At 35.4% G+C, this 57671-nt stretch carries 56 protein-coding genes, 1 pseudogene, 1 riboswitch and 2 other annotated features (1 of these 60 running past the window's edge); of the genes and pseudogenes, 25 read left to right on the top strand and 32 right to left on the bottom strand.

The features are described from left to right. The 4 genes from DM800_RS18845 to DM800_RS18830 all read left to right on the top strand — a co-directional run. On the top strand, positions 1-227 hold the end of the coding sequence (locus DM800_RS18845) for a L,D-transpeptidase (RefSeq protein WP_000735054.1). 235 nt of this gene lie to the left of the window's left edge; 227 of the gene's 462 nt are visible here — the last part of the coding sequence; its start codon lies beyond the left edge, outside the window; the stop codon is at positions 225-227. A 364-nt stretch (positions 228-591) separates the two neighbouring features. After that, positions 592-1257: a response regulator transcription factor gene (locus tag DM800_RS18840; protein WP_000148835.1), complete on the top strand. Its 666-nt coding sequence runs from the start codon at positions 592-594 to the stop codon at positions 1255-1257. Beyond that, entirely contained in the window at positions 1235-2677 is a 1443-nt protein-coding gene (locus DM800_RS18835) for a sensor histidine kinase (protein WP_147787341.1), read from the top strand. The genes DM800_RS18840 and DM800_RS18835 overlap by 23 nt, the downstream gene beginning before the upstream one ends. 140 nt (positions 2678-2817) lie before the next feature. Beyond that, entirely contained in the window at positions 2818-3720 is a 903-nt protein-coding gene (locus DM800_RS18830) for an EamA family transporter (protein ID WP_098857433.1), read from the top strand. Positions 3721-3761: 41 nt separating this feature from the next. Here the strand turns inward: DM800_RS18830 and metG are convergent, their stop codons facing one another. Continuing rightward, positions 3762-5396, bottom strand: coding sequence for a methionine--tRNA ligase (metG, locus tag DM800_RS18825; protein ID WP_147787340.1), 1635 nt, complete (start codon positions 5394-5396; stop codon positions 3762-3764). A gap of 50 nt (positions 5397-5446) precedes the next feature. Then, positions 5447-5717, bottom strand: a binding site (T-box leader). Between the two features lie 114 nt (positions 5718-5831). Between metG and DM800_RS18820 the strand changes: the two genes are divergently transcribed. The 4 genes from DM800_RS18820 to DM800_RS18805 all read left to right on the top strand — a co-directional run bounded on the left by DM800_RS18820 (position 5832) and on the right by DM800_RS18805 (position 11109). Beyond that, on the top strand, positions 5832-6650 hold the full coding sequence (locus DM800_RS18820; RefSeq protein ID WP_147787339.1) for a class I SAM-dependent methyltransferase: 819 nt from the start codon (positions 5832-5834) through the stop codon (positions 6648-6650). 411 nt (positions 6651-7061) lie between these two features. Further along, a complete protein-coding gene (locus tag DM800_RS18815; protein WP_147787338.1) occupies positions 7062-8756 on the top strand; it encodes a methyl-accepting chemotaxis protein in 1695 nt (564 codons plus the stop codon). A 226-nt stretch (positions 8757-8982) separates the two neighbouring features. Then, on the top strand, positions 8983-10674 hold the full coding sequence (locus tag DM800_RS18810) for a methyl-accepting chemotaxis protein (protein WP_147787337.1): 1692 nt from the start codon (positions 8983-8985) through the stop codon (positions 10672-10674). A 117-nt stretch (positions 10675-10791) separates the two neighbouring features. Beyond that, the gene (locus DM800_RS18805; RefSeq protein WP_000082523.1) at positions 10792-11109 is read left to right on the top strand and encodes a metal-sulfur cluster assembly factor; all 318 of its coding nucleotides are present in this window, start codon (positions 10792-10794) and stop codon (positions 11107-11109) included. A gap of 145 nt (positions 11110-11254) precedes the next feature. Here the strand turns inward: DM800_RS18805 and nprB are convergent, their stop codons facing one another. From nprB to DM800_RS18770, 7 genes are all read right to left on the bottom strand, one after another. Then, positions 11255-12904: a neutral protease NprB gene (gene nprB, locus DM800_RS18800; RefSeq protein ID WP_147787336.1), complete on the bottom strand. Its 1650-nt coding sequence runs from the start codon at positions 12902-12904 to the stop codon at positions 11255-11257. Between the two features lie 159 nt (positions 12905-13063). Beyond that, complete coding sequence (locus DM800_RS18795; RefSeq protein ID WP_147787335.1) at positions 13064-13759, bottom strand: pirin family protein; 696 nt, start codon at positions 13757-13759, stop codon at positions 13064-13066. Between the two features lie 51 nt (positions 13760-13810). Then, positions 13811-14221 (bottom strand): MarR family winged helix-turn-helix transcriptional regulator, encoded by a 411-nt coding sequence (locus DM800_RS18790; protein ID WP_000845460.1) that lies wholly within the window; start codon positions 14219-14221, stop codon positions 13811-13813. A 112-nt stretch (positions 14222-14333) separates the two neighbouring features. Further along, positions 14334-14768, bottom strand: a complete 435-nt coding sequence (locus tag DM800_RS18785) for a DUF3920 family protein (protein ID WP_147787334.1) — start codon at positions 14766-14768, stop codon at positions 14334-14336. A 136-nt stretch (positions 14769-14904) separates the two neighbouring features. Next, complete coding sequence (gene uptA / locus DM800_RS18780) at positions 14905-15498, bottom strand: undecaprenyl phosphate transporter UptA (RefSeq protein WP_141475210.1); 594 nt, start codon at positions 15496-15498, stop codon at positions 14905-14907. Positions 15499-15578: 80 nt separating this feature from the next. Then, positions 15579-16778, bottom strand: a complete 1200-nt coding sequence (locus tag DM800_RS18775; protein WP_000380224.1) for a cation:proton antiporter — start codon at positions 16776-16778, stop codon at positions 15579-15581. After that, positions 16779-17276: a cation:proton antiporter regulatory subunit gene (locus tag DM800_RS18770; RefSeq protein WP_001026071.1), complete on the bottom strand. Its 498-nt coding sequence runs from the start codon at positions 17274-17276 to the stop codon at positions 16779-16781. It abuts the gene before it with no gap. Between the two features lie 409 nt (positions 17277-17685). On the opposite strand from DM800_RS18770, the gene DM800_RS18765 reads away from it, so the two are divergent. From DM800_RS18765 to DM800_RS18755, 4 genes are all read left to right on the top strand, one after another. Next, the gene (locus DM800_RS18765; protein ID WP_147787333.1) at positions 17686-19119 is read left to right on the top strand and encodes an alanine/glycine:cation symporter family protein; all 1434 of its coding nucleotides are present in this window, start codon (positions 17686-17688) and stop codon (positions 19117-19119) included. 89 nt (positions 19120-19208) lie between these two features. Beyond that, positions 19209-19343: a hypothetical protein gene (locus tag DM800_RS29655; RefSeq protein ID WP_255447009.1), complete on the top strand. Its 135-nt coding sequence runs from the start codon at positions 19209-19211 to the stop codon at positions 19341-19343. Positions 19344-19454: 111 nt separating this feature from the next. Further along, entirely contained in the window at positions 19455-19895 is a 441-nt protein-coding gene (locus tag DM800_RS18760; protein ID WP_147787332.1) for a Dps family protein, read from the top strand. Positions 19896-20775: 880 nt separating this feature from the next. Next, positions 20776-20973 (top strand): hypothetical protein, encoded by a 198-nt coding sequence (locus tag DM800_RS18755; protein ID WP_000656314.1) that lies wholly within the window; start codon positions 20776-20778, stop codon positions 20971-20973. A 27-nt stretch (positions 20974-21000) separates the two neighbouring features. Here DM800_RS18755 and DM800_RS18750 read toward each other — a convergent pair. Further along, a pseudogene (locus DM800_RS18750) lies at positions 21001-21264 on the bottom strand (hypothetical protein); the annotation flags it as partial. A 118-nt stretch (positions 21265-21382) separates the two neighbouring features. Next, positions 21383-21961 carry an LOG family protein gene (locus tag DM800_RS18745; protein WP_147787331.1) on the bottom strand — a complete coding sequence of 193 codons (579 nt, stop codon included), beginning with the start codon at positions 21959-21961 and terminating at the stop codon, positions 21383-21385. 73 nt (positions 21962-22034) lie between these two features. Between DM800_RS18745 and DM800_RS18740 the strand changes: the two genes are divergently transcribed. Together DM800_RS18740 and DM800_RS18735 are read left to right on the top strand one after the other, a co-directional pair. Continuing rightward, entirely contained in the window at positions 22035-22358 is a 324-nt protein-coding gene (locus DM800_RS18740; protein ID WP_000355764.1) for a MazG nucleotide pyrophosphohydrolase domain-containing protein, read from the top strand. A 53-nt stretch (positions 22359-22411) separates the two neighbouring features. Beyond that, positions 22412-22918 carry a ferritin gene (locus DM800_RS18735; protein WP_046955624.1) on the top strand — a complete coding sequence of 169 codons (507 nt, stop codon included), beginning with the start codon at positions 22412-22414 and terminating at the stop codon, positions 22916-22918. Between the two features lie 25 nt (positions 22919-22943). Here DM800_RS18735 and DM800_RS18730 read toward each other — a convergent pair whose 3' ends face one another. The 5 genes from DM800_RS18730 to DM800_RS18710 all read right to left on the bottom strand — a co-directional run bounded on the left by DM800_RS18730 (position 22944) and on the right by DM800_RS18710 (position 29557). Beyond that, positions 22944-23177, bottom strand: coding sequence for a hypothetical protein (locus DM800_RS18730; RefSeq protein WP_147787330.1), 234 nt, complete (start codon positions 23175-23177; stop codon positions 22944-22946). A 93-nt stretch (positions 23178-23270) separates the two neighbouring features. Next, positions 23271-24452 (bottom strand): NupC/NupG family nucleoside CNT transporter, encoded by a 1182-nt coding sequence (locus DM800_RS18725; RefSeq protein ID WP_046960038.1) that lies wholly within the window; start codon positions 24450-24452, stop codon positions 23271-23273. Between the two features lie 352 nt (positions 24453-24804). Next, entirely contained in the window at positions 24805-25986 is a 1182-nt protein-coding gene (locus tag DM800_RS18720) for a NupC/NupG family nucleoside CNT transporter (protein ID WP_000673848.1), read from the bottom strand. A 365-nt stretch (positions 25987-26351) separates the two neighbouring features. After that, positions 26352-27794, bottom strand: coding sequence for an alanine/glycine:cation symporter family protein (locus tag DM800_RS18715; RefSeq protein WP_000346396.1), 1443 nt, complete (start codon positions 27792-27794; stop codon positions 26352-26354). A gap of 332 nt (positions 27795-28126) precedes the next feature. Next, positions 28127-29557, bottom strand: coding sequence for an alanine/glycine:cation symporter family protein (locus DM800_RS18710; protein ID WP_088064767.1), 1431 nt, complete (start codon positions 29555-29557; stop codon positions 28127-28129). 300 nt (positions 29558-29857) lie between these two features. Between DM800_RS18710 and DM800_RS18705 the strand changes: the two genes are divergently transcribed. After that, entirely contained in the window at positions 29858-30496 is a 639-nt protein-coding gene (locus tag DM800_RS18705) for an NAD(P)-dependent oxidoreductase (protein ID WP_048542416.1), read from the top strand. 43 nt (positions 30497-30539) lie between these two features. Here DM800_RS18705 and DM800_RS18700 read toward each other — a convergent pair whose 3' ends face one another. The 4 genes from DM800_RS18700 to DM800_RS18685 form a co-directional block, all read right to left on the bottom strand. After that, a complete protein-coding gene (locus DM800_RS18700) occupies positions 30540-34943 on the bottom strand; it encodes a putative mucin/carbohydrate-binding domain-containing protein (RefSeq protein WP_147787329.1) in 4404 nt (1467 codons plus the stop codon). Between the two features lie 572 nt (positions 34944-35515). Next, positions 35516-36436, bottom strand: coding sequence for a thioester domain-containing protein (locus tag DM800_RS18695; protein ID WP_147787328.1), 921 nt, complete (start codon positions 36434-36436; stop codon positions 35516-35518). A 112-nt stretch (positions 36437-36548) separates the two neighbouring features. Continuing rightward, positions 36549-37388, bottom strand: a complete 840-nt coding sequence (locus DM800_RS18690; protein WP_147787327.1) for an aldo/keto reductase — start codon at positions 37386-37388, stop codon at positions 36549-36551. Positions 37389-37403: 15 nt separating this feature from the next. Next, the gene (locus DM800_RS18685) at positions 37404-38567 is read right to left on the bottom strand and encodes an MFS transporter (RefSeq protein WP_179955689.1); all 1164 of its coding nucleotides are present in this window, start codon (positions 38565-38567) and stop codon (positions 37404-37406) included. Between the two features lie 366 nt (positions 38568-38933). Here DM800_RS18685 and DM800_RS18680 point away from each other — a divergent pair, with 366 nt between their 5' ends. The 3 genes from DM800_RS18680 (at position 38934) to DM800_RS18670 (ending at position 41376) form a co-directional block, all read left to right on the top strand. Then, positions 38934-39278, top strand: a complete 345-nt coding sequence (locus DM800_RS18680) for a winged helix-turn-helix transcriptional regulator (protein WP_000760481.1) — start codon at positions 38934-38936, stop codon at positions 39276-39278. Positions 39279-39712: 434 nt separating this feature from the next. Next, positions 39713-40153 carry a DUF1641 domain-containing protein gene (locus tag DM800_RS18675; protein WP_001115312.1) on the top strand — a complete coding sequence of 147 codons (441 nt, stop codon included), beginning with the start codon at positions 39713-39715 and terminating at the stop codon, positions 40151-40153. Between the two features lie 44 nt (positions 40154-40197). Then, the gene (locus DM800_RS18670) at positions 40198-41376 is read left to right on the top strand and encodes an NAD(P)/FAD-dependent oxidoreductase (protein ID WP_000043194.1); all 1179 of its coding nucleotides are present in this window, start codon (positions 40198-40200) and stop codon (positions 41374-41376) included. Positions 41377-41566: 190 nt separating this feature from the next. On the opposite strand, the gene tyrS is transcribed toward DM800_RS18670, so the two are convergent. From tyrS to DM800_RS18645, 5 genes are all read right to left on the bottom strand, one after another. Next, positions 41567-42829, bottom strand: a complete 1263-nt coding sequence (gene tyrS, locus DM800_RS18665) for a tyrosine--tRNA ligase (RefSeq protein WP_147787325.1) — start codon at positions 42827-42829, stop codon at positions 41567-41569. 50 nt (positions 42830-42879) lie between these two features. Beyond that, positions 42880-43095, bottom strand: a binding site (T-box leader). A 108-nt stretch (positions 43096-43203) separates the two neighbouring features. Continuing rightward, on the bottom strand, positions 43204-44118 hold the full coding sequence (murB, locus tag DM800_RS18660; RefSeq protein ID WP_048542427.1) for a UDP-N-acetylmuramate dehydrogenase: 915 nt from the start codon (positions 44116-44118) through the stop codon (positions 43204-43206). Positions 44119-44506: 388 nt separating this feature from the next. Further along, positions 44507-44902 carry an SET domain-containing protein gene (locus tag DM800_RS18655; RefSeq protein WP_000573650.1) on the bottom strand — a complete coding sequence of 132 codons (396 nt, stop codon included), beginning with the start codon at positions 44900-44902 and terminating at the stop codon, positions 44507-44509. Between the two features lie 211 nt (positions 44903-45113). Further along, positions 45114-46616 carry a DUF4077 domain-containing protein gene (locus tag DM800_RS18650; protein ID WP_098624858.1) on the bottom strand — a complete coding sequence of 501 codons (1503 nt, stop codon included), beginning with the start codon at positions 46614-46616 and terminating at the stop codon, positions 45114-45116. A gap of 34 nt (positions 46617-46650) precedes the next feature. Continuing rightward, complete coding sequence (locus tag DM800_RS18645) at positions 46651-47709, bottom strand: endonuclease/exonuclease/phosphatase family protein (protein WP_088064775.1); 1059 nt, start codon at positions 47707-47709, stop codon at positions 46651-46653. Positions 47710-47929: 220 nt separating this feature from the next. Beyond that, a riboswitch (Fluoride riboswitch) is annotated at positions 47930-47989 on the top strand. A 54-nt stretch (positions 47990-48043) separates the two neighbouring features. On the opposite strand from DM800_RS18645, the gene crcB (DM800_RS18640) reads away from it, so the two are divergent. Continuing rightward, a complete protein-coding gene (gene crcB / locus DM800_RS18640) occupies positions 48044-48448 on the top strand; it encodes a fluoride efflux transporter CrcB (RefSeq protein WP_179955688.1) in 405 nt (134 codons plus the stop codon). Then, positions 48445-48801, top strand: coding sequence for a fluoride efflux transporter CrcB (gene crcB / locus DM800_RS18635; RefSeq protein ID WP_147787323.1), 357 nt, complete (start codon positions 48445-48447; stop codon positions 48799-48801). Before crcB (DM800_RS18640) ends, crcB (DM800_RS18635) begins: the two co-directional genes overlap by 4 nt. Before the next feature lie 33 nt (positions 48802-48834). Here crcB (DM800_RS18635) and DM800_RS18630 read toward each other — a convergent pair whose 3' ends face one another. The 4 genes from DM800_RS18630 to speG all read right to left on the bottom strand — a co-directional run bounded on the left by DM800_RS18630 (position 48835) and on the right by speG (position 50328). Then, positions 48835-49074, bottom strand: a complete 240-nt coding sequence (locus DM800_RS18630; protein WP_046955610.1) for a DUF3947 family protein — start codon at positions 49072-49074, stop codon at positions 48835-48837. 63 nt (positions 49075-49137) lie between these two features. Further along, positions 49138-49350: a DUF3955 domain-containing protein gene (locus tag DM800_RS18625; protein WP_088064777.1), complete on the bottom strand. Its 213-nt coding sequence runs from the start codon at positions 49348-49350 to the stop codon at positions 49138-49140. Positions 49351-49424: 74 nt separating this feature from the next. Then, on the bottom strand, positions 49425-49631 hold the full coding sequence (locus DM800_RS18615; RefSeq protein ID WP_088092264.1) for a DUF3955 domain-containing protein: 207 nt from the start codon (positions 49629-49631) through the stop codon (positions 49425-49427). A 181-nt stretch (positions 49632-49812) separates the two neighbouring features. Next, entirely contained in the window at positions 49813-50328 is a 516-nt protein-coding gene (speG, locus tag DM800_RS18610) for a spermidine N1-acetyltransferase (protein WP_088092265.1), read from the bottom strand. Between the two features lie 461 nt (positions 50329-50789). Here speG and DM800_RS18605 point away from each other — a divergent pair, with 461 nt between their 5' ends. After that, entirely contained in the window at positions 50790-51263 is a 474-nt protein-coding gene (locus tag DM800_RS18605) for a DUF4362 domain-containing protein (protein ID WP_147787322.1), read from the top strand. Between the two features lie 50 nt (positions 51264-51313). Here DM800_RS18605 and psiE read toward each other — a convergent pair whose 3' ends face one another. Together psiE and DM800_RS18595 are read right to left on the bottom strand one after the other, a co-directional pair. Then, a complete protein-coding gene (gene psiE / locus DM800_RS18600) occupies positions 51314-51715 on the bottom strand; it encodes a phosphate-starvation-inducible protein PsiE (protein WP_000671178.1) in 402 nt (133 codons plus the stop codon). A 43-nt stretch (positions 51716-51758) separates the two neighbouring features. Then, complete coding sequence (locus DM800_RS18595; RefSeq protein ID WP_075309572.1) at positions 51759-52718, bottom strand: nuclease-related domain-containing protein; 960 nt, start codon at positions 52716-52718, stop codon at positions 51759-51761. Between the two features lie 418 nt (positions 52719-53136). On the opposite strand from DM800_RS18595, the gene DM800_RS18585 reads away from it, so the two are divergent. After that, positions 53137-54102 carry a DUF4822 domain-containing protein gene (locus tag DM800_RS18585; RefSeq protein ID WP_147787321.1) on the top strand — a complete coding sequence of 322 codons (966 nt, stop codon included), beginning with the start codon at positions 53137-53139 and terminating at the stop codon, positions 54100-54102. A gap of 193 nt (positions 54103-54295) precedes the next feature. Here DM800_RS18585 and DM800_RS18580 read toward each other — a convergent pair whose 3' ends face one another. Beyond that, positions 54296-54727: an Lrp/AsnC family transcriptional regulator gene (locus DM800_RS18580; protein ID WP_147787320.1), complete on the bottom strand. Its 432-nt coding sequence runs from the start codon at positions 54725-54727 to the stop codon at positions 54296-54298. Positions 54728-54894: 167 nt separating this feature from the next. On the opposite strand from DM800_RS18580, the gene DM800_RS18575 reads away from it, so the two are divergent. The 3 genes from DM800_RS18575 to DM800_RS18565 all read left to right on the top strand — a co-directional run bounded on the left by DM800_RS18575 (position 54895) and on the right by DM800_RS18565 (position 57386). Continuing rightward, positions 54895-55476, top strand: a complete 582-nt coding sequence (locus tag DM800_RS18575) for a beta-class carbonic anhydrase (protein WP_147787319.1) — start codon at positions 54895-54897, stop codon at positions 55474-55476. Between the two features lie 52 nt (positions 55477-55528). Next, entirely contained in the window at positions 55529-55978 is a 450-nt protein-coding gene (gene cynS, locus DM800_RS18570) for a cyanase (protein WP_147787372.1), read from the top strand. A 127-nt stretch (positions 55979-56105) separates the two neighbouring features. After that, positions 56106-57386, top strand: coding sequence for a purine/pyrimidine permease (locus DM800_RS18565; protein WP_147787318.1), 1281 nt, complete (start codon positions 56106-56108; stop codon positions 57384-57386). A gap of 51 nt (positions 57387-57437) precedes the next feature. Here the strand turns inward: DM800_RS18565 and DM800_RS18560 are convergent. Next, on the bottom strand, positions 57438-57671 hold a 234-nt coding region (locus DM800_RS18560), incomplete at its 5' end, for a thiol-activated cytolysin C-terminal domain-containing protein (protein ID WP_303740935.1).

Here is a 57671-nt window from a genome sequence, read left to right as displayed (position 1 = left end):
ACTATACAGGAAAAATTAAAGGCGGCGATCCACGTAATCCACTTGGTGACCGTTGGCTCGGATTAAACATGGCAGGAACTTACGGAACAACTTATGCGATTCATGGTACTAACAATAATCAAGCAATCGGCAAATGGACAACACTTGGTTGTATTCGTATGTATAACAATGATATACACTGGTTATTTGAGCGTATTCAGCAGCAAGCTACCGTCACTGTAAAATAACCTAAAAACAAGATTTATGTGTAGCCAAGAATTTTATATCTTGGCTTATTTTATTTATTCATTTACAGTAGCAAAACAACTGTATTTACATATATAATAAGAATAGGTTTCGTTAAGCAATATCAAAACATTGATAAACATGGATATTAAAATTATACAGTTATAATATTTTATAAATTTTACAATACATACTATAATAGAACTAATGTAATTCTGAAATATTCAGTTTCTCTAAACCATTCCCCTTGCTACTTTCATGATGACTTTATAGCGGGGGCTTATTATATGTATAAACAATTTGAGTTATCCAAAAAATGATGAATTCGAATATTGCAGTAAAAAGCGTTATTTAGGAGGTGTTACTATGACGCATATACTGGTGATTGAAGACAACCCAGATATACAAGAACTGATTCGTGAATTTCTAATGGCACAAAACTTTACTGTTGATGTCGTTGGCGCTGGAACAGAAGGTATTCTTCTTTTCCAAAAAAATTCATACGATCTTGTCCTCCTTGATGTGATGTTACCAGATATAGATGGCTATAGTATTTGTAAAATTATGCGAGGACAATCTGATGTACCGATCATTATGTTAACAGGCTTACATAATGAAGAAAGTGAAATTAAAGGATTTGAGTTAGGTATTGATGACTATATTACGAAACCGTTCCATTACACCGTATTTATTAAACGTGTAGAGGCTGTATTAAGAAGGGCAGCAACGAAGGAAGCAGAAGCTGCAACTATACTACAATTCCATGAATTGATGTTAAATTCTACAGCCTATGCCGCTTATGTTCATGGTAATCAAATTGAATTAACAACAAAAGAATTTGAAATTTTATATACTTTACTGCAAAATCGGGGAAAAGTATTATCAAGAAGTGATTTGCTGAATAAGGTATGGGGCTATGAACATTATGGTGATGTAAGAGTTATAGATACACATATTAAAAACTTAAGAAAAAAATTAGGGATTCCTTATATTAAAACGGTGAAAGGCATTGGCTACAAAATCGAATCGTAGTACAGACAACATCACCAAAAATATTTTCATCAAAACCTTATTATTTTGTATTCTTTTATCACTTTGTCTTTATCAAATTATTTATTTTCTAGCTTCGAACTACGATAAAGAACGTTTTGCAAAAGAAAATGGAGCGCTGTCTACAGAACAAGCGGATTCAGACAAACAAAACGACCAAAGTAAAACGAATCAAAGTAAGGCTGTTTCAGAGAGTATGATTTCCAATTTCCAATCTTCTACTATAGATTATAAAGCACTCTCCACAGCCATAAATCACCTTTTGCAGCCTAGCCAAACTGTAAAAGCAAAAGAACATACCCAAAATATTGCGGGGGAAAACAGCACTTCTACTCCACTTACAGAAACGGAAAAGCAAGTCGCTACTAATGATGCCTTACATAAACAAAATGCAGCAAATAACACAAATGATACACAAGATTATCCAAAATTAGCAGATGCACTGCAGCAATTAGCTCCACATATTGGTGCGACAATGCTTGCATTATCTTTACTCGGATCTTTAATTTATACGAAACTAATTGCCAAACCTTTTCAATTTATGAGTGATGCTTTAAAAGATATTATGAATCTTGATTTCTCAGATAAAAAGCTACTTAACAAAAATACAGATCAAACAGATTTTAATTTGCAAGTAGCTGCTTCACAGATCCCAAATATAGTGAAGAATTTACATGCAAGCAATCAAGATTTAAGAAATGAACTCAAAAAGGAACAACAGTTAGAACAATCTCGTAAAGAATTTATGTCTATGGTATCCCATGAATTAAAAACACCAATCGCGGCAGTTATGGGACAACTCGATGGCATGATTCACGGAATTGGAGCTTATAAAGATAGAGATAAATATTTAAAACGTTCCTATGAAATGATGCAAGACATTAACATATTAACGGAAAAAATGTCGGAATTATCCAAAATACAAAACCCTCAATTTAAACCTGATTTAAAAGTTATCTCATTAACTAATATTATTGAGGATGTTATGAAGAAAGTAGATTACTTTGTATCTGTAAAGCAATTAAATGTTCAATCTAACATTAAGCAAGATGTACAAATTCTAGCTGACCCTAAATTTATTCAAACTGCTATTTTTAACATTATTTCAAATGCAATTCATTACACAATTGACCATCAGCATGTATATATAAAGCTTTATGAAAAGCCAAACGGTTATGCATTAGAAGTATTAAATACAGGTTCACAAATTGATGAGGATAAACTCGCCCATTTATTTGAGCCATTCTATCGCGCAAACCCTGGCAAACACGGATTAGTACAAGGTAGTGGCCTTGGGCTATATATTGTAAAACAAATATTAGATAAACATCAGTTTCCTTATGGGATACAAAACACGCCTCAAGGTGTAAAATGTTCTATTGTATTCCCAAAAGCAATGTAAAAAACCTACTACAATTTCATACCCCAAATTCATACTTCGTATGAATGGCGGAATTTTGTAGAGTATCTTACTCTGTTTCGTTCGCCCGTTATCCTTATTTGGATAGCGGGCGTTTTTTATTATTTAAAAGGAGGATTTTCATGGAGAAATTTAAGTATTCATTACTTGTTTTATTCGGAGCTTGTAGCTACGGCGTACTTTCAACTATTTTCAAACTCGGATTCATTGATGGATTTTCAGCACATCAACTATTAGGGGGACAATATGTCTTCGGATGGATCGGGCTTCTTCTGCTCGTTCTTTTCGTTTCACGTCATAAAGTAACAAAAAAGCAATTCTTTTCCTTACTAACAGTTGGCACAACAATGAGTATGACTGGTATCTTCTACGCTATTTCTGTAGAAGAACTACCAGCGTCTATCGCTGTTGTCCTACTCTTCCAGTTCACATGGATTGGTGTCGTTATAGAAGCAATCGCTAATCGAACATTACCAAACCGTGAGAAAGTTATATCTATCATTATTTTATTTACTGGAACATTGTTTGCAGGCGGTGTCTTTGAAGGTCTCGGACAAAACTTTTCCACGAAAGGTATTATCTTTGGTCTATTAGCCGCTGTCTCTTTTTCATTCTATGTTTTTGCAAGTGGGCGTGTTGCTACAGAAGTTCCGCCTTATACGAAAAGCTTTCTTATGACAACAAGTGCCACTCTGATCGTATGCCTATTCTTCCCGCCAACCTTTTTAACGGATGGTACCCTGCAAGCCGGTCTTTGGAAATACGCTTTCTTCCTCGGATTGTTCGGCGTTGTCGTACCTGTCATTTGTTTTTCAATTGGTGTACCGAAAGTAGGAACAGGACTTAGTACAATACTAGGAGCAGCTGAATTACCAACGGCCATTATCGCTTCTATTACACTTGTACATGAAGTCGTAACCTTCATGCAGTGGATTGGGATACTCTTTATACTACTTGGAATTTTTACTCCTCAGCTGCTTACCTCTAGGAAAGCAAAGAAGCATAGAAGCGTGCATAGTGCGTAACAAAAGACCTTTCATGTATTTGAAAGGTCTTTTTCTCTATCTCACTTTACCGCTCCATATAGCTTTTCTATCTCATGCTCAATTTGTTTTACATCAATTCGTTCAAATAGTGGCTGCACACTATCAATTCTATTCGGCAACGTATTTTGAGGCTCCCAATTTCGGTTCACAATCGATAATGTATTTCTAACTCTTTCACTTGAGAATGGTAAAAACGGTTCAAGGAGATTTGCAAAATTAGCGATAAGATACACACAGTTATAAATCGTTTTTTCGCATGAAACTGGATCATCTTCCCTTTGTTTCCAAGGCTGCCTCTCATCAAAGTATTTATTTGCAAAACGTACTGCATCAAATATTGTTTCTAACGCCACTTTAAATTTAGTTTGCTCAATTGATTCTCCTACATTTATATATAATCCTTCTACCTTCTCTTTCAGCTCTTCATTAATCATTCCATTCGGTACAATGCCATCATAATACTTTTCAATAAACTTTAATGTCCGGTTCACAAAGTTTCCGTATGCACCTAACAATTCACTATTATGACTGTAAATGAATTCACGCCATGAAAAATCAGTATCACGATTTTCTGGTGCATTGACTGTTAAAAAGTAACGAATAGAATCTGGATTGTAGCGTTCTAATATGTCCGGCACCCATACTGCCCAGTTTTTACTTGTAGATAACTTTCTTTTTTCAACTGTCAAATATTCATTTGAAACGATATGACGAGGAATTGCTCCTTCTCCTATTCCAAGTAATACCGCTGGCCAAATGATGGAATGAAACGGAATATTATCCTTTCCGTGCACATAATATGTTTTCGCTTCTCTACCCCAAAACTCTTGATCATCTTTCCCTGTTTCTTCAGCCCAATGTTTACTCGCTGAATAATAGCCTGTCACTGCTTCAATCCATACGTAAATTTTTTTATCTTCATACCCTTCTACTGGAATTGGTACCCCAATTGGTAAATCACGTGACACAGCCCTATCTAGTAATCCTTCCTTTACATATCTCTCTGTTAGTTGAATCGCATTGTCACGCCATGTTCCTTCTTGTTTTGCAGTTTCTACAGCCCTTTTAATTTGCTGCTGAAATGTATGCAATGCAAAATAGAAATGCTCTGTTTCCTGCACGGATGGCGTACTACCACATAACTTACATTTCTTTTCTAACAAATCGAGTGGATCTAAAATAGCTGAACACGCATCGCATTGATCTCCTCTTGCTGCTTCATGGCAATGTGGACAAATGCCTTCTACATAACGATCAGGTAAAAACTGCGTACACGCTTCGCAATACGCTTGTTCCACTGTCCTTTTATAAATATAATCTTCTTCTAATAAACGTAAAAACACTTTTTGAACAGTTTCATGATGGTGCTCACTATCTGTACGTGTATAGCAATCATACGTAAAACCAAGTTTATGAAAACATCGCTGGAATTCTTCATGATACTTATCAGCAATTTCCTTCGCCGTCACCCCTTCTTGTTTTGCCCTAATTGCAATCGGTGTTCCATTACAATCACTTCCTGAAACATACAACACATTCTCACCTTTTGCCCGGTAATAACGTGCTAAAATATCTCCAGGTAACAAACTCGCAATATGTCCAAGATGTAACGAACCATTTGCATACGGCCAAGCGCCTCCAATGAAAATACTCATCTTATATTCCTCCTTTTAAATATAAAAAGCCCCGCCCTTATCTTAAAAAAGATAAGGGCGGGGCTGTATAAACAGTCGCGGTACCACCTTATTTCGCCAATTACTCACATAATTAGCCTTAACAAGTACGGAGCTATATGCTCTTATACTGTGGTTTTGATAACGAGTACCAACTCTCGTCGCCGCCTACTATTATCATTTGATAAGTTCAGAACGAAGCTCAAAGGCCATTGTTCAAATGAATATTCTTGCTTCTTCTCAGCTACCGAAGCTCTCTGGAAAGAATGTGTTCATCCTACTTTTCCTTTTCAACGCTTTTACGTATAACAAGTATTGTACGACTTAATCACAGAAAAATCAAACTTTTATCTAGAAAGAAAAGGAAATCCCATCCCCCTGCCGAATAACTATACGTTCACAAAAGGAGTGATACGATTGAATCAAAAACAACTAAGCACACGTAATGAAAAAAGCTGGAATGCAGCTGCTTATGAAGCTTGGACGAATCGCCACGGTGCACCAGCCGATTATGCAAAAAAGCTTATGGAAGATCCCGTGCGCGAGGTAGATCACTATTTACCCTACATACAATCTCCAAAAGGAAAACATATTATTAATTTACTCGGTTCAAAAGGTAATAAAGCCGTTGCTCTCGCTCTTTTAGGCGCTGACGTAACAGTTGTTGATATTTCGGCAAGTAATGCAAAATATGCAAATGAACTTGCGGAAGCAGCAGGTGTCTCTATCCAGTATGTCGTTTCTGATGTACTAAATGTACAGCTCTCCGAATCATTTGATATCGTATTACTGGAACTTGGTGTACTCCATTACTTTCTAGATTTAAAACCGCTCTTTCAAAAAATTGCTACCATGCTTAAAGGAGATGGAACACTTATCCTTCGTGACTATCATCCTGTTTACACAAAATTATTAGGAGTAGACCACCCATCATTTCGGGCCAATGGAAATTATTTCGATGAAGAATTGATTGAAGATGATGTTGCTTATAGCATCCTTCTTACAGAAGCGCAGAAAGAATCATTACCTAAAACAACCATCCGTCGCTGGACGCTAGGAGAAATTATTACAACACTTGCGGAAGAACATTTTAAAATTGAAAAACTAGTTGAAGAACACGGGTCTCATCAAAGGTGGGTCTTCCCTTCTACTGCACCGGAAGAAATTGAAGATCGTGTGCCTGGTTTATATACATTAATTGCGACAGCATGCAAAAAAGGATCCCTTCACGGATAGGATCCTTTTTGCATGCTCACGCATATAAGTTGAGGTTGGAGATTACCATAATTCTGTAGAATAGGACACAAGATATTTCAACATTTCGTCTCTGACTTACGTCGTCAAAAAGGGGTATGACCAACATAACGAAGAGTAATGTTACAGTTGATACTGATAATCGTTATCAACTAATTAGAAGTATACATGATGTTATTTCAAATTACAATAGCATTGCTCATTTTTATTTATGAACTTTTTGATATACAAATGTATACATTTTAAGAACATTTACTCATATTAATCTGCCATCTTCCATTATCTGCTATAATTTTCATTGAACAGATTAATAACTTCATAATGATGTTTTTATTAATGTCGTTCTTAATATTTATAAATCATAATAAATAGTTTTTAAAGGCAGGGGTAACGATGAAATATGTTAGTATTCGGAAAAAACTACTGTTCACACTCTTAAGTATTTCTTCTTTATTTAGTATTGCTCTTATTGTTATTCTTTCATTCGCTATGAACCAAGCAGGCGAAATTGAAACGTTAAAAAATGATGTATCAAAACGAGCAACAATTTTAAAAGAACGTGGTGATTGGTTCCAAGCACAAGTTGCCGGTTTACAAGAATATTTACTGTCACATGATCAAAAAGGATTGGATAAATTCAACCGAGAAGGAAAAAAACTTGCTGATACTAGAGAGAAAGTAACAAGTGATAAAAAACTCCCAGAAGGAATGAAAGAGGCGATTTTAATGGGAGCAAAATGGCGAAGCGTCATAGATGATGAAGTCCTCCCTCTCGCTCGCGAAGGAAAATGGGACGAAGCGTCCAAAATCGCTTTAGCTCAAACCGATTATGTAAACGATCTTTTAAGTCGTTTTACTAAATATGCAAATGAAGAAAATGATAAACGTGACGCATTAATTGCTGACGTTGAGTCTTCTTCATCTCTTATTCAATATATTATTTTCTTCTCACTCATTACATGTACGTTAACATCTATTTTATTAGCATGGTGGTTCTCTGGTAAACTCGTTAAACCGATACGACAAATTGATGAGAAATTAAAAGAATTAGCTTCTCAAGACGGCGATTTAACTGCTAGATTACACGTAACGAGTAAAGATGAAATTGGTGATATCGCCAATTCCTTTAATCAAATGCTCGCTAACTTACAACGTATCATAAAACAAGTGCAACAAACATCCACAAGTGTAAAAGAAGCGTCTGAAAATGTGTTTATCGAAACCACTGCTTCTATGGAAAATACAGCAAAAACCGAAGAAACTATGAATGCTCTTGCGTATAATATTCGTTCACAAGTTTCAAGCATCGAAGAAAGTTCAACTGCAATGGACGATATGACAACGAGTGTTCAGCGTATTGCAGAATCTGCCTCTACTGTTGCTAGCCTAGCTGTTACAACTTCAGAAAAAGCAGATAGTGGGAATAAAGTCATTGAGAAATCTATTACACAAATGCATACAATTAACGAAGCTGTTAACGCTACATCACAAGTAGTAGAGCGACTCATTACACATACAAATCATATTGATACTGCACTTCAATCCATTTCTAATATCGCGGAACAAACGAATTTACTCGCTTTAAATGCTTCAATTGAAGCAGCACGTGCTGGCGAACACGGAAAAGGATTCGCCGTTGTTGCCGATGAAGTACGAAAACTTGCTGAACAATCTCAGCTAGCAGCAACTGACATTAACCATTTACTTCATCAAATTCAAGCTGACACAAAAATAGCAAATGAAATGATGACACAAGGTCAGTCAGAGGCTTCGGAAGGGATTACAGTCATTCGTACCGCTGGATCTTCATTCTCGGAAATTGTTAACCACATTAACAAAGTCTCTACACAAATGCAAGAAATGTCTGCAACTGCTGAAGAAATGGCCGCAAGTTCAGAAGAAATGAATGCAGCTTTAAATAACATCGCCTCTATTTCAAATGAAGTTGCCGCCGAAACATCACAAACAGCAACTTCGGCTGGTGACCAAGTAAATAAAATGAGTGTCGTTGCTAAAAAAGCTTCTGAAATGAAAACGACCGTACAAGAACTTGAGGTTCTCGTTTCTCATTTCAAAACAAACGTTTAAAGCGAAACTTTCCTTTATACTTCTATGAGCTCCAAGTTGTTAAAAAGAGAGATTTACAGTCTCTCTTTTTTTAACCTTAAAATATCTCTTTCTATCTCTCATTACGTCTGCTATAATTCCTAGAGGAAAGAGGAAAGCTTTATTCCAGATGGAGTAAAGCTTTCTTTCGATTTTTTACATTAATTAATTCTAATACTAAGATTTCACAAAGGGGGCTTTTTATCATATGAATTTTATTAGCATTCGAAAAAAACTAATGTTCATGATGGGAACGATTTGCGCTTTATTTGGCATCGCCTTAGCTTTTATTTTATTTTTTGCTATTGACCAATCTCGTAAAGCTGAAACATTACAAAAAGAAATTTCTCCTCTAGCAACAGAATTGAAAGAGCGTGGAGACGCTTATCAAGTACAACTTTCTGCTTTAAGAGGTTATTTACTACAACACGATCAAGTAGAATTAGACAAGTTTAACGAGATGAGTAAACGTCTGGAGGATTCAAAAGATAAACTTCTTTCTAATCCAAATATTTCTCAATCCGTGAAAGATACAATGAATTTAGGGTCCACTTGGAGAAAATTTATTGAAGAAAAAGTCTTCACCCTTGCAAAAGAACAAAAGTGGGAAGAAGCTTTACAAGTAGCTTCTACAGAGAATGGCTCTGTTTATAAAGTAATTGGTGACTTCACAAATTATAGTAATGAACAAGCTAAGTTACGTGATCAATCTATCAAAAAAATTGATCAATCTTCACTACAAATTGAATATGTTGTCTTCTTATCACTTGTTATTTGTATTATCGTAGCTATCGCTCTTGCATGGTGGTTCTCTGGTAAACTTGTAAAACCAATTCAACAAATTGATAGTAAACTAAAAGAATTATCATCTCAAGAAGGTGACTTAACAGCCCGCCTACAGGTAAGTAGTAATGATGAAATTGGTACGATTGCAACATCATTTAATAAAATGTTAGAAAACCTACAACATATTATCAATCGTGTTCAAAAAACATCCGTAGAAGTACAAAACGCTTCTGAAAATATGCTAGAAAAGACGAATATATCACGCGAGGCGACAATAAGAGTTCAAAGCTCGATGTCTAGCTTAAATGCAAATATTCAATCGCAAGCCTCTAGTATGGAAGAAAGCTCAACTGCAATGGACGATATGACAGTAAGCGTTCAGCGTATTGCTGAATCTGCTTCATCTGTAACTGAACTTGCTGTAACTACATCTGAACAGGCTAACGATGGAAGTTCAGTTATTCAAAAATCCGTTTCACAAATGACAACGATACACGACGCGGTAAATGCTACGTCAGAAGTGGTCGAACGTCTAATCACCCACACGAAATATATTGATACAGCTGTACAATCTATTTCTAATATCGCAGAACAAACAAACTTACTTGCTTTAAATGCATCTATCGAAGCAGCTCGTGCTGGCGAACAAGGAAAAGGTTTCGCTGTCGTAGCTGACGAAGTTCGAAAACTTGCTGAACAATCTAAAACAGCGGCAACAGATATTAACCAACTACTACATCAAATTCAACAAGACACTGAAACTGCGAGCTCCATGATGTCCCAAGGCCGTTCGGAAGCATTTGAAGGCATTCATGTCATTCGTGAAGCTGGAAATTCTTTCACAACGATTGTAGAACAAGTAAATAAAGTATCTACTCAAATGCAAGACATCTCAGCAACCGCTGAGGAAATGGCTGCAAGCGCTGAAGAAATGAACGCTTCACTGAATAACATCGCTTCTATTTCGACTGAAGTATCTAGTGAAACAGCGGCAACAGCACAATCTGCTGAGCAAAAGGTCATTACTATGAATGAGATGACTGTAACTGCTAGACAAATGAAACAAACAGTTCAAGAATTAGATCAACTCGTATCTCATTTCAAAACTGAATAGCTTTCAAAAAATATTCCTCTTTCAAGAGGAATATTTTTTTGAGCTCATTCCCTGCATATTATATATATATCCGTTATAATGAGAATCGATATCATTAATATGTAGGGGGTGCTACACATGTCACAACAAGCATTTGAAGAAAAGTTATATGCAAACTTAGAAGCTGTTATTGACCCTGAACTAGGTGTTGATATTGTTAATCTTGGATTAGTTTATGACGTTACAGCAGATGAAAATAATAATGCTGTCATTACGATGACGATGACTTCTATCGGTTGTCCAATGGCTGGGCAAATTGTATCAGACGTAAAAAAGGTATTATCAACGAACGTACCTGAAGTCAATGAAATAGAAGTAAATGTCGTTTGGAATCCGCCTTGGTCTAAAGAACGCATGTCACGTATGGCAAAAATCGCATTAGGTATTCGCGACTAAATAAAGTGAAACTTTAATCAGTGGGGGGTTTGTTCATCCCCCACCTAACTTCTTTGCTTCCGCTGAATTTTGAGGCGGGGGTCTTACTGCCCGTTAATTCGGGATAAAGAAAGACCTGACATCCTAGTCAGGTCTTTTTCTCTTATTATTTTACGCCTACTGCATCATAAGCTTTCGTTACAGCTTGTACAGCTTTAGAGTTTTTACCATATAAATCTTCAGCTGACTGAAGAGCAGCTTGACGCATCATCTTAAAGTCAGAGTTTGCAGTTAAATATTTCGTAAGAGCACGGTAATAAATTTTTTCTGTCGCTTCACGGCCTACTCCAGCTACTTTCACGCCGTAATGCTCTCCGCCATCAGATACTAAATATGCAGCTTTATTGTTAATACTACTGTTAATATGAACGCCGCCATTATCAGCTGTTCCAGTGTAGCGTTTATTGTAATGATCTGGGTAACCTTCACCTGGTTTTAATGGATTTGGAATAGATGCTGGATCTTTCAGAGAACGAAGTGCATCACCAGGTTTTCCAGGTGTATAAATATCAGCACCTAAATCCCAGCTCTTCTTCTCAACCATGACACCCATAATATCAGATAACGATTCATTTAACGCACCTGACTCATTTTTATAAACAAGGTTTGCTGTATGTTCAGTTACAGCATGCGTTAATTCATGACCGATAACATCTAGTCCCGCAGATAATGGAATGAATGTTTTTCCATCGCCATCACCATACATCATTTGCACACCATTCCAAGCTGCGTTATTCCAGCTTTCTCCGACGTGAACAGTAGAAATAAGCTTCGCACCTTTATCATCGAAAGAGTTACGATTAAATGTCTTTTTGTAGTAATCGTATACTTTTCCTGCATTTACATGCGCATCAACCGCTGCTTTATCTTCGAAGAACTTAGATTTACTCTCAACCTCTTCTCCTGTATATCCAAGCCATTGTGAGAATAAATTAAACAAGTTTTCATCCATATTTTCTGCATCAAATGTATGAACACCTTGTCCTCGTTTACCATCAAATAAGTTGAACGCTCCTGTTTTCTCATCTTGAGCAATTTCAAATGATTGTCTATCGCCTAATACTCCGTAACCAAATCCTGTAATGTGATCTACAGCGTTATATTTCTCAATCACATTTCCATTCGTTGCATCAACAAAATAATGCCAATAGCCTGGAGCTGGTTTTGAAATCGATGCCTTAACTAGATATGCAAGATAGTAGTTTCCATCTTTTTCATACACAAATAAATCTTTTTTCACACCGTCATAATTCTTTACTTTACCAACTTCTTTTTCAATATCTGCCTTTGCAATCGTTTCAGCTTGCTCTGCACTAATATTTGCAAACGCAGGAATATTTTTATCCTCTAAATTCGGAATAACTTGTCCGAAGAATGCTTTTACATTATTTTCTTTATCAAGTGTAACAGTTTGATCTGAACCATACACAGGAATGTTATTATGCTTCTCAACTAACTTCACATGTGTCGTACCAGATTCAGCATCTTTTTCCTCTCCAACGACATTGAAGTGTTTATCAATATTTCCTGCTAATTTAAACATATCTTTCTTACTCTCTAAATATTGAAAGACCGTCTCTTTTTTATCTAGTCCTTCCGGTGCTTTCCATTCTTCACCTATGTATGCAGGTGTTTTAAATTCTTGATGATATTGAATTTTTTGTTCTTCCGCTTTCGTTGTCGTTGCTCCAAATGTTCCAAATCCTCCGGCTATAACAGTTAACGCTAATGCTGATGAAATGACTTGCTTTTTCACTATAACATTCCCCATTCCCATAAAGATTTTTGACACTTTTATACAATTCTTATTTTCCGGGCTAATACCTTTTTCTAAATATTGAGAAAATTTTTTCTGACAATTCCACTCAAAAAAAGAGGACATCCATTCCATGTCCTCTTTTCCATAAACGTTCTATTATTTTTTCAATTCGATTGCTAAATAGTGTGATCGTTCTTTCGCTTCAATATGAATATCCTCTTCTATCGCTTCTGCTGCATCACGCATAACAAGCTTTTCACCATTTATTACACTACTTCCTTCAATTTGTACAAGGTACAATTGACGACCTTCTTGCACAGGAAAATGAATTTCTTTTCCATTATCTAACGATAAGGAATATAAATTCGCATCTTGGTGAATACGAATTGGTGCCTCTCCTTCTACTGGAGATACCATATGGAACCATTCATTTTCACGCTTACTCCAATCAAATGTAAACTCACCATAGTTTGGTTTATGATCCGCACGATCTGGTAAAATCCAAATTTGTAATAAACGTAGTGTTTCATTTCCTAAATTATGCTCGCTATGAAATACACCTGTGCCAGCACTCATATATTGAACATGTCCTCGCTCAATTGTTCCGCGGTTCCCCATGCTGTCCTCATGTGTTAAAGCACCATCTACAACGTACGAAATGATTTCCATATCGCGGTGCGGATGCATATCAAAACCAGTTTGTGCCGCTACTAGGTCATCATTAATTACACGCAATGCTCCAAAGTTCATATTATTCGGGTTATAGTAATTCGCAAAGGAAAAATGAAAATGTGTATTTAACCAACCGTGATTTGCTCTTCCCATATTTTTATGATCAACTTTTCTAAACATATCCTTCACCTCACATTATCTCGAATTCAAGATTTTTTTCGAAAATTTTTCTCACTGTAATTTTTTTAGTAATTGTAATAATTGATGTTGTTCTTCTACATTTAAATTTTGAAACTGCTCCGCTTGGAACGTTTCTTGAGGCGGGACGATTTCTTCATATAAAGCTTTTCCCTTTTCTGTTAACGAAATATATTTTGTAGTACCTTCTTGTTCACGATGAATCCACTCCAGCTGCTCCATTTTATTTAATAGCTGCGTGATATTTCCCTTCGTAACAAATAGTTTATTTCCGAGCTCTTGCTGCGTTAGACGATTATGTCCTCCAACTTGAGCTAGCACATCAAACTGAGCGGCAGATACATTCCATTCTTTCAAATGCTGATTCGTCTCACGAATACTTTTGTTATAAAAACGTGATAAACGAAACCATAATAGTAATCCGAGTCTATCTTCTGTCTTCATTCTATCACCTCGCTCATTTCATACCATTAGTTTAGAACTAAACTTTATAAAAGTCAATCACTTACTTTTAGTAATTAATAAAGAAAGCACAGTGCCATTTCTTCACTATGCTTTATATTAACTTTCTATTTTTATATTCATCTAACTTCCTCTCCGCGAACTTTCTCGCATCTTTCTCAATCCATCTATCTTCGTACAATTCACTTCCAACATACAATACTTCCCTCTTATGCTGCATCGCATGGCGAAACTCATGCAGTAGTGTTTTGAGCACCTGCTCATACTCTTCCCATATGCAAACAAAAATTAATTGTTTTTCTTTATGATAAAAACCACCTACTGGGAATAAGAATTCCTCTTCTTCTTCTCCTAATGATAGAAGCACATGATTCGCATCACACGTATCACAAAAAATAACTGGTGTTTTACATACTTCAATCATTGAAAACAAATCATCTCTAAGCCTTTTGACATCCCAAGGAAGCTCCGAATCCAACACATACCAATTCTCCACCTGTTGATATACATTTTGAAACTGGAGTTCCATTTTTCTTTATTCCCCTTTCCAAGCACCTTTTTCTATATGTATGCCACAATATGGTAAATATTAAACGTATTCTTTCATCCTTGAAAAAATGCCAATAAAAAAGGAATCTATACCGACATAGATTCCTTTTCCGTAATCACTTTTTTTTCATCACTTTTTTTAATACAAAGTAACCAATTGCACAAACAATAGCTGCAATTGCAAAGTATTTCACATATGGCCCAGCTACTTTATTAATACTTTCCCACTCTGTTCCTAATTTAAAACCTAAATATACAAATACAATTGACCATGGAATAACAGCTAATGTAGTTAGCGTAATAAACTTAGCATGTGACATTTTCGCAATACCCGCTGGTATCGAAATAGCATGACGCACAACAGGAATAAAACGCGCTGTAAAAATAACGCCAGTTCCGTAACGATTAAACCAATCTTCAGCATAATCAATATGTTTCTTTTGAATTAAAATATATTTTCCATATCGCTCAAGGACGGGTCTTCCTCCGTACCGACCGATCCAATAAATGAATAGTTGTGCGATTACACCACCAATTGTACCGAACGCGACAGCGCCCCAAAACGTAATGCTTCCTGTTGATACTAAATAACCTGCATAAGACAATACGATTTCACTCGGAATAACCTCTAACATCAATCCAAGCATAATTCCCCAATAACCAAGCCCTTCTAGAAAAACTAAAACGGAATGAATCAACTCTCCTAACATCATGTACCTCTCTTTACTGTTTTCATTGCAAAAAATAAAAGTACAAGCAGTAAATATCTTGTACTTTTATTTTTTTAAAATTAGCTAGTCTTCGTATCCCACTTAAAGATTTTATTTAAAAATTTATATACATTCTTTGACTCTTTCGTCAGAAGTGGACCTAAGATGGATAGTATAAGCACGTATAGTGCCGAGAATGGTTTCAAGACTGACATTAAACCACCGGCGATGCCGATATTGGCCATAATGATGGAGAATTCTCCTCTTGAAACGATTGTTAATCCAATATTTGTTGATGCTTTATGAGATAATCCAGCTTGTCGCCCTGCAATCATTCCTGCAACAAAGTTTCCGATGATTGTAAGAAGGACAGCACCTAACGTTAACCATATCGCTCCGCCTAATGAAAACGGATCAATGCTTAATCCGAAACTGAAGAAGAAAATAGCTCCGAAAAAGTCTCTAAATGGAACAACAAGATGTTCAATTCTGTCACTATGCTCTGTCTCAGAGAAAACTAATCCTAAAAGAAGTGCTCCAATTGCTTCGGCAACGTGAATTGTTTCCGAGAAACCTGCAATAAAGAATAACGAAGCAAATACTACAATAATGAAAATTTCATCTGAACTAATATTGAGCAATTTATTTAATAACGGCGTCGCCTTTCTAGCTACAATAAAGAAGAGAAGCATGTATCCTAAAGCAATTCCAATTGAAGTAAGAGCACCTAAGAATGAAGCATGATCCCCAAGAACTAAGCCTGAAACGACTGATAAATATACAGCAAGGAATATATCTTCAAACATAATAATTCCTAAAATTAATTCGGTCTCATTATTACCAGTTCTTCTTAAGTCCACTAACACCTTTGCAACGATAGCGCTAGAAGAAATCGTAATAATACCCGCAATAATTAAGATTTCTAGTAAAGGGAATCCCATTATAAATCCGTATAATAATCCAAGTGAAAAGTTAATTAAAATATAGATTGTTCCGCCAATCGCAATAGAACGTCCAGATTTAATTAGTTTTTTCATCGAGAACTCTAGTCCTAGGTAGAACAGAAGGAACAGAACACCAATCCGTCCAAGGAAGGAAATTACACTTGCACTTTCAATAAATTTGAGATCGATAACACCTATTGTCGGTGCGTGCGGACCTACTAACATCCCGAGAACAATTAGAAAAGGAATTACTGAGAATTTAAACTTTCCAGCAATTACCGCCGCAATTGCCACTAAAACTAAAGCTGTACCAACTTCAAAAATTAACGTATCCATCTAGTCAGTCCCCCTATTCGAAAGTAACTCATTAATAATTTTTTTAATTTCTTCTCTCTCACCTGAAACTACAAGCATATCGCCTTCTTCAATGACCGTTTCTGGTCCTGGATTGAATAGCTTTTTCATATTCTTTTTCATAACTGCAATGATCGTTACGCTATATGTTTTTCTTATTTCAAGATCACCGATTGTTTTTCCAAGCGCTGGAGCAGCATTCTCTACTTTAAACCACTCAATTGCTAAACCTTCAAAGACCATCTCAACATTTTCTAATGCTCTAGGCTTGTATACCATTCCACCTAATATTGCTGCAATTTGTCTCGCCTCTGAGTCACGTAATGAAATACTTGAGATGCTTTCTTCATGATCTGAATCAAAATGATACATTTCTCTACGCCCATCATCATGAATGACAATCACCATCTTTTCGTTACCTTTCGTAACGATTTGAAACTTATAACCAATACCCGGAAGTTCACTTTCTCTAATATTCATATTTAGCTCCTCCATAACTTCTTTATTTTAATTTTCTGTTTTTCTGTCTTTTGTTCATCCAATCAATTTTAGAAATTCTAACCATTCAGGATACCTATGACTTGGAAATCTTTTATTGTAATAATAAGTGGCTCCTAAAAAAATACTTAAAGATGTAATGATAAAAAATATATTACTTCTCATTTTCAAACTCTTAAGGCTTACATTCAATAAAGATTCTTCTTTCAAATTATCCCCTCTTTTTCGCTTTACATTTAGTTTTTTAAAATGTAAATAATTCTAAAAATATTACGATGTAACATAATCATAACACATAATGTGTTTAAGTAACATAATTTTTTAGAAAAATTGATTCTCGTATATTTTTTGCATATAATTTTCTTATTACGGAAAAAAGGAAGTGTATTATATGGTTGATATCTTTAGCAGATTCCTTGAGGTAACGAATAATATTTTATGGTCATATATTCTTATTGCAATGCTAATCGGCTTCGGTCTTTATTTCTCTTTCAAATTAAAATTCGTCCAAATTACTCATTTCGGTGAGATGGTCAGTTTAATTAGTAAAGGGTTTAATCGAAAAGAAAAAAAGAAAGATAGCATCTCTCCATTCCAAGCATTTTGCTTAAGTGCAGCAGCACGTATCGGTATCGGAAACTTAGCTGGTGTAGCATTAGCCATTTCAATGGGTGGACCCGGTGCAATATTTTGGATGTGGTTTATCGCAATTATCGGAGCAGCTACTAGTTTCGTAGAATGTACGCTCGCGCAAATTTATAAAGTAAAAGATGGAAGCAGGTTCCGTGGTGGACCAGCATATTACATGGAAAAAGGATTAAACAAACGCTGGATGGGTGTTTGGTTTTCACTTCTTATTACAGTTGCGTACGGATTAATTTTCAATTCTGTACAAGCAAATACAGTAACAATAGCGTTTGAAAATGCTTTTGGACTAGAGCGAACGATCGTAGGAGCTCTATTAGCTTTATTAGTTGCAGTTATTATTTTTGGTGGTATCAAGAGCATTTCACGTATTACAGAAATTATTGTTCCTCCAATGGCGATCATTTATATTGGCGTGGCTATTTTTGTCGTAATTAACAACTTCAATATGTTACCAAGTATTTTTACAGAAATATTTAACAGCGCATTCGGTTTAGACCAAGCTATCGCTGGTGGTATTGGAGCAGCAATCAAATTCGGAATTCAGCGCGGTTTATTCGCGACAGAAGCAGGTATGGGTAGCTCCCCTAACGCAGCAGCAACATCAGATGTATCTCACCCTGTAAAACAAGGACTTGTTCAAGCATTAGGTGTTTTCGTAGATACATTCTTAGTATGTACATCAACAGCGTTTATCGTATTATGTTCTGGACTTTACAAAGGATCGAATTTAGAAGGTATTGAATTAACACAACAAGCATTAAGTTCACAAATTGGACCGTGGGCAAGCACTTTCTTAGCGATTATTATTTTCCTATTCGCTTTCAGTTCTTTACTAGGAAACTACTATTATGGTGAAACAAACATCGCATTCATTAAAGAAAGCAAAACATGGTTACTGATTTATCGTGTTGCAGTTGTCGGAATGGTGTTCTTCGGATCTATCGCTGCCCTTCAAACGGTTTGGAGTTTAGCTGATTTCTTTATGGGACTAATGGTATTCACAAACTTAATTGCCATCTCATTCCTTAGCAAGTTTGCATACGCAGCTTTAGTAGACTATATAAAGCAAAAGAAACAAGGAAAAGATCCTGTCTTCGTTGCAAGTTCTATCCCTGGCTTACAGAATACAGAGTGTTGGGATGGACAGGATGTAGAAGAGAAACAGAAGGCTGTGTAATAATTAAAAGCGGAAGCGGCTCGTCCAGAATCGCAGGACATTGGAGCTCTCGACCTTGAAGCGCTTTTTGCTTCGAGCGAGAGAGCGAAATGACCGGAGATTCTAGCCGCTGGAGCTGGATATCATTAAAAGCGAAAGCGGCTCGTTTAGAACAAGAGCTATATATCAAACAAAATCCCTATTACTCCACAGTAATAGGGATTTTTATTTATAACAGTTCATAATTTGTACAAATTAATTCCAGCAAAAGGGTTGATTTATACGAATTACTAGATTATAATAATTATAAATTAGTAATTGATATAACATAACAACTCAAAAGGAGATTGATCATAATGAACAAACAAGTAATCGAAGTATTAAACAAACAAGTAGCAGACTGGAGCATTTTATTCACAAAACTACACAACTTCCATTGGTACGTAAAAGGCCCTCAATTCTTCACATTACATGAAAAATTCGAAGAACTTTACACAGAATCAGCTACTCACATCGACGAAATTGCAGAACGCATTTTAGCAATTGGCGGCAAACCAGTAGCAACAATGAAAGAATACTTAGAGCTATCTTCTATTCAAGAAGCAGCATACGGCGAAACTGCAGAAGGAATGGTTGAATCAATCATGAAAGACTACGAAATGATGCTAGTCGAACTGAAAAAAGGCATGGAAATCGCTCAAAACTCTGATGACGAAATGACATCTGACCTACTACTAGGCATCTACACAGAACTAGAAAAACACGCTTGGATGCTACGCGCGTTCTTGAATCAATAATATATTTAAAAGCGGAAGCGGCTTGCTCAGAATCGCAGGGCATTGGAGCTCTCGACCTTGAAGCGCTTTTTGCTTCGAGCGAGAGAGCGAAATGACCGGAGATTCTAGCCGCTAGAGCTGGATATTATTAAAAGCGGAAGCGGCTCGTTCAGAACAGGAGGGTGTTGGAACTCCTGATTACGAGGCGCTTTTTGCCTCGAATGAAGGAGTGAAACAACCGACTGTTCTAGCCGCTGGAGCTGGATAATATTAAAAGCGGAGGTGACTTGCTCAGAACAAGAGGGCATTGGAGCTCCTGACGAAGAGGCGCTTTTTGCCTCACAGGAAGGCGCGAAATGACCGACTGTTCTAGCCGCTGGAGCTGGATAATATTAAAAGCGGAGGTGACTTGCTCAGAACAAGAGGGCATTGGAGCTCCTGACGAAGAGGCGCTTTTTGCCTCACAGGAAGGCGCGAAATGACCGACTGTTCTAGTCACCGGAGCTGGATATTATTAAAAGCGGAGGTGACTTGCTCAGAACAAGAGGGCATTGGAGCTCCTGACGAAGAGGCGCTTTTTGCCTCACAGGAAGGCGCGAAATGACCGACTGTTCTAGTCACCGGAGCTGGATATCATTAAAAGCGGAAGCGGCTCGTTCAGAGTCGCTTTTTTCTATGGGGTTAATCGCGCATATCAGTACATGAAATTTATATCAGCGATTTTTCCAATATATCTACTTACCGACAAAACACGACAATATTAGCACCCCTCTCCTCTACTTTTATCAATATATTACAATCCCTTTTATGTTAAAATATAGGTAACATCCTTTAGTAAAATAGATCCAAAAAAGCTTTTCCATATTCATCATTTACTACTTAAATGGCGGGAGTGGTTCAGTTGAAAGACTACTTAATTAGAGCATTTTTTGCGTTAATAACAGTTGGGATTCTCTTACTTATAGCTAATATTTTCAATATACGTGTCGAGGTTAAAGACTATGCTTTCCTCGTTGTTGTAGCAATTGGTGGCGGCTGGGGTGGCTGGTACCTGTATAAAAAACAAAGTAATCAAAGTGATAAAGGCATTCCAAAGTAATACGGAATGCCTTCTTTTATTGCCGTCTATAATAAAATTCAAACCGCTAATACAGCCAATTGCAATAAACATGCCAAAACTCTGTGCATCCCCAGCTAGATTATACTCATCAACGATAAACCCAGACATAAACAACGTTATCGCGGCAACACCGATACACAATATCGAAATAAACCAAAGCGAAAATTCATTAATTAGCTCTTTCTTCTGTGTTGAAACAATTAGCATAACAAGAATAGATGCTGCTAATATACTTTTAAAAACAGGACGTAAATACACAAACTCCTCCATCTATTTCTCCTTTTCTAAAAACATTATATCTTAACATTAATATATTTAACCAAATTAAAAACACATGCCTTTTCAAAGTAAAATGACATGTGTTTCCAAAAATATCTATAAAATTGTATTATGATAGCTGCTTCCACTTCGTTCCTAAAACAGGACGCTCATAATTTTGGATTGCATGAATTAGTTTATCTGCCGTCTCAGCTGAAACGATCAACTCTTTATTTGATGGATTCATAAACCCTTCTTCTGCTGCACGTTCAACCATTTGCAAAATTGGTCTATAAAAGCCTTTTATGTTCAATAAACCAACCGGCTTATTATGTATACCAATTTGTGACCAACATACTACTTCAAATAGCTCTTCAAACGTTCCGTATCCGCCTGGTAATGCAATAAAAGCATCCGCAAGCTCTGCCATTTTCGCTTTGCGCTCGTGCATCGTTTCTACTTCAATTAATTCTGTTAGCCCTGTATGAACAATTTCTCCTCGGAATAGACCGCGCGGCATAACACCTGTTACACGTCCGCCTAAGCGAAGAACTTCGTTTGCCACTTCTCCCATTAATCCAACGCAAGAACCACCGTATACAAGCTCATAATCGTTCTCAACAAACATTTTCCCTAACGCTATTGCCTGCTCTTTAAATTCAGGTCTCTCCCCTAAGTTGGAACCTGCAAACACACAAATCTTTCTCATTCCTACACCCCGAAACTATATATTGTTATGATACAATGAATATTGTACAACATATTGAAGGGATGAGGAAGAAATGGATATCGTCGCATTTCAAAGATGGGTGGAGGAATTTTACGAAAAACGAAGCTGGTCACAGTATAATTCCTTTATTCGCTTAAATTTCTTAACAGAGGAAGTCGGAGAAGTTTCACGCGTTGTTCGCGCAATCGAAATTGGCCGTGATCGTCCTGACGAAAAAGTGAAAACAGAAGAAGAACTAAAACAAGAATTAAAAGAAGAACTTGGTGATGTACTATCTAATCTTATTATTCTTTCACAAAAATATGATTTAGATTTACAAGACATTATGGAGGCACACGTCACAAAGCTTTCGAAAAGGTTCGAAGTATCCAAATGAGAATATTATCAATTATGGTATAATGTTCTTGTCACAATACTAAGGGGGATTTTATGTTATCTAAAAAATTACACGACGCATTAAACGATCAAATGAACTTTGAATTTTACTCTGCCCACGCCTATATGGCAATGGCTGCTTACTGTACAGCTGAGAGCTATGATGGATTCGCTAACTTTTTCCTTGTACAAGCTGAAGAAGAACGTTTCCACGCAATGAAGCTTTACAACTACATTAATGACCGCGGTGAGCGCGCTATTATTACTGGATTTGATAATCCAAATAACAAATACGAATCTGTACTGAACGCTTTTGAAGTGGCACTTGAGCACGAGCGTGAAGTAACGAAGCGTATTTACAACTTATCTGATATCGCTTGGGATGAGCGTGAGCATGCAACAATTACATTCTTAAAATGGTTCGTCGATGAGCAAGTAGAAGAAGAATCTTCATTCGATAGCATCATCCAAAAATTAAAACGTATTACAAGCGATTCAAACGCATTATTTATGCTAGACGCTGAATTAGAGAAACGTACATTTACGCCTCCAGCTGAATAGTATTTCAATCACCTTAATGAATGTATTAAGGTGATTTTTTTATTTCTTCTCTAAGCTGAATAACCCTCGCCAAATCCTTCTTATAAAGCCCTGAAACCTTTTCAACAAAGTTACTATTAGTAAAAGTCCCATCTCCTTCTTCTACTATGCTTAAATATCCATGTATAAAATTCAAAAGCGCTCTAGCATCTTCTCCAGTTAAATGATTAATATTCTCTATAATCTCATCAAACTCCCTTAAACTATCCGCTTCTTTCACCCTAATTCCCCCCTCTCTATATTATTTATCATACCAAAATAAAAAAGTCGTTCATCCCTCTAGGCGAGAGATAAACGACTTCGTTTGTTTTTATTACAGCATAACCCCAACGATAATCGCTGATAATATACTTACTAACGTTGCACCGTATACAAGTTTTAATCCGAATGAAGATACAACGTTTGCTTGTTTGCCGTCGATACTCTTCGTTGCACCTGCGATAATTCCGATTGATGAGAAATTTGCAAATGATACAAGGAAGATAGATAAAATACCTACTGTACGAGCTGATAAATCACCAGCTACTTTTCCAAGGTCAAGCATTGCAACAAATTCGTTCGTTACTAATTTCGTTGCCATAATTTGTCCTGCTGTTAGCATCTCTGATGTTGGAATACCCATTACGAATGCTAATGGTGAGAAAACGTATCCTAAAATGCTTTGGAATGTGATTCCGAAAATTGAATCGAACACACCGTTAATTGCTGTAATTAATGCTACGAAACCGATTAACATCGCCGCTACTGTTACAGCGATAGAGAAACCAAGCATAATATATTCGCCTAACATTTCAAAGAATGTTTGTTTTTTATCTTCTTGTAATTCTAAAATGTCGTCTTCTTCTTTTACGTCATATGGATTAATAATATGAACGATAATGAATCCACTAAATAAGTTTAATACAAGTGCTGTTACTACATATTTTGGATCAATCATTTTCATGTAAGAACCGACGATTGACATCGATACTGTTGACATGGAAGATGCACAAAGTGTGTATAAACGATTTTTCGGTAATTTGCTTAGTTGATCTTTCACTGTAATGAATACTTCACCTTGACCAACAATTGCAGCTGCTACTGCATTATATGATTCTAGTTTTCCTAAGCCGTTAATTTTACTTAATAGGAAACCGACTGCACGAATGATAATCGGTAATACTTTAATGTGTTGTAAGATCCCGATTAGTACTGCTAAGAAAATAATTGGTAATAATACTGTTAAGAAGAATGGTGCTTGTCCATCATTTGCTAGACCACCAAATACGAAATTAACCCCTGCTTCCGCAAATTTTAAAATAGCGCCAAACCCATCTGCAATCCCTTTTACTAATACAAATCCGACCTTTGTATTTAGTAAGAAATACGCAAGTACCAATTGAATGACAAGCATAAGTGCAATTGGTTTATATTTAATTTTCTTACGATCTGAACTGATAAGGAACCCTAGTACAAATACTACAAGTAAACCGACTAGAAACATTACGATCTTCATATGTGAATCCTCCACTTCTCCCACGAGTTATCGGTCGTATAACGTATAACGAATGACGTCCGACCATTGATGTTAAAAAAATTTAAAACCCCTAAATATCATTCAACTGTTTTCTAAAATCAGTAAGCGTTTACATAAATTGCAATTTATAAAAGGTAGCTTCTTCTCTCCTACCATACTTGAAAGTCTGAAATTGATACCACCTACAAATCAAATTGTAAGCGTTATCTAATCGAAATGCAATATAAATTTTAAAAGATTTTTATATGTTAATATATTCCTAACTAATTGGTTTTTTCATGCAAATTTACCATAAAAAATAGCCCTAGCTATAAGCTAGGGCCATCTTTGTTTATAACATAACACCAACGATAATCGCTGATAGAATACTTACTAATGTCGCACCATACACAAGGCGTAGACCGAATGATGATACAACATTTGATTGGTTTTCATCGATACCTTTCGTTGCACCTGCGATAATTCCGATTGATGAGAAGTTCGCAAATGATACAAGGAATACAGAAAGAATACCAACTGTACGAGCTGATAAATCACCAGCTACTTTTCCAAGATCCAGCATCGCAACAAATTCGTTTGATACTAATTTTGTTGCCATAATTTGTCCCGCTGTTACCATCTCTGCTTGCGGGATACCCATTACAAATGCTAATGGTGAGAAAATGTATCCTAAAATAGCTTGGAATGTAATACCGAACATTGAATCAAACAAGCTATTAATTGCTGTAATTAATGCTACGAAACCAAGTAACATTGCCGCTACTGTGATTGCAATCGTGAAACCAAGCATAATATATTCACTTAGCATTTCAAAGAATGACTGTTTTTTCTTATTTTCTAATTTCAGTGTATCTTCTTCTTCTGTAATATCGTACGGGTTAATAATATGAATAATAATGAAACCACTAAATAAATTTAATACAAGTGCTGTTACTACATATTTCGGTTCGATCATTTTCATATAAGAACCTACGATTGACATTGATACTGTCGACATGGAAGATGCACATAATGTATATAAACGATGTTTTGGGATTTTACTTAATTGATCTTTTACTGTAATAAATACTTCCGCTTGCCCAACAATGGCAGCTGCTACTGCGTTATATGATTCTAGTTTTCCTAGACCATTTACTTTACTTAGCGCAGTACCAATAGCACGAATAAATATCGGTAAAATTTTAAAGTGTTGCAGAATTCCGATTAAAACAGCAAAGAATACGATTGGTAATAACGCTGTTAAGAAGAATGAAACCTCTCCTTTATTAACAAGACCGCCAAATACGAAAACGATTCCAGCTTCCGCATATCCAAGAAGCGCGCCAAATCCATCTGAAATTCCTTTTACTAAAATATAACCAACTTGCGTGTTTAATAAGAAATAACTTAACGCTAGCTGAATAACAAGCATAATTGCGATTGGTTTATACTTAATCTTCTTTCGATCGGCACTTATAAGAAAACCGAGTACAAATACAACGAGCAATCCTACAAGAAACATAACAAACTTCATTAATAAAATCCTCCATTTAACTCTTCATTAACGTTGAACGTCTGACCACTTGAAATAAGAAATAATCCGAACTTTCCATTTCTCCTCTAAAACCTTCAATCGGATAGGAAAGATCATAAAACCTCTTGTTTCAAAGGCATTTTCCATTCTAACATAAATCACAACTCATATCCGCACTTTTCTTAAAAAAATTACATTTTATTATAAAATGTTCATGAATGTTCGTCTTTTACATTATATAGCGAAACTTCAATCAGTATCATCCCCACTGATTATTAGCCCGTATCAATCGAGAGTTTTACTGTTCACAAATAGCAGGATAAAACAAAAAAATGAGCATCAAGTTTCACTTGATGCTCACCTCATTATACTGCTTTTTCTTTATCAGCTACTGCTGGCTTATCCCAGCACTCTGTATTGTTCAAACCTGGAATAGACTCCGCATAGAATACTGGATCTTTTCCTTGTTTCTTTTGCTTAACGTAATCTGATAATGCCGCGAAAGCGTACTTAGAAAGGAATACGATCGCAACTAAGTTAATAACAGCCATAATCCCCATAAATAAATCTGCTAAATCCCAAACGATTTGAATTGTTGCTACAGATCCTAAAACAACCATACCAAGCACAGCAATGCGGTATGCATTTAATAACACTTTACTTCCATTTAAGAATTCAATATTCGTTTCACCATAGTAGTAGTTACCCACTAATGAACTAAATGCAAACAAGAAGATTGCAACTGCTACAAATATAGAAGCCCACGGTCCGATATGTTGACTTAATGCTTGTTGCGTTAATTGAATTCCGTTTAAATCAGCCGCTCCAGGCACATCTGATAATAAAATGATAAATGCTGTACAACTACAAATTAATAATGTATCTGTAAATACCCCTAAAGTTTGAATGAAACCTTGTTTAACTGGATGCGTTACGTTTGCAGTCGCAGCTGCGTTCGGCGCACTACCCATACCTGCTTCATTTGAGAATAATCCACGTTTTACCCCTAGTAAAATCGCAGCTCCTAATCCCCCACCTACTACTTCTTTAATTCCGAAAGCATGTAAGAAAATTTCTTTAAATACATATGGAATTGCCGTAATGTTTGTTACAACAACGAATAATGCTACTGCTACATATATAATTGCCATTACTGGAACAATCATTTCAACCGCACGTGCAATACGTTTTACTCCGCCGAAGATAATGATTGCAAGTAAACCAGCCATAAACAGACCTACAAACTTACCATCTGTGTTAAATGCTCCATCAAAAGCCGCCGCTACTGTGTTTGACTGCACGGCGTTGAAAATTAATCCGAAACTAACTGTTATTAGAACAGAGAAGACAACTCCTAGCCAGCGTTTCTTTAAACCCTTTTCCATATAATACGCTGGACCACCACGGAATGCATTCCCATCTTTTACTTTATAAATTTGCGCTAATGTGCTCTCTACAAATGCAGAAGCACCCCCAATTACCGCAATTAACCACATCCAAAATACCGCTCCTGGTCCACCTGCTGAGATTGCGATAGCTACACCAGCTAAGTTACCAGTACCTACACGAGAAGCTGTACTCATACAAAAAGCCTGGAACGATGATACACCGCTCTTCTCTTTTTGAGCTTTCCTCGTTTTCGAACTTGCCCCATCCCCAAGCAAACGAATCATTTCACCGAAGTAACGAACTTGGACAAATTTCACACGAAACGAAAAGTAAAGTCCTAACCCAATTAACATCGCAATAATGATATATGACCAAAGGACATTATTTACATCCCCAATTACCTTAGCTAAAAAATCCATAATTGCATTGCCCCCTCTTCCTAACAATAAGAAAATTATATTCTAAAAACTTTTAGTAATCAAGAACTTTATGTTAGGTTTTATAACATGGACACGTTAAATTTATTAACATATATGTTTTTTTACGTAAAAATATAACCAGTACGTGCATTTATCCAATACTCAATCACTCATCCCATTCAACCGGTCATACTTTTAAGACAGTGCGTTCTCTACAAATAACGAGAATAATGAACAAACAAAATTATATTAATAATTCCCTCTCACCCTTTTCATCATTTACTACAACAAAAAAGACGAGCATCGAATTTATCTCGACGCTCGCCTTTTCATTACACTGCTTTTTCTTTATCTGTTACCACTGGCTTATCCCAACACTCCGTATTCGTTAAACCAGGAATAGAATCTGCACTGAAGACTGGATCTTTTCCTTGTTTCTTTTGCCTTACATAGTCTGCCAAAGCAGCATATGCAAATCGGCCAAGAAGTGTAATCGCGATTAAGTTTGTGATTACCATTAGTCCCATAAATAAATCCGCCATATTCCATACAACTTGAAGTGTGGCAACAGAACCGAATAATACCATTCCCACTACCGCAATACGGTAAATCGTTAACCAAGTTTTACTTTGTTTAATGAATTCAATGTTCGTTTCACCATAATAGTAGTTTCCTAGAAGTGAACTGAAAGCGAATAGGAAAATAATAATCGCTAAGAAGCTACTTGCCCATGGGCCAATTTGTGAACTTAATGCATTTTGTGTTAATTCAATACCTTCTAAATTTGTTGCCTTATATGCACCAGAACATAGTACGATAAATGCTGTTGATGTACATACTAAGAATGTATCCACTAACACTCCAATTGTTTGAATAAAACCTTGTTTCGCCGGATGCGTTACATCAGCTGTTGCTGCCGCGTTCGGCGCACTACCCATACCTGCCTCGTTCGCAAATAATCCGCGCTGAATACCATACTTCATTGCAGCACCGATACCGCCACCTACAGCTGAATCTAAACCAAATGCTCCTTTAAAAATTTCTGTAAACATATCCGGTATTAAATAATAATTTTTAATAACAACGAAAATTGCTACTGCAATATAAATAAGTGCCATTGGCGGAACGATCATTTCAGACATACGCGCAATACTTTTCACGCCACCAAAAATAATAACCGCAACTAATACTGCTAATACAATCCCAACAACGTAACGCTCAATACCAAAAGCGTTTTTAAATGCTAATGTAACTGTATTTGCTTGTACGGAGTTGAAAATTAATCCGTAACTAATTGTAATAAGGATAGAGAACCAAATTCCCATCCAACGTTTATTTAAACCTTTTTCCATATAATAAGCAGGACCACCACGGAAGCCACTGCCATCTTTTATTTTATAAATTTGTGCAAGCGTACTTTCCACGAAACTTGAAGACGCTCCGACAATCGCAATCACCCACATCCAAAATACCGCTCCAGGTCCTCCCATAGAAATAGCTAACGCTACACCGGCTAAGTTCCCGATTCCAATACGAGCTGCTGAACTCATACAGAACGCTTGGAAAGAAGATACACTACCTTTTTTACGCGTCTTTCCAGTTAATCCATCACTCATTAGTCGAACCATTTCCCCTAAATGAGTAATTTGTACGAATTTCAATTTAATAGAAAAATAAAGACCTAAACCAATTAACATTGCAATAAGAATATATGACCAAAGAATTGTATTCGTTGATGAAACAAATTGCTCTAAAATATTCATACAATTAACCCCTCCTTTTCTCCATAAAACGAATTATATTTAAAAAACATTTAAAAATCAACATTTTTCGACAATTTGCAATTTCCAAATATTAGCCAGACACGAAGTAACAATATCTTTATGACTCTCCTCCCTCTAACTGTGCATACTAAAACAAAAAGTAAATCTACAAACTACCCCATTGACAAAAACACCAACCTGTAACTATAATGATTACATCAGGTTGTAACAAACCTTATTACAACAAATTCATTTACTTTCAGATATACACTTTAACAAAACACTTTGGAGGGATTTATTATGAAAATCGGAATCATCGGAGCAACTGGTAAAGCAGGAAGTCGTATTTTAAAAGAAGCATTAGATCGCGGACATGAAGTAACTGCAATCGTAAGAAACGCTGCAAAAATTACAGAAGAAAATATAAAAGTTTTAGAGAAAGATGTATTCGCTCTTACATCTAATGACCTACAAGCATTTGATGTAGTTGTAAATGCATTCGGCGCTCCAGCAGGAGAAGAACATCTTCACGTAGATGCAGGAAACGTACTAATTGAAGCTATGAAAGGTGCACCTAACACAAAATTACTTGTAGTTGGCGGCGCTGGAAGCTTATTTGTAGACGAAGAGAAAACAACGCGTGTATTTGATACGCCAGGTTTCCCAAATGAATACCTTGCAACAGCTCAAAACCAAGGTAAAAACTTAGAAATCTTGCAACAAACAAACGATATTACTTGGACATTCATCAGCCCTTCTGCACTATTCGCATTAGGAAAACGTACTGGTTCTTATACAGCTGGACAAGACAATCTTCTTGTTAACGCAAAAGGTGATAGCTACGTAAGTTACGAAGACTTCGCAGTTGCAGCACTTGATGAAATCGAAAATCCAAAACACGTAAACGAACGCTTCACAGTAGTTTCTGAAGCTGAGTAATAAAAAAAGCTCGTAAAACATAATGTTTTACGAGCTTTTTTTATTATTGCACTTGTTCTAAGCCATTTGGAGTAATCTTGAAGGAAATTTCTTTAAACTTTTTCTTATCTCCTTTTCCAACTAACTCACTATTTTTGTACCAAATTAAACGACCTGACTCGGCATGATACACTTTCACTACATCTCCATACTGGAATGAAGTTCCATTTACTTGTTCAGCAAAATTCTTTGAAGTTTCTTGCCCTTCTGCTGTTACATGTTTTTTCTCTGCCCCATTTTGATCATATAACGTGATTCCCATGTATAGTTCTTTATTAAAGTAACTATGAATTTGCTCATTCGTATACGTTACATGTAATTTCTTTTCTTCATGGTCAAACGTTACGATTGAAGCAATATCATTGTAAAGACCTTGATAAACAAGACTGTCTCCATACGTTACTTCTAATGATACTTCTGTTACTTTCTTATTTCCAAAACGATCTTTCGTTTCTACTTTCACTGTTTGTTTACCAATGTTTGTCGTATCCGGTTTTTCTACAAAACCTACTACTTCTCCATCATTCACTTCAACAAACTTCTTCGCGTCTAACATTTCGCTATTTGTTCCGATTACTACTTTTTGTGGCACTGCTTTTACTTCTTGCAACATATCCATTCTTTCGAAACCTTTTTCTGTCACTTGGAAGAATAGTTCTTTTATCCCTTTTTTCTCACCTTGACCAGCAAAGTTATTATTTTGATACCATTTCAAACGGTCCGGTTCTGCATGGAATACTTTTACTACATCTCCATACTCAAACGTCATTCCATTCACTTGTTCTGCAAAATTCTTTGAAGTTTCTTGTCCTTCTGCTGCTACATGCTTTTTCACTTTTCCGTCTCCATCATATAACGTGATTCCCATGTATAGCTCTTTATTAAAATACTTATGGATTTGGCTATTCATATCAGTCACATGTAATTTCTTCTCTTCATGCTTTAATGTTACAACTGATGCGATTTCATTGTTATATCCTACATATGCAATACTATCTCCATACGTCACTTCTAACGGTACTTCTGTCACTTGCTTATTTCCAAAAATATCTTTCGTTTCTACTTTCACTTTTTGTTCACCGATTTTCGTTGTGTCTGGTTTCCCTACAAAACCTACTACTTCTCCACCTTTTACTTCAACAAATTCCTTCGCGTCTAACGTTTCGTTATTTGTTCCGATTACTACTTTTTGTGGCACTGCTTTTACTTCCTGCAACATTTCCATTCTTTCAAAACCTTGCTCTGTAACTTTAAAGAACACTTCATAAACGCCATACTCCGTATCCACGAATTCATTCTTTTTGTACACTTTAAATCTATCAAACTCTCTTTGATACACCTTTATTACATCACCATATTCAAACGGCATTCCATTGAATTGTTCTGCAAATGCTTTTGTATTTTCGGATGCTTTTACAGAAACTGCTTTCTTCTCTTTTCCACCTTTATCATATACAGTCATTCCCATATACTTTTCATCTGCAAATGACGTATGCATTGGACCTTCTGAATCTGTTGTACTAAATTTCTTTTCTTCATGATTTAATGTAACAATCGATTTAACATTTGTTCCACCATACCATGTACCAAAGAACATAATACTATCTCCGTAAATCACTTCCAGTGGTACTTCCGTCACTTTCTTATTTCCAAAACGATCTTTCGTTTCTACTTTTACTGTTTGTTCACCGATTTTTGTTGTAATTGGTTTTTCTACAAATCCAATTACTTCTCCATCTTTCACTTGGACAAAGTCTTTTGCATTTAATTTTTCAGCGTCTGTTCCGATCACTACTTTTTGTGGTACTGCCGTTACTTCTTGCAACATATCCATTTTCTCGAAACCTTTTTCGGTCACTTTAAAGAATAGTTCTTTCATTCCTTTTTTCTCACCTTGACCAATAAGGGTATTATTTTGATACCATTTCAAACGATCTGGTTCTGCATGGAATACTTTCACTACATCTCCATACTCAAACGGCATTCCATTGACTTGCTTCGCAAAGTTTTTTGAAGTTTCTTGTCCTTCTGCTGTTACATGTTTTTTCTCTTTTCCTTTTTCATCATATAACGTAATTCCCATGTATAGCTCTTTATTAAAATACTTATGAATCTGGCTATTCATATCAGTCACATGTAATTGCTTCTCATCATGCTTTAACGTTACCACTGAAGCAATGTCATTGTCATATCCCACATATGCGATACTATCTCCATAAATCACTTCTAATGATACTTCCGTCACTCGCTTATTTCCTAAACGATCTTTCGTTTCTACTTTTACTGTTTGTTTTCCGATTTTCATTGTATTTGGCTTCTCTACAAACCCAACTACTTCTCCGTCTTTCACTTCAACAAAGTTTTTCGCTTCTAGCTTTTCCACTTCTGTTCCAACTACTACTGTTTGTGGCTTTGCTGTTACTTCTTGCAATGATTTTAATCTTTCAAATCCATTTTCAGTAATTTTGAAGAATAATTCTTTTATTTCTTTATTTTTTCCTTCTCCCACATATAAACCTTTTTGATACCAATGTAAACGTGAAGACTCTGCATGGTATACTTTCACCACATCTCCATATTCAAATGCTAACCCATTTAATTCCTTGGCAAGGGCTTCTGTATTCTCCAACCCTTTTACCACTACATTTTTCTTCTCTCTTCCTTCTTTATCGTACAGTGTGAACTCAAAATACTTTTCATCTTTAAAGTAATCGTGAATTAAATTTTTTGTATCTGTTGCACTAAATTTTTTCGTACCATGATGTAGAGTTACGGTTGACTTCAAGTCTCCCTCCCCGGTATAGTTCAATCCATATACAAGTAGGCTATCCCCATATCCAACATTCACTACAACTGGAATGAAATTCTTATTTCCTTTTCTATCTACAATTTCTACTTTTACAGTTTTTTCTCCAACTTCAGGCTTATCTTGCATAATCACACCTGTTGTCTTTACACCTTCACCTAAATTCTGTACAAGTTCCTTGGCTTTTTTCTCATCATATGTAGTACCGATTACTACATTTTGTATTTTTTCATTATTTGGCTCGCCATATGGAGCTTCGTATAATTCAATTTGTTTTTCACGAATTGGATTGCTATCTGTAGATAACCAAATTTCTTTTTCTAATTTTGGTAAATTTAATTTTTCAATCTTTTCTCTTGTAGCATCATTTGCAATTAATCCCCATTTATTAAAGAAAGGAATTAAATTTTGTCCTGCCACTTTTGACGCCATATAAATAAACATCTGCTTTTTCTCTTCATCAGATTTAGGCAGTTCTGTATCATGTAACAAACGATACATTTGATGTAAATTCGGATAGAATTGATCCCCATAAGCTAAATGTAACTGCCAAAACATAACTAATTTCTCAAATACATCCATCTTTTCTTGTGCATCCGGTTTACCTAAATAAGCAAATGCAGCTTCATAGCGCCCCTCTTGCTCTAACCTTGTTTTATGCCCGAATGTAGTTTGAACTGCCAAAGAATAAATATTAACGGTTACTTCTCCAAGTCCATCCCATAACCAAGTGTCCTGTTGATGTTGATGTCCCACTTCATGCCAAGGCCCCCATCCATCATTAGTTAACTCTTCTAGATTTAGTACTGACCCTAAATTCCCTTTACTATAACCTGTTCGATAATAAGTCGCATACATATAATTGTCCGTATACCAGTCTTCAACAAAATGAATGGAATGTTTACCTTGATTCGCAACACCCGCACCATCTTTTGATAAACCTGATATCTTATGTTCTATATTAATTATTTCATCGTGTTTCTTTAATAACGCAGCTGGATCTTCTTGCTTCAAATGTTCCGCTACAGTTTCAGGATGCATAGTTAATAAACTATTTTCTCCCTTCATTTCTATTGCATATGGATCAGGATTCTCTGCCAACATACGCTTCCAATCTTTTGTCGTATGCTTTCCTAAAATAAATAAAGGATTTGGTGTACCACCTTTTTTCACTTTAGCGACTACTTCTCCTATGTTGTGATAATTATAAAAGTATAATAGTCCCCCATTTAAAGAAGAAATTTTATTCTCACCAGGATTTAAATTAAATTGTTTAGGTTCTTCTTTTTCATAAGAATATGTACCAATATAAGCTTTAATCTGTCGAGTCCCTTCTACTTGAATAACTACTTCTTCACCTGGCTTTACATAAATGCCCGTTGGTTCATAAGGAGAAAAACTCATTCGACGCTGATGCAACTCACGCATCCCTTCTACATCACCTTTTGGCAGCAATTGATATACTCGCTCTTCTTGCTGTTTCTCCTTATCTTCAATCGTCATCTCTGCATACACCTTAGGTAATTCAAGTCCATATGACGTTAATAACGTAGCTAAACAAACAGCAGCTACTAATACCCTACTCGTCTTTTTCTTCGACATAATCTGTGTCCCCTGTTCCTTTATTTAGAGAAACCATCCTATATATTCATTTAATAAGTAATCCTATTATCTTTATAAAAGCATTTAATGAATAGACTAACACCTCGCGCACCTGTATCAATTACTACCGCATTTCTCCCTATGTATTCGCTTTCTTACATTATAAAATTTTTATGTACTGTATCCTCCTCACTTCTTTCCTCGTGTGATGAGTTCTCTTTCTACATAAAAAGGGTATAGTAAATGATATATTTTAGTCTTGTCATCTATACATCTAAAAATGTGAATAATAATAGAAAATTACATTTTCTTCATATATGACCATCTATAGGTAGTTTTTCCAACTGAATTTTACACGCTTTCCACTTTATTTGATAGCCTTTTCAATTAGAATAATGTTACAATTTCGTGAATTTAATCTATTAATCGTAACGTTTAGATTTTATTATATTTTGTTATTTCTAAATAGTTTTCCTAACATAAAAACAGTGTTTTATCTAGTTAATAATTATCTTAATATAATTTAAAATTTCATATATAAAAAGCATTGGTTAATACCAATGCTTTCATCCTTACCTTTTATATTGATTTGGTTTATGTGGTTCATTTGGAGTATGTGGTTTATTATTCTCATGACCATTTGTTGTTTTCCAACTTACCGATAACTCCGGACTTGTTTTTTCTTCACTACGCTCAAGCAATACAACTGCATTTTGAATAGTCGGTGTCCCTTTATGTGCAATCCCTTGTAACTTTGTTAAATTCCCTAATACTTTAAAGCTAAACCCACCAGCTGGTGTTTGTTTCGGAATTAAGATGCGGAACTTTTCTCCTACATTAAATTCCGTTTTTGCTTCGCCCTTTTCATTTACAAATTTCGCCCCTTCTGGTGCACCTGTTGCTTGCACTTTATATGTTCCGCTTTTCGCATTTGTTTCTACTGTATATAAACCTGTTTCAAAGAAATCATTTTTTAACACTGCTTGTTGTTCTTCTGACGGTATTACGCTCATCGTAATTTCTTGTAATTCTTCACTAGCACTTGCTTTTGCAACGATATCTTTCGTTACCTTTTCTACATTTTTATTACGGAAATCTAAATCATTAATATCAATTTGTTTTAACGCATTCCATACTGCAAGCTGCGTTGCATAATGTGCCTCTCTCCAATCAGAAACACCTAATTCTTGTGGACTCTTTTGCGGATACCCATTTAACAGTACACGGTATACATTAATATCCACTTTGCCCATTTCCGGTAAATCTTGACCGCTTGGAGATTTCAAATCTACATTTAAGCAAAAGGCAATTTTTCCATCTGCTGTTTTAATAAGCTCTGTTCGAATTGGTTTCTTCTTTGACCTACTATAACTCCAATCCATTTCATACTTTGTATGATCCATAACTTCCGCGAATGCTTTTTGAAGTGGAAATAACACAAATAAAACACTTAAAAAAACAGCTAAAAGTTTGAACGATTGCTTTATATTCATGTTTACAGCCCCTTAATAAAAACTTAATACTAAGTAGTATTTAATTAGAAAGTATTTTTATGCACAAAAAAAGAGTGCATAAAAGCACTCTTTTTTCTTTCTTACTTTAATCTTAGAAATCGAAGTTATCAGGATCTGGACCAACGCGGTGATTTTGATTTAATGCATCGATTTTTTCTATATCTTCTTTCGTTAATTCAAAGTTAAACACATCAGCATTTGCCATAATGCGGTGTTCTTTCGTTGATTTTGGAATTGTGATTACTCCATTTTGAAGATCCCAACGTAAAATAACTTGTGCTGTTGTTTTACCGTGTTTCTCAGCAATTTCTTGTAATGTTTCGTTATCTAATAATTGACCTTGCATTAATGGTGACCATGCTTCCATTTGAATACCTTGTTCTTTACAAAAAGCTTGTAATTCTTTTTGTGTTAAACGAGGGTGGTATTCTACTTGGTTGATCATTGGCTTGATTTCTGCATCTTTCATTACATCTTGTAAGTGATGAATTTGGAAGTTACTTACACCAATTGCACGTACGCGCTCTTCTTTATAAAGTGTTTCTAGCGCTCTCCATGTATCTTTATATTTTCCTTCTACAGGCCAGTGAACAAGAAATAAATCTAAATAATCTAGTTCTAATTTCTTTAAGCTCTCTTCGTATGCAGCAATTGTTTCATCATATCCTTGGTCTGCATTCCACACTTTTGAAGTAATGAATAAATCTTCTCTTGAAATACCAGTTGCTTCGATACCTGCACGGATTCCTTCACCTACAGCTTTTTCATTTCCGTAAATTGCAGCTGTATCGATGCTGCGGTATCCTGCTTTAATTGCTGCTTTTACAGCTTCTACAAGTTCTGGTCCTTCTTCTACTTTAAATACACCTAAACCGAACCAAGGCATTTCTACACCATTATTTAATACTGCTTTACTTTGTAAGTTTTTCATTTTATTTTCTCTCCTTTATTTTGCTTGATCTCTTTTTTCTAATGTCATACTCCATGCTGTTAAAATAACAGCAGCTACTACCATAATGCCGCCTACCCAAGCAGTATGGATTAATCCTAGTGAATTCGTTACAAGACCACCTATATAAGAACCTAAAGCAATCCCTGCGTTAAATGCGGCAATGTTAATTGCTGAAGCAACATCAACCGCACTTGGAACAAAGCGCTCTGCCAATATAACTACATATACTTGTAGCCCCGGAACATTCATAAATGCGAATAGTCCCATGAAAATAATTGTGATTAATCCAGCTACTTTAAATGGCGCTGTAAATGTTAAAACAAATAATATAATCGCTTGAATAAAGAACATGTAAAATAGCGCTCGAATCGGATTATGATTCGATAATTTTCCGCCGACCATATTCCCTATCGCAATGGCGATTCCATACACTAATAAAATGATAGTAACAGTACTTGCTTCAAACCCTGTTACTTCTTGTAATAGCGGTGATAAATACGTAAATGTTACGAATGTACCGCCGTATCCAAGTGCAGTAATAATGAAAACAAGTAACAGTCTTCCATTTTTAATTAATTTAAATTGATCACGAAACGATACAGGTACACCATTTTTTAAATTAGATGGGACTAGTATGCTGTTTGCGATAAAAGCAATAATTCCAATTACGACAATCGCCATAAATGACGCTCTCCAGCCAAATTGTTGACCGATAAATGTTCCAATTGGTACACCTGTAATAGTCGCAACTGTTAATCCAGTAAACATAATCGCAATTGCACTAGCACGTTTATTCTCTGGTACAATCGCAGCTGCAATTGTAGATCCTATCGACATAAACACACCATGTGCAAACGCAGCTACAATCCTTGCGATAATTAATATAGTGAAGCTTGTTGCTACTGCCGCAATGCCATTACCAATAATGAAAATAACCATAATCCACATTAATAATGTCTTCCTCGACATACTAGCAGTTAACGCTGTTAAAACAGGGGCTCCTACTGCCGCTCCTAACGCATATAAGGAAACTGTTAAACCAGCTGTTGTAACCGAAACATTTAAATCTTTTGAAATGGATGGTAATAAACCGACACTAATAAACTCAGTTGTCCCAATTCCAAACGCACTAATTGCTAGTGCTAATAAAGCAAACATACTTCTTCGATTCGTCTGAACTTCTGAAGATGGTACTGTATATGAACTCAATTGAATTCCTCCTTATTACAAGAAATCCAATCATAATAGTGCGATAAAAAGGCCCTTTTATCTTCTAAAAAATATATTTAATCTCTACAAATGCTATTATGAATGGTTTCATTCTTTTTTTGAAGAACGCACTTTAAAGTACTATAGGCACCAAAAAGTAACATAGTCACTTTTCAGTACCGTACTACTCATTTGCCTCTTACATGTGCTATTATGAAACATATTTAACATGATAAAAAGTACGTACTTTAAAGTGCTATAGGTACTAAAAAGTAACATTTGTATTATTTAACACTCACACAAGGAGGGTTTCATATGAAGAAATACAATATTCCTGTAGAGGCGACCTTAGAAGTTATCGGCGGCAAATGGAAGGTTGTTATTCTTTGTCACTTAACGAAAGGTACAAAGAGAACGAGTGAACTAAAACGTTCAATGCCTGGTATTACACAAAAAATGTTAACGCAGCAATTACGTGAATTAGAAGACGACGGCGTTATTCAAAGAAAAGTATACAATCAAGTCCCACCAAAAGTAGAATATTCTCTTACTGATTACGGTTGGTCTTTAGAATCGATTCTTGATTCTCTTTGTTCTTGGGGCGAATGCCATCTTGAAAAAGAAGGTAACACATCAATGCTAATTGCAGAAGGTGAATAATAGGAAAAAGGAAAAAACGAACATGAATTTGTTCATTTTTTCCTTTTTCTCTTATTATATATGTATATTTCTAACTGAAACAAAATAATTTATGCGCTTTCACGCCTTGTCAGTACTACATTATACGCTTAATATCAAATAATTAGGAATCATTTTTATGTTAACATAGGTGTATATAGTATATAATATAGGATATATATTATATACACTTTCCGATAAAGGAACTTTCCATTATGCGGACAAGCCATGTATCGGACAGTTCATAAATAATAGGTAGGACATTATGGTTTTGGATTTATGATTTCAGCTTACTTGCTGGCATAAATTTAAAGGCATTTTATTGTGCTTTGTGAAACTTTGTATAAAGTTTCGCAAACGTTTACTATCTTACCTATCAAAAATAAGAGTATTGCTATCGTAAAGGAGAATTGGAGATGCCAGAAACTATGACTCAAACAAAGCCAGAACAAGAAACTGTACAAATTTCTGCTAGCCAAGGACAACTTGATGTACTTGATCAGTTGTTAAAACCTGAGGTACAAGAATCATTAACTACACTAGTAGAACAGCTTCCAAAATTAACTGAGCTTGTTAATATTTTAACTAAGTCTTATGACTTCGCTCAAACTGTTGCTACTGATGAAGTATTAAAAAGCGACACTGTTAGTGCAATCACAGAGCTTGTAGAACCTGTAAAAGATACAGTGAAAGGCATGGCTGCAACTGCTATCGAAGCGAAAGATCGTGCTGACGAAAGCAACGAAGTTATCGGCCTGTTCGGTCTATTAAAATTACTAAAAGACCCACAAGCACAAAAAATGTTCCGCTTTGTGAACGCATATCTTCAAATTAGTGCAGAACGTAACAATAAATAAGTTAACTTATAACAACAATTAGTAAAGACGGGGGATATCATACTATGTCAAAACAAATTGTCATCTTAGGCGCTGGTTATGGCGGTCTTCTTGCCGCTTTAAACGTACGTAAATATTACAGCAAATCAGAAGCACAAGTTACAGTGATTAACCAATACCCAACACACCAAATCATCACTGAACTACACCGCCTTGCAGCTGGTAACGTTGCTGAGCAAGCAATTGCAATGCCACTTACAAAGCTTTTCAAAGGTAAAGACATCGATCTTAAAATCGCAACAGTTGAGTCATTCTCAGTTGATAGCAAAGAAATTAAACTAGCTGGTGGCACTACTTTATCTTACGACGCACTTGTAGTTGCTTTAGGAAGTAAAACTGCTTACTTCGGTATTCCAGGACTAGAAGAAAACAGCATGGTATTAAAATCTGCTGCTGATGCAAACAAAATCTACAAACACGTTGAAGACCGTATTCGTGAATACGCGAAAACGAAAAACGAAGCTGATGCTACAATCGTAATCGGTGGTGGCGGATTAACTGGCGTTGAGCTAGTTGGTGAGCTTGCTGACATTATGCCTAAACTTGCAAAAAGCCACGGCGTAAATCCAAAAGAAGTTAAACTTCTTCTTGTTGAAGCAGGTCCAAAAATCCTTCCAGTATTACCAGACCACTTAATCGAACGTGCAACTACTAGCCTAGAAGCACGCGGTGTTACATTCTTAACAGGTCTTCCTGTAACAAACGTTGCTGGCAATGAAATCGACTTAAAAGACGGTCAAAAACTTGTTGCTAACACATTCGTTTGGACAGGCGGCGTACAAGGTAACCCATTAATCGGTGAATCAGGTCTTGAAGTAAACCGTGGCCGTGCAACAGTTGATGCATACCTACAATCTACTTCTCACAAAGACGTATTCGTTGCTGGAGACAGCGCTGTTGTCTTCGCTCCAGACGGACGTCCATACCCACCAACTGCACAAATCGCTTGGCAAATGGGTGAGTTAATTGGATACAACTTATACGCAGCACTAGAAGGCAAAGCATTCGAAGAGTTCGCACCTGTAAACTCTGGAACACTTGCTAGTCTAGGACGTAAAGATGCTGTTGCTACAATTGGAGCAAGCAATACTCCACTTAAAGGCTTACCAGCATCATTAATGAAAGAAGCAAGTAACGTTCGTTACTTATCACACATTAAAGGTCTATTCAGCTTAGCTTACTAATCTGAATATAAGCCCGAATCATGCCCTGCATGGTTCGGGCTATTTTTGTCCGTAATTTTCTCTAACTTATTTATTCGGCAGAAGAATATTATAACCCTTTTAATTATCTAAATTTACTGATTATTTTATGTCTAAATTGTGTATATGAAAAGATGGAAGTATTCTTCCTACTCCCATCCTTTCACACAAATTATTCTCCTAACTTCACTAAGCTGTAGTTCTTCTTCCCTTTACGAATAATAATAAATCGTCCATCAAATGAATTTTCTACAGTAACATCTGTACCCACATCCGTTACTTTTTCGCCATTCATCGAAATAGCTCCATTATTAATATCTTCACGTGCTTGTCGTCTAGATGGCTCAATTCCTAAATCGACTAGCCATTCTACGATATTTTTCGTCTCCTTTGAAGACCGGAATGTTGGCATCTCTTTAAAGCCTTGTTCAATTTCATCGGCTGTTAACGATTTAATATCTCCGCTAAATAACGCTGCTGTAATTTTCACAGCTTGCAGGAGTGCCTCTTCTCCATGAACGAATTTCGTCATTTCTTCCGCTAATACTTTTTGCGCTTCACGTCTATGAGGCTCTGTTTCTACCTTCACTGCCAATTCATCAATGCGCTCTTTCGTTAAGAACGTAAAGTATTTCAAGTATTTCACTACATCACGGTCATCTGTATTCACCCAGAACTGGTAAAATTCAAATGGTGTTGTTTTTTCAGGATCAAGCCAAACTGCACCACCTGCTGATTTACCGAACTTCGTACCATCTGATTTCAGTAATAACGGAATCGTTAATCCAAATACTTTCGCTTCGTGCCCTTCTAACTTACGAATTAAATCTAAACCACTCGTAATATTTCCCCATTGGTCACTACCACCAATTTGCAGTTGAACATCTTCTTTCGTGTATAAATGATGGAAGTCCATCGCTTGCAAAATTTGGTACGTAAATTCTGTGAAAGAAATACCTGTATCTAAACGACTTGCTACAATATCCTTCGCTAACATGCTATTAATGCTAAAGTTCTTCCCGTAATCACGTAAAAACTCAATAATGTTTATTTCATGTGTCCAGTCGTAGTTATTTACCATCTTCACTTCGCTATTTCCGCCAAAATCAAATAGCTTTTTCATTTGCGCTGTTAACGCATCCACATTATGCTGAACTACTTCTAACGTTTGAAGTTGACGTTCTGATTGACGTCCGCTCGGATCACCAATTGTTCCTGTTGCCCCACCAATTAAAATAACTGGATGATGGCCAGCTAACTGGAATCTCTTCATCATCATAAACGGAATCAAATGTCCAATATGCATACTATCACCAGTCGGATCAACTCCGCAGTATAGTGAAATCTTTTTCTCTTCTACTAGCTTACGTAAACCTTCTTCATCAGTCTGTTGATTCACAGCGCCGCGCCATTCTAATTCATCAATAATATTCATCTTTTGTCATCCCCTTTATTTTTTAAAACAAAAAATCCCTATGTCTATGACATAGGGACGATTATTCACCGTGTTACCACCCAGTTTGTATAAATAGCATAGCTACTCATACCACTCTTAGCAATAATATCGATTGCCAATCCGCTTAGCATTACCTAAGATACTCCAGAGTGTAATTCGCAAGTTTGTTTGTGCTAGGTTCCAGCAACCCCTAGCTCTCTCGTTAACAGTGACAAACTGCTACTGGGCTCTTTCAACGTATGTTATTTGTTAAATTATTAGCCATTATATTGAATTGAAAACAAATTGTCAACAATACCCAAATATTATTTTAAAATAATTCATACTTTTATACGCTTTTAATTCAAAGATTATTATAGATCTTCTCCAATAATCCTTACTTCTCTCTCTAACTTCACGCCAAATTTCTCTTCAACTGTCTTTTGTACAAAGTGAATTAAATCGATGTAATCTTGTGCTGTTCCGTTATCAACATTCACCATAAATCCAGCGTGTTTTAAAGAAACTTCCACTCCACCAATTCGCTTACCTTGTAGTCCTGATTCTTGAATCAATTTACCAGCAAAGTTATTTGGTGGACGCTTAAATACACTACCACATGAAGGATATTCTAGAGGTTGTTTTGATTCACGTTTAAACGTTAAATCATCCATTTTTTCTTTAATTTCTTCACGCACACCTTCTTGAAGCTCAAATCTCGCTTCAAGAATAATGTAATGGTTGTTTGCAAATACACTCTTACGATATCCAAATTCAAATGCTTCTTTCGTTAAAGTACGTAACTCTCCATCACCTGTCATTACGACAGCTTCTGTTAATACAAACGATACTTCACCGCCGTATGCGCCAGCATTCATATATAAAGCTCCGCCAACTGAACCTGGAATACCACAAGCAAACTCAAGACCCGTTAAATTATGATCTAATGCAATACGTGATACATCAATAATTGCTGCACCACACTGTGCCACAATCGTCGTTCCTGTTACAGTCACATCTGTAATGTGAATTAAACTTACGGTAATCCCACGAATTCCACCATCTTTAATAATGACATTCGATCCATTTCCTAAAAACGTAACTGGAATATTATATTCGTTAGCATATTTGATAACTTCTTGAATTTCATCATAATTTGTCGGCGCAACGAACACATCTGCTTTTCCACCAACTTTAATATGCGTATGATTCTTTAACATTTCATCTTGTTTCACATGACCTTCAGGCAATACCGTACTTAAATATTTATAAACCTCTTGCATATTCATTTTACGATTCCTCTATTTCTATATTCTTTTTATCCCGTTATACGGGCCCATAATATCCCCACATACATGAACGAACCTAAAGTGGTGGATACAGTGTACCCAAAATCAATTCGAGACACCTATAAACCTCTTAATTTATAAGAGGTGCCACTCATATTAAAATATATATTGCATAATAAAGCAACCCAAATGGGCTACTAAACTTGACATGTCATCAGAAAGACAACAATTTGTAAAATATATTACTTTTTCAAAACACTATCCTTCAGTATCTTACTATACCATACGAAAATAAAGTGGTATTTTTTTGTAATCTTTACTTTGTTTTCATCAATAAAAAAGATGCTTTTACATAGGTAAAAGCATCTTTTTTATTACTTATTATAATTTACTTTTCGTTCTCTTCTTTTTCCTTATCAAACCATAATAGCTCATCGTCATCAACTTCACCATTATAATTGATTAGAATCTCTTCTCCCGCTTTTATATCTTTGTAAGCAAAGAAGTTAAATGTGTGATTCTCAAAGACAATATCATACGTTGCATTCGGATTATATGCATGATTAAATAACATGCCGTATCCTAAAAGGAATGCTGTATGATTTACCCCATACTCAAATGCGTAGTCAGCAAGTAACGTTTTCTCAATGTGTTCATGCTGTTCATTCGGATAAGAGATAACTGGTGCTGAGTGAATCAACTCACCCTTTTTAATATCACGAGTTGCAAATACCCCTCTATTAAATTCTCCATCACTAAGTTCAGAAGTCTTAACTTCGATCATATGCGTCACCTATATAATTCTTTCTTTGAAGTATTTTATTCCGCTATTTGCGGGTTTCAACTAATAATCAGTAGCGTATAGCCCCACTAATTAAAGTCTCAGTTTATCTCCTTAAGCTTGGCAGAAAACGCGCAGAAAAGCAATTAAATTACTACCAAGTATTCATTTAAATGAAAAAAGAGCACACATAGTGTGCCCTTTTTAAGAGATATTACTTTTCTAAAATATTTTCTAGCAACTTCACTTGCTCGCTAACAGTATGCAACGTCTTCACCGATATATCATTTCGATGTTTTTCTTCTTCCACACTTGCTAACACTTCTTCCGTAGCCGCAGAAGTTTGCTGAATTACATTAGAAGCATGTGTAACATCCTTTACGATATTTGTCGTTTTAACCTGCAAGTTTTCTTGATGACCAACAATCTCTCTCATTACATCATTAATTGCATCAATAAACTTCCCTAAATCCGTTACATTTGTTAAAACACTTGCTAGCATTTCATTACATTCTTCTTGTACTTTTTCTGATTTTTCTACCTGTACTTCCACTTTACTTGCCTGATTACTAAACTCCTTCAAAATACCTTGAATTCTCCCCGCAGAGCGATTCGATTCTTCGGCAAGCTTTAATACTTCATTCGCTACAATAGCAAATCCTTTTCCATGCTCGCCTGCTCTTGCCGCTTCAATATTTGCATTTAAAGCTAGCAAACTCGTCTGACTTGAGATATTCGTTATTACATCTACAATTTCGTTGATTTGCTTCGACTGCATCATTAAATCTCTAAATATAATTCCTGATTGTGAAACAACATCATTTAAACTTCTCATATTCGCTTCAAAATTTCGTAAAGTATGTACACTACCCTTTGAAATCTCTAAACTTTCATCAACACGAGTCGATGCATTTCTTACTTGCGAAATGATTTGTTCAATATTACCTTCCATATCGTTCAATACTTCTACTGAACGTGACATCATCTCTGATTGTGATTGAGTACCAACTGCCACCTCTTCAAAAGCAAAATTAATTTCACTCATCGACTCCATCGATGTATTCATATTTTGTCTTAAGTGATTGAAATTACTATCTAGTTTCCCAACCGTTTCCTCAATCAGTCTTTGCGTTTCTTCTAGCTCCTGAGCTTTCCTCATTACTTCTTGCTTCTCATCACTTAAACGAGCTAACAAATTAGAACCAATCTTCGTTACGCCCCACATTGCAATCGTTACGATTGCTAACAAGCTTGCGAAGTTTGCAGCTTCAGATGCCGCTGTATAAGCAAAAAATTGCTCCGGCCAATAACTACAAAGAATAAATGTGATAATAACCGCCACTCCGCCTAGAATGATAACGAGACGTTCACTTAAATAAATAAGTGAAACTGCTAATGTAAAGTAGACCATTTGAAATACAGCCGGACTTTCATTAAAAGCTTGTACCATAATGAAAGACATAATAAGCAACATAAATGTCATGATATATTTATACATCGCTTCCATGCTTTCTATAAAAGTAAACAGCGTTCCAAATACAACAACTGAAATACCACAAACCCAAAACGCTATTGCTCTCTCTGTAAAAATATATCCGTAATACCCAATCGCGATTATTCCAAGAAAGAAACTACAAATCGTAATGAACAGCAATAAATGATTTTTCTGTGATTCTTTCTCCAGGTTAGAAAAACAAGTTCTCTTTAACCACTCCATATATGAAGCCCCACCTTCTACTTATACATATCGATTACTTCAGCTTAAATACCGCACTTACTGGGTTATGATCGCTATTTTCAAACTTTAAATCTTTCCCTTGTACATTTACAATTTCCACATTCGGTGAAACGATAAAACCATCAATAATCGTGACAAAGTTTTCACCTTCCACATACTTCTTCACATCATCTCTCACCGTCATAACAGATGGATCTACAGCCCACTTAAAGCCACCATCAGTAAAGTCCTTTGGTAACTCTACTAACCACTCAGGACGCTCTTTCACAAACTTCGGATCACTTAACTGAGCGTTCGAAAGTAATTGATTCCAATCTCCGCCCATTATTACGTAATCACCATTTTCATAATGCTTGTTCATATATTCTTTTAAAAACTCTACTTGCTGTTTTCTAATTTTCCCGCCTTCATCATACGCAGACAAATGTAAATTTACGAGTCTCACAAACTTCCCATTATTAACAGGTATTTTATGCTCAACAATCGCTCGATCTAAATCAAACAAACGCTTTGGCCAAGGCTCCATTCCAGGAAGCTGGAACCTCTGCGCTGTTTGAACTGTATATTTAGAAAACGTACTTAATCCAGCCTCCGCATATCCCATTGGACTTGTGATTGGTACAGGGACCCATTTTGTATCATAGTTCTTTCCGAACGACGAAGCATAATCAGGTAATCCTTTTTTCAAAAATTCATGCCCATTTACATCAAAAGATCGCATTGATTTTATATCAACTTCTTGTAATAACGTAAAATCACTATTCTCATTTTGTAAAAACGAAAGCATTTTCTTTAAATTCGTTTCCGTTTGCTCTTTACTACTTGAACCAGAACCTTTTCCACCATCCATAAAGAAGTCTTGATCCTTATCTAATCCAGCATATCCAATATTAAATGTTGTAACTTTAAATTCATTTCCAAGCGCTAACACGCGTTCCTTATTATTTTCCACCTTCAAACTTATAACATTAGCTGGCTGTTCTTTTGTAAGTGTCATATACGCTAAAAAACCACCTACAACTCCCACCCCTACTAAAATACATATAAGTACTATTTTTAATAATTTTTTCAAACGAACGACTCCTTTTCTAAAACTACCAATTTTACTTTTCTTTATTTTCAGTTAACTGAAGTGAATGACAGACATACGAAACATTTTATCATATCAAAAACCTTATATCACTATATTTAGTTTATAAGTATAAATTCTCTATCTTAAACCATCGCATACATACAAAACAGCTCCACTTCTTCACTGGAAATTCTACGCAATTTTTAGTACACTATATGTAATAATCATAGGCGATGGAGTTCGCCATAACTGCTGCTTAGCTAATGACTCCTACCAGTATAACTACTGGTAGGAGTCTATTTTTTTGAGCAAGCTATTTAAAGAGGTGAAGAAATTGATTTATATTATCGTTGGCATAGCCGGTATATTAGGAGCCCTTTCTCGCTATTATTTAGGTCTTACTATTCATACTTCATGGAATCATTCATTTCCGCTAGCTACATTGCTCATCAACTTACTCGGCTGCTTCTTATTAGCGTGGCTGACTACGTATATCGCTCGGAGAAACATCTTGTCTTCAGAAATTATCACAGGCATTGGGACTGGATTCATCGGTTCCTTTACGACGTTTTCAACATTTAGTGTAGAAACTGTGCAACTAATCCATCTTTCTGAATGGGGTACGGCTTTCTTATATGTATCATGCAGCATACTCGGTGGCCTCATTATGTCTGCTCTTGGCTATACACTAGGTGATTTCTTAATTAAGAAACATCTTACGGAAGGTGATCACTTATGATGGAAGCTTTATTAGTAGCAATAGGCGGTTTTTTCGGTGCTATTACACGATTTGCAATTAGCAATTGGTTTAAAAAAAGAAAGAAAACTTCCTTTCCAATTGCTACATTTCTCATTAATATAACAGGTGCATTTTTACTCGGATATATAATTGGCAACGGGGTCTCTACAAGTTGGCAATTATTATTAGGGACTGGATTTATGGGTGCCTTTACGACATTTTCAACATTTAAACTAGATTCCATTCAGCTCTTCAATCGTAAAAACTTTGGCATACTATTTCTATATTTAAGTGCTACTTATATTATTGGTATCCTTTTTGCATTCCTTGGAATGCAACTAGGCGGAATATAAAAAAAGAAAGCGACTCTTATCAGTCGCTTTCTTTCATAAGAAGTATGTCCCGCCATATGGAATGGAAAATAAACCCGCTGGATGCACATCGTAATGTACAATTTGCATCGGAGGCTGTGAGTACGACATATACTGCCCTTGCATCATTTGTGCAAAATATGCTTGCTGCTGCATTTGAATCGCTTGATTCACAGCATGAATTGTCCCCTGTGCTCCTGCCAAAGTAATAGCCGATCCAACTTGCCTTTCAGGATAACAATAATGATTCACCATGATTCAGCTCACTTTTTATTTTTCTTCCCTATCGTATGTTTCTATTTCATGACAAGTGTTTTATTACGCTGTCTTTTTTCGAAGCACCGAGAAAAGAGCCACACACAAAATTGCAACAATTCCAGTAAAAGTAAATAAATATGCTAACGGAATTAAGTAAAATGGCTCCACTAAAGTTCCATCTCGTTTTACTTCCGAACCAATTACATTAAACATAATGATGCATAACACTCCTAAAAATATTGGACTAGAAGCTAATAAATATTTTTTCATCATCATAATTCCTCCTTTTTATACTCTAAAATTTCACATATTTTCTCTAAGGGTGAAAATTTAATCGCTTTGATCTATTACTGTTTTTTCAACCTTGAAGTAATAAATCCAAATAACGAAATACCAATACCACTAAAGAACAGTAAATAACTTATTGGTACTAGGAAAAAGTAAGGTTCTATAAGGAAACCAGTTCCATCCATTTTACTAGTTGCACCATGTATGAATAAACAAGTAGCTCCTAATGATATCAATACAATTGCTAATAAATATTTTTTCATAATATATTCTCCTTTGATTTCACAATTAATTTATCTGCATTCCTTTTTACTATTCTCAATACCATCATAATAAGCCCACTAACATTTTAAGTCAATAACTATTTATTGTTTTACGATAAATAGTTATTATTAAACATAATAAAAAAGGATATAGACAATGATTGTCTATATCCTTTTCACTCCATTATTTCGTTCTAAAATATTCCTTCTGGAACATGCACATTCTTATCGCATTATGGTAGTTGCCATCAACGAAAAACTCGTCGAGAAGTTCTCCTTCTACCATAAATCCAACCTTTTTATAAACGTGTACAGCTTTTTCATTCTCTTTATCGACAACTAAATATATTTTATGCATATTTAATACAGAAAAAGCGTAATCCATCGCTAAACGCGTCGCCTCTGCTGCATAACCATATCCTTGATAATTTGGATCAATAATAATTTGGAATTCTGTTCTACGGTGAATATAATCGATTTCCACTAACTCGACCAATCCAACCATCTCATTATCTTTCTCAACGATAAATCGGCGTTCACTTTGATCATGTATATGTTTATCGTATAAATCCTGCAGCTCTACAAATGCCTCATACGGCTCTTCAAACCAATACGACATAATATGGGCATTATTATTAAGTTCGTGTACAAACTTTAAATCTTCCCGTTCTAAAGGACGTAACCTTAATTCCTGACTCATTGCTATAACCTCCAAGTAAAAGAAACCTCTTCACTTAATTTCTCAATTTTTTTCAATTTCAAACGCCCTATTTACATTGTAAACTTTCAAGCAACTTGAAGGTCAAGACATAAAAAAGCAGTGCAAACTTATGTCTGCACTAACTGACCCTAACGACGAAAAACCTATAAAAGTTGCTAATGCCCCAATTCCACAAATCTTTTTTGCCCTTGAATTCCCCAAAAATTTGTTAAACATGAATCACATCACTCCTTTTTAGATTTTTTTGTTACAAAAACATCATAAACTAATATAAAAATTTCATGTAAAAATTTACAACTTATTAGCAAAAAAATGAAAAAATGCAAATATTTACAGTAAGTTAATAAAAAAACAAATTATCCTTAACCTCCCTTAGACCCGTGTAGGCTAAAATATTATTGTGAATGTTTTTCTAAAAATTAAGAAAGGGAGATGAATCTATGAGAATACAATATAGAAAGTATGCGTTATCTGTAATCTCGCTAGCCTTATTTACTCTTATTGGTTGTACTAATAATGAGAGAAAAAACAATAAAAACGAAACATATACTTTTGAGGATTCCCAAAAACGTGGTGATATTATTGAAAAAAACGATAAAGTTTATAACATAGAGAAATTAGATACTTTCGTAAAAAACTATAATTCAAATAAAGACGATTCAGTTAGAATTACTAAATTTAATAACAAGAACGAACCTATTATTATTGATTTAACTGTAAAAAAAGAAAAGGAATCTACCTCCGTCTATTATGATGTCGACTACACAAAAACAAGTGAGATACATAATGAAAATCAAGAGATACGATATTCGAATAATACATGTCAAAAGATACAGAAAGATATCGAAGACAACAAAGTCACTTATAAATTAGAATGTCCTGACACTATTCATTTGATTACAGCCTCAAAATAATAGGGAGGAAAATTGCAAATAAAAAGTAGTGCAAACTTACGTCTGCACTACTACTCTTTTCTCAAATCTCTCATATTTGATATGTATAAAGCAATGACTAAAACAAGAATGGATCCCGCATATAACAACGTCTCCATCGGTTCCTCATGAGATACGATAATTAAACGAATTAACGCCGTAATTCCGATATAAATAAAATAACGTAACGGGAAATGATAATTCGACTTAAAATACTTAATAATCAATGCGATGAACTCGAAGTATAAGAAATAAACGATGATGCTCTCAACCAATTTATACGATGTATATTCCTTTGTTGAAAATATGTATTGAATAAATGTAATCGTCTCGTTAATTAAAAAGATCGATAAAACAATGGACAATATAATTAACGCTATATTCAATATCCACTGTAAAACGCTAGCTATGTAATGATCGATATTAAACTTCATTTCACACTCTCCTTCACGTAAATACTTATTTATTATAGCAAAATTATGATTGAAACGTAGTTAAATCATATATTCGTCCCTTGTTGTCACCTGTGTGGGGGATATTCATTGTTTGGAGGAGTCTATGAACTGTTGCACTTGATTGAACATGGAGAAATTCCTTTAACTGCATATTTGTACAAGTTCCACTAATAAGAAGTACATAATCATGTATGGCATCCTCATGTGCTACTTTAGAGATAGCTTTACAATTTGAACAGTACCACCCTTTTTTTAATTTCAACATCGGCATTATAGAGCATACCTCACATCGTACGCCGTTTAACAATTCTCCTTTTTTGATTTTAAATTGTTCAAGGATATTTTGCTGTAATGGAGTATGATGCCTTACTATTTGACAAATAAGATCGTCTACATTTTTTATAGTTTTTTTCTTATATTTACTCTCAAACCATTTTATTTTATGAGGTAAATTTGCACTGTGGATAATTTTATTGGGGAGATTATCGTCTGAAGCTTTAATAATAGTTCGTGGATTACTAATAACAACGAGTGATTCAATCGGAAAACGAGAAAACCCATTTAAACTTAACCATTTTCTAAACTGTTCCTCTTGTCTTTTCACTTGTAAAATTGGATCTGGAAAGCCTTCTGAATTCCCCTCTGATATTCTAATAAGCTGATTAAACTTTGAATCAAATAGTAACGTACCTGCTATATTTTTTATTTCGAGGAAAAGCAGAAAATATGCTGAAATGATAATCGTATCAATTTGAAAATGGTGATTTTGATCAAACAACCTTATATCGTGCAAAATACTATATGTTTCTTCTGGCAAAAAACTTAGTGGATAATTGATAGCTTGTTCACCTTTGTAACCTGCTTTATGCTTCGCTAAACTTTCTGCAACCATATCCCGTTTCGGATGGTGAGCAGGTAATCTTCTAGATAACGCTTCTAATTGCCGTAAATACATTGGCATTTGTCGTTCTTTCACAATCATCTTTAGCCCTCCTCAAAATATATCAACGATTTTTCAAATATATCTATCATAACTCACAATATATCAACGATTTTTTCAATATATCAACGATTCGACATAGAATATCGACTTACCGACAAAAATCGACACAACATGCACCCATAAAATCCTATACACAGTATAGCATCACATCTAAAATCGCACTGTAAGCATAATATTAATCCACCCATTTGATTCCGGCAGTTTCAAAATGAGAGATTTACATTCACCTTATGTAAAAGAACTTTTTATAAGTATGAACAAATTTTAGGAATTAGTTTATCTTTTTTTAATGTTTTATTTAGAGGCAGTTTATACTCGGCCATTAACATAATAAACGTAGTAATTACATTCAGAAACACGAACTATTTAAAATCATAAAATAAGGAGACGATAAAACATGAACAAAAAAACGAAAGCACTATCATCTATATTACTCGGATTCACACTAGCACTAACAGGATGTGCTGGTACTAAAGCTGAAGAAAATCATAATAAGCCGAAACAAGAACAAGCTGCCAAAGAAACAAAAAAGGAAAATAAGTTAACGAAAGGCCAAAAAATGGCTAACATTCTTAGCGATACAAATTGGCAAGGTACAAGAGTGTATGACAAAGATAAAAATGATTTAACAAAAGAAAATGCAAACTTCATTGGCCTTGCGAAATATGATGCAAAGTCAGGAAGATATGAATTCTTTGATGCTAAAACAGGTGCAAGTCGTGGCGATAAAGGAACTTTCTTTATCACAAATGATGGGAAAAAGAGAATATTAATTTCAGAATCAATGAAATATCAAGCTGTTGTTGATATGACAAAACTAAATAAAAATGTATTTACTTATAAACGAATGGGGAAAGACGCTAACGGTAACGATGTAGAAGTTTTCGTTGAACATGTTCCATATAAAGAAAAAGAGCTTTCTTTCACTGATCCGGACAAGCAACTGAACACGACTACAGGCGATATCGTTAAAAACGTTGATGGAGATAAAATTTTAGGTGGAACCCTTTGGCACGGAACAAAAGTATTAGATGAAGCGGGTAATGACGTAACACAGTTTAATTCGAATTTTATAAGTCTAGCAAAATTCGATGACAAGTCTAATAAATACGAGTTCTTCAATAGCGAAACAGGTCAAAGCCGCGGTGACTATGGTTACTTCGATGTTTTACACGAAAATAAAATAAGAGCCCATGTTTCAACTGGAAATAATAAATATGGCGCGGCTCTTGAACTTACTGAACTAAATAATAAGAAATTTACGTATAAAAGAACTGGTAAAGACCAAGCGGGTAAAGACATCACTATATTCGTTGAACATGAACCTTATACAGGTGATATGAAACCACAATTTAGTTTTTAAAAACATTTTATTACAAATCCTGTACTGAGCTACAGGATTTTTTTAAGGCGAAATTATTTATGACTCCCTTAAAAAAGCCTTACTACACATAAATTGTAGTAAGGCTCCGACTATTTAAGATGAAAATTTTATTATCTCTATACAAATAAGGTTTAGCAAATAATGTTGCCATCCCCTCCAAGGAAAAGAAACCTTATTTCAACTTTCCTATTGATAAGTTAACACGATAATTCCCGTACTTTAATAGTCGTCCTAGAAATTCATCTAAGTCTTCATTGGAAGCAAAATGTGTTTTTAATAAATAACACCCCTCACCGCTTATACGGTCTACTTCAGAAATCCCTTCTTCTTTTTGAAAGAAATTCATAAACTCTTGATGATTAGCTGTTGTTACGAATAAAGTAACAAATGCAGTCACTACTTGTCCTAATTTGATTCGGTTTATTGCGATTGTATATTGTTCAATAATCCCTAAATCCTCTAATCTTCGAATTCGATTTCCTACAGCCTGCCCCGTCATATGTATTTTTTGACCAAGTTCTTTCCATTGTATTCTTGAGTTTTCTCCTAATAATTTCAGTATCTCAAAATCTGTTTGATCAATGATATAAACCAATCCTTTCATCGTGAAAGTAGAAAGCCAGAAAGTGTTTCGCCAACTTATTCTGCTTGTCGATACAATTCACTATACTTAGTTTATCCTCTTACATCACATTGTTTATCAGTTACATTTACTTATAACACAGAGGACGCAACAAAAAAATACATCTAGATTTAAAGGAGGTTACAAATATGTTATTACAAGAGATTTTATCGTTCAATGAACAATTTGTAGAAAATAAAGAATACGCTCCTCGTGAAGCGACAAAAATGCCTAAAAAACGTATGGTTGTTGTTTCTTGCATGGACGCTCGTTTAATTGAGCTACTTCCAAAAGCTTTAGATATACACGATGGTGATGCAAAAGTTATCAGAAATGCAGGTGGTAAAATTGCTTCTGCTTTCGATAGTGTTATGCAAAGTGTTGTCGCATCAGTATATGATCTAAATGCAGATGAAATCTTCCTTATCGGACACCAAAGATGTGGTGCGAGCCAAACTAATCCAAAAGGAACACTTCAAAAAATATTAGATCGTGGAGTAGCTTCACCAGAAATTTTATCAGCGATTGAATATGCTGGTGTTGACCTTGAAAAATGGTTATTTGGATTCGATGATGTCAACGGTTCAACTCAAGCTAATGTTGATTTAGTAAGAAATCATCCACTTATTCCAAAAGATGTTCCTGTACATGGTTTAGTTATTGATCCTCACACAGGTAAATTAGATTTAATAGTTGATGGATATAAAGCATTAAATAGTATGAAAAATTAATTATTACTTAAATGAAGGGAAGTTATTAGATATGAAAAAACAAGTATTAGATATGAATAGACAAGAAGCTACGCAAAAAATTCTAGAGGCAAAAATTAAAAAAGGGTTAACTTGGGAAGAAATTGCAAAAGTAAGTGAACACTCTGAGACTTGGGTTGTAACAGCGTTATTAGGACAAGCTACAATGACACGTCCAGAAGCAGAAAAAATCGGTAAACTATTAGAATTAGATGAAGAAGTAGTTCAAGCATTAACAGTAGTTCCACTTCGTGGCCAAGTAATGGAAATGCCACCTACTGACCCGATTGCATATCGCTTATATGAAATGATGTTACAATATGCACCAACTATTAGAGAATTAATCTTAGAAAAGGCCGGCGAAGGTGTAATGAGTGCAATTAACTTCAACCTGGGTGTGGATACACAAAAAGATCCAAAAGGTGGCGACCCCCGTATCGTGATTACACTTAACGGGAAATTCTTACCATTCCGTACATGGTAATTAACTAAAAAACTATATATGTAATTAAAATAATTTTATTAATTTACAAAATCTATCCTTTTTAATCTAACTGTGTAGAAAGGATGGATTTTTACTATGAGATTCTTTTTCGGCAAAGGAGAATAATATGAATAAAAAGCACTTCGATACGAGCTTTAGTACTCTACAATGGTTTGTGTTTCTATTAGCAAATGCAATTGCATTACCTATCATTATTGGTGGCATATTCCATTTACCAATAGAAGATATCTCAACATTAATGCAGCGGACTTTTTTAGTCGTGGGAGTAAGTTCGTTTCTACAAGCGTGGTTTGGGCATCGCTATCCCATAGCGGATGGGCCAGCAGGTTCATGGATAAGTATATTTGTCATATTGGGACAAGTAGCTATGCATCAGGGACAAAGTCCAAAAGATGTATTACAACTTTTAGAAGGCGGGTTAATTATTGCGGGTATATTACTCTTCGTTCTTGGTATAACAGGGCTTGTTCAGCGAACCTTACGTTTATTTACCCCTTTAGTTACAGGAACCTTTCTTTTAATCTTAGCACTTCAGCTTAGTGGTGTGTTACTAAAAGGAATGATGGGATTACAAGGATCTGCAACTCATCCCGACTATACAATTGCTACTATTGCGCTCTTTGTTTTTGCCCTTATTACTTTCTTATCAATTAAAGGGAAAGGATGGATGAAAAGTTACGCTGTGTTACTTGGAATTTCATGTGGTTGGCTTTTGTATGGAGTATTAGGAAAATCATCTCATATGCCTTCACATACAACGCTAGTTAAGTTACCAGAGATATTTGCTTGGGGCACACCTAGATTCGATATTGGAATGACTCTAACTGCGACTTTATTCACCTTTCTTTTAGTTGCAAATACAATTGCTGCTATTTCGGCTGTAAAACAAGTGGCTCCGTTATCTAAAGAAAATGAAAAACAAACACTGAACCGTGGTGTATGGGTCGGAGGTATATCACATATTATCTCATCATTGTTCTCTACAATTGGAATTGTACCATTACCTGCATCAGCAGGATTTATTCAACTAACAGGTCAAAAAAAGGTGAAGTCGTTTCTTATAGCAAGTCTTATATTAGCAGGTATTTCTTTTATCCCCTCAATTGTAAACTTTATATCCTTGCTACCAGGTCCTATTGCTAATTCTGCACTTTTAGCTACATTTGTCCAAGTAATAGGCATTTCATTTCAATCCATTTTACGTGAAGAATTAAAGCAACGCCGATTAACTATATTAGGAATTTCATTATTAATCAGTTTGGGAATAATGTTTCTTCCAGAAAGTGCATTTAGCGGAGTCCCTTCTTCCTTACAATATGTTTTAAGTAACGGATTACTCGTAGGTACTATGATCGTTATTTTGCTAGAACAGTTTTGGAAAGAGTAAAATTTGTGACTAAGTAAAAAAGCGCCCTGATTACAGGGCGCTTTTTTATACCTAATGACTAATACTAGCCGTTGGGTATAATGTTGTTCCTCCAATTGAAACTTTTATTTCATTTGTTAATGGAACATTTTGTTCATTAATAATTGTTCTCCACCATTCCCATGCAAGACCAGTACATTCTCTAGCTACGATTTTTATATTTTTTGAATTTGGTGGAAGAGGGATAACTGTAGAGTAATGAGCTGTTTTGTCTCTGCCGCTACCATCCCATGTTTTATGTGTTAG

Source organism: Bacillus sp. AY18-3 (genome assembly GCF_008042305.1).
GTDB classification, from domain to species: domain Bacteria; phylum Bacillota; class Bacilli; order Bacillales; family Bacillaceae_G; genus Bacillus_A; species Bacillus_A wiedmannii.
This window is presented reverse-complemented; position numbering and strand designations above follow the sequence as displayed.

Coding starts and splice junctions, on each gene's coding strand:
- DM800_RS18705 (WP_048542416.1), top strand. CDS start 29,858: ATGAAAATCGGAATCATCGGAGCAACTGGTAAAGCAGGAAGTCGTATT.
- murB (WP_048542427.1), bottom strand. CDS start 44,118: ATGAATATGCAAGAGGTTTATAAATATTTAAGTACGGTATTGCCTGAA.
- crcB (WP_147787323.1), top strand. CDS start 48,445: ATGATGGAAGCTTTATTAGTAGCAATAGGCGGTTTTTTCGGTGCTATT.
- DM800_RS18695 (WP_147787328.1), bottom strand. CDS start 36,436: ATGAATATAAAGCAATCGTTCAAACTTTTAGCTGTTTTTTTAAGTGTT.
- DM800_RS18580 (WP_147787320.1), bottom strand. CDS start 54,727: ATGAAAGGATTGGTTTATATCATTGATCAAACAGATTTTGAGATACTG.
- DM800_RS18680 (WP_000760481.1), top strand. CDS start 38,934: ATGAAGAAATACAATATTCCTGTAGAGGCGACCTTAGAAGTTATCGGC.
- DM800_RS18650 (WP_098624858.1), bottom strand. CDS start 46,616: ATGGAGTGGTTAAAGAGAACTTGTTTTTCTAACCTGGAGAAAGAATCA.
- metG (WP_147787340.1), bottom strand. CDS start 5,396: ATGAGTATTTTCATTGGAGGCGCTTGGCCGTATGCAAATGGTTCGTTA.
- DM800_RS18675 (WP_001115312.1), top strand. CDS start 39,713: ATGCCAGAAACTATGACTCAAACAAAGCCAGAACAAGAAACTGTACAA.
- DM800_RS18630 (WP_046955610.1), bottom strand. CDS start 49,074: ATGGTGAATCATTATTGTTATCCTGAAAGGCAAGTTGGATCGGCTATT.
- DM800_RS18775 (WP_000380224.1), bottom strand. CDS start 16,778: ATGGATACGTTAATTTTTGAAGTTGGTACAGCTTTAGTTTTAGTGGCA.
- DM800_RS18720 (WP_000673848.1), bottom strand. CDS start 25,986: ATGAAGTTTGTTATGTTTCTTGTAGGATTGCTCGTTGTATTTGTACTC.
- tyrS (WP_147787325.1), bottom strand. CDS start 42,829: ATGAATATTATTGATGAATTAGAATGGCGCGGCGCTGTGAATCAACAG.
- DM800_RS18655 (WP_000573650.1), bottom strand. CDS start 44,902: ATGATCGAAGTTAAGACTTCTGAACTTAGTGATGGAGAATTTAATAGA.
- DM800_RS18765 (WP_147787333.1), top strand. CDS start 17,686: ATGGTTGATATCTTTAGCAGATTCCTTGAGGTAACGAATAATATTTTA.
- DM800_RS18710 (WP_088064767.1), bottom strand. CDS start 29,557: ATGAATATTTTAGAGCAATTTGTTTCATCAACGAATACAATTCTTTGG.
- DM800_RS18815 (WP_147787338.1), top strand. CDS start 7,062: ATGAAATATGTTAGTATTCGGAAAAAACTACTGTTCACACTCTTAAGT.
- DM800_RS18785 (WP_147787334.1), bottom strand. CDS start 14,768: ATGGAACTCCAGTTTCAAAATGTATATCAACAGGTGGAGAATTGGTAT.
- DM800_RS18745 (WP_147787331.1), bottom strand. CDS start 21,961: ATGAGAAAGATTTGTGTGTTTGCAGGTTCCAACTTAGGGGAGAGACCT.
- DM800_RS18840 (WP_000148835.1), top strand. CDS start 592: ATGACGCATATACTGGTGATTGAAGACAACCCAGATATACAAGAACTG.
- DM800_RS18810 (WP_147787337.1), top strand. CDS start 8,983: ATGAATTTTATTAGCATTCGAAAAAAACTAATGTTCATGATGGGAACG.
- uptA (WP_141475210.1), bottom strand. CDS start 15,498: ATGTTAGGAGAGTTGATTCATTCCGTTTTAGTTTTTCTAGAAGGGCTT.
- DM800_RS18725 (WP_046960038.1), bottom strand. CDS start 24,452: ATGAAGATCGTAATGTTTCTAGTCGGTTTACTTGTAGTATTTGTACTA.
- DM800_RS18700 (WP_147787329.1), bottom strand. CDS start 34,943: ATGTCGAAGAAAAAGACGAGTAGGGTATTAGTAGCTGCTGTTTGTTTA.
- DM800_RS18715 (WP_000346396.1), bottom strand. CDS start 27,794: ATGGATTTTTTAGCTAAGGTAATTGGGGATGTAAATAATGTCCTTTGG.
- DM800_RS18690 (WP_147787327.1), bottom strand. CDS start 37,388: ATGAAAAACTTACAAAGTAAAGCAGTATTAAATAATGGTGTAGAAATG.
- DM800_RS18670 (WP_000043194.1), top strand. CDS start 40,198: ATGTCAAAACAAATTGTCATCTTAGGCGCTGGTTATGGCGGTCTTCTT.
- DM800_RS18790 (WP_000845460.1), bottom strand. CDS start 14,221: ATGAAGACAGAAGATAGACTCGGATTACTATTATGGTTTCGTTTATCA.
- DM800_RS18565 (WP_147787318.1), top strand. CDS start 56,106: ATGAATAAAAAGCACTTCGATACGAGCTTTAGTACTCTACAATGGTTT.
- DM800_RS18575 (WP_147787319.1), top strand. CDS start 54,895: ATGTTATTACAAGAGATTTTATCGTTCAATGAACAATTTGTAGAAAAT.
- speG (WP_088092265.1), bottom strand. CDS start 50,328: ATGAGTCAGGAATTAAGGTTACGTCCTTTAGAACGGGAAGATTTAAAG.
- DM800_RS18685 (WP_179955689.1), bottom strand. CDS start 38,567: ATGTTTGCTTTATTAGCACTAGCAATTAGTGCGTTTGGAATTGGGACA.
- DM800_RS18830 (WP_098857433.1), top strand. CDS start 2,818: ATGGAGAAATTTAAGTATTCATTACTTGTTTTATTCGGAGCTTGTAGC.
- DM800_RS18740 (WP_000355764.1), top strand. CDS start 22,035: ATGGATATCGTCGCATTTCAAAGATGGGTGGAGGAATTTTACGAAAAA.
- DM800_RS18760 (WP_147787332.1), top strand. CDS start 19,455: ATGAACAAACAAGTAATCGAAGTATTAAACAAACAAGTAGCAGACTGG.
- DM800_RS18585 (WP_147787321.1), top strand. CDS start 53,137: ATGAACAAAAAAACGAAAGCACTATCATCTATATTACTCGGATTCACA.
- DM800_RS29655 (WP_255447009.1), top strand. CDS start 19,209: ATGACCGGAGATTCTAGCCGCTGGAGCTGGATATCATTAAAAGCGAAA.
- DM800_RS18805 (WP_000082523.1), top strand. CDS start 10,792: ATGTCACAACAAGCATTTGAAGAAAAGTTATATGCAAACTTAGAAGCT.
- cynS (WP_147787372.1), top strand. CDS start 55,529: ATGAATAGACAAGAAGCTACGCAAAAAATTCTAGAGGCAAAAATTAAA.
- psiE (WP_000671178.1), bottom strand. CDS start 51,715: ATGAAGTTTAATATCGATCATTACATAGCTAGCGTTTTACAGTGGATA.
- DM800_RS18795 (WP_147787335.1), bottom strand. CDS start 13,759: ATGTTTAGAAAAGTTGATCATAAAAATATGGGAAGAGCAAATCACGGT.
- DM800_RS18770 (WP_001026071.1), bottom strand. CDS start 17,276: ATGAATATTAGAGAAAGTGAACTTCCGGGTATTGGTTATAAGTTTCAA.
- DM800_RS18605 (WP_147787322.1), top strand. CDS start 50,790: ATGAGAATACAATATAGAAAGTATGCGTTATCTGTAATCTCGCTAGCC.
- DM800_RS18625 (WP_088064777.1), bottom strand. CDS start 49,350: ATGATGAAAAAATATTTATTAGCTTCTAGTCCAATATTTTTAGGAGTG.
- DM800_RS18595 (WP_075309572.1), bottom strand. CDS start 52,718: ATGATTGTGAAAGAACGACAAATGCCAATGTATTTACGGCAATTAGAA.
- DM800_RS18735 (WP_046955624.1), top strand. CDS start 22,412: ATGTTATCTAAAAAATTACACGACGCATTAAACGATCAAATGAACTTT.